Source organism: Alteromonas aestuariivivens, assembly GCF_003367475.1.
Lineage (GTDB): Bacteria > Pseudomonadota > Gammaproteobacteria > Enterobacterales > Alteromonadaceae > Alteromonas > Alteromonas aestuariivivens.
The window spans coordinates 1-56,777 of sequence record NZ_QRHA01000014.1; the positions used below are offsets into that span (position 1 = coordinate 1).

The window sequence follows — 56,777 nt, forward strand, 5'->3', positions numbered from 1 at the left end:
GGACTATACAACGAAGTGGCTGTGGTTTTACAATCACGAACGACCACACAAAGCCAACGGTGGAAAACCACCTTTGATGGCAGCATAACTTCTACTTTTAGCGTCAGTTAAAAATGGGAGGATTACCGCGTGATGAGTTTTTATCTAAACGCTTCGGTTTAGCGGGCCTGCCCGAGCATTTTGATGCATACGGCCAATTAGATCTCGGGTTTAGCTATGCTCTTAGTGAGGAGATTAAACTGACCTTTGATGTGAGTAATTTACTTGATGAAAACTCGATTCGGTTTGCTGATGTAAGAGAACGTGTAATCCACAACGAATACACAGGACGCAGAGCTATTTTAGGCCTAAGAGGAACCTTTTAAGCGAAATAGCCCCTGAACTGAAAAGCCCCGCAAACGTATTTGTTTAACGGGCTTTGTGTAAAATTGCTGGCCAATCACAGCTACCGTTTGGCAGTTATGATGCTTGTCCAGTTACCACTCGACACCTGTATTTTCCCCAGTATATTCACGAGAATGTAGGCTAAAAATGCTGAGCTCAGTAACATTGAGAACAGATTGAGGTTTGCATTCTCGGCGCCAAACTTGTATCCAATAACGGTATACTGATAGGCGGCGATACAGGTTAATGCCACTCCCAGATATTCTGCACTCCTTACCAGTTTCCCTTCGCCGACGCTGAATTCCGAATGGCTAAGCGCGTTTGCAATAGCAATTGCGTAGCGCTGGATGGCATAAAACAGGATCAGTACAGACAGGATGCGTAACTCCCCTACCCATCCGTCGGAAAGGATCCAGAAGTCGTAAAGCCCATGTATAACGCAAGCCGCTGAGAAAGAACCGAGAAAATAAACCCAGTTGGCGCCACTTCCTTTGTATTTTGCGTACATCAGCCCATAAGCCACAAAAGATGTTAGTGTCATATGTAATACTGACGCTGAAAGTGAGCGGCTTAAAATATTCTCCAGTCCTGATTCATGGAAATACAGCAGGTTTTCCATGAACGCGAAACCCAGAGCGGTTATCGAAGCGTAAACAATATAATCCATTGACTCGTTAATGATGTGCTTGAAGCGCAATAAAATCAGAAAAGGAAGTATTTTTACCGTTTCTTCAACAACCCCTATAGCAAAAATGCAGTACAGTAAATCGTTCAGATAGTTGCCGTTTCGCGCCCAGCCTAAGGTTAAATGGTAAAAATCATACAGCGGCGTACACAGCATGGAAAATCCGCATCCGAGTACCACGGCAATAAAAACATGCCGCAGTTTTTCCTTTTCATATACATCAATCCATAACAAAAATACCAACCAGGACAGCAATATCAATATTGCTCCTACAAGCCCGGTGGTAGTGAAATCTCCAATTTGGAAAGCGTATTTGGTATACCTGAAGTCACCGTCTTCATAAAGAAAATGTCGGATTACGGTATCTGAAATGTATGGTTTGGCATCAGGATTGGAGAGTAAGGTTGCGAACTTATCGCTTTGGTCAGTGTGTTGATACACTTTTGCAAGGTTCGAATAGGCGCCTGATACATTACCATTTACATTGATTTCAGTCTGAAAGTACACTTCAGCATCTTCGTAGTTATGTTTTGTCATGTAAACATAACCTATAGAATTATTGAGATATTTTAGTTCCTGGTTTTGTACGCGCAGGTAGCTGTCCAGTGCTTCTTCCACCCTGCTCTGCATAATTTCGATGTAACCCAGCGCGTAGTAACCGATGTCTGACTTTTTCGGATCCGAAGATTGGGCCATAGTTTGATATTGCGCCAGAATAGTTTTGTCATCGCGATAGCTGTGTTTTCCGGTTTTTTCCGGAATATTAAAATGGGTACGAATTTTTAGTCGATGCAATTCGATATTCAGTGGATCAGCTTTGAGCAGGTCATCGTACAGTTTTTCTGCTCTGGTATGATTGCCCGCCAACGCAGTGTTGCGAGCCTGTTCAATAATGGGAAGTGATTTTGAGTGGAAGGCAAAATTAACAATTATTGCTGCTACAACAAAGGGAGCGGCAATCAACAGTATCCAAATACGATTCATTTGAGAATTCCATTTTAATCAAACAGCAACATACCAGCACAATTGTAAATTGTCATTCTACTCAATAAATTAGGTGTGCTTTTCGTTGCCTCTCGCCCACGCGAGACCTTAAATTGAATAGATGGTTAAATGGTAACAGCTATCCTTGTTTTTGTATTTTGAGTTGATCAATATCCCCTTTCCAGCTTTGAATTAAACGGTACGAGCCGCGTAAAAACACCGTCTGTTGATAATACATTCGAGCTTTAATTAACCAAGCTGGTACTTAATGCCTGGCCTGACAAAATTCATCATTGCCCTGGTAAAGCAATTTCAATTCTGCCTGGCCAGTAACCGCTTCACATGCCGCATTGTCCAACAGCCTTTGTGCATCGGGAGATAAAAACCAGCCCAAGGGCGGATCTTTTTGTCCTTTCGCCCCTTTGGGTTGTTTATATTGAAATCGTAAGTAACCTTTTTCGATTATTCGTTCGATTGCTGACGAATCATCAGGATTTTTCGTCTGGGCGTTACAGTCTAAAAAGGTTGTTTTGAGGTAGTCCAATAAATCAGCCATGCGCTTATCGGCAAGGCCCGGGCGCAGTGAAATGAATGCCTGGGCGGGGCCGAGTATTTCATTTAAGGCAATACTGTTGTGGCCGGCAGGAACCAGGTAAGTGCTGGGAGTATCAAAATCATTTACCGTACTTTGTTTTGCTTCTTTGTCGCAGCCCTCTTTTTGTTGCCCTGAAGGTTTTTGTTGCCCTGAAGGTTTTTGTTGCCCTGAAGGTTTTTGTTGCCCTGAAGGTTTTTGTTGCCCTGAAGGTTTTTGTTGCCCTGAAGGTTTTTGTTGCCCTGAAGGTTTTTGTTGGCCTGAAGGTTTTTGTGGGCCTGAAGGTTTTTGTGGGGTATTCGTGAGAATCAATAACACCGGAAAATAGCGTCTGTTTTGGTCCATAGTATGAGGCTTAAATTTGTCTGCCAGAATTTCCAATGTATGCTGGATTGTAATAGCACCGTAGTTATCCAAATAGCCCGCGTCAGCGGTGTGCAGTTTACGGTTCCATTGCGCCTCCTTATACAGGGTCCCTTTCGGTGTTACATAGGGAAAACGGGCGCTGTTAATTGCCGCTGTTACCATGGGAATATCGCGAAGGCAGTTACCCACCGCCCCGTCAAACAGGCATGGCAGTTCCTGCCAGGTTTTGTCATCAGGTTCAGCCTGGAAATCAGCACACTCCAATTCAGAGTCAGGTTTGCACTTTTCATAATGCGAATGGTAGGCCTGTAATTTTTGCAGGTCGAGAACCAAAGGGTATTCTTCCGAGGAGAAATGAAAGGGCGCTACCATTGCCAGCAGCCCGAGTTCCTGGATAGTTGTAGGGGTTAAAACAATGGGATACCACTCGTTGTGGGCCGCTTTTTCGAGGTAAAACTGCTGGTAACCTTTTTCAAATACGGTATCTACCGGCTTTGCATAGGCACTGGCAAATGCCTTTGAAAGACTGCGTTCAAGGTTATAAGCCCGGTCTTCTTCCAGAACGCTAAACTGCAAAAAGCGATAAAGCATGTCGTTGTAAAGCAGAGAGGTTACCGCTGCTGAGAGGTGGTCCTGCTGATGCATATACTTGAATTTGTCATAACGAACATTGTTGTCTTCTGCGTTCTCCGGCTTAAGTGTGGTCAGTGAACCCAAATAGGAAACGTTGCCTAGCGTGCCGCCTGAAGCGCCTGACATCATAAAAATATTGTTTGAAAAGCCCGGGATGATCTCTTCGATGCGGTGAAGAACGGCGTTGGTCCAGTAACTGGCCCGTAACCCCCCGCCCTGGCTCAGTACAAAGTAAACCGGAACCATTTCTTTCACTGGTTTACCGCCGTCGACTGGGTAAGTTTGAAGGTGCGGATTGCGCGTAAACGCTTCAAAAGCCTGTTCTACATTGTCGAATTGTCGGGAATTACTCTGGGAATTCGATGTTGGCTCAAGCGTACGATAGGCGTGGTTGTCCGTATCACCTACCCAGGCCAGAATAGAAGCGACGGCAATCAACGAAAAAGCTACCGGGTACGGCGGTGTGACATGGAAAAACACGATAGACTTTCTCAGCCATCTCTTTGCACTGGTTTTGTTTTTATCTTCCTGTTTGAAATAGTCATGAAGTAAATCAGTTATCTTTACCAACAAACAAACCAGCAGGTTCCAGGCTGGAATGACGAGTATATTGACAAACCATGTGGCACCCAAAACAAGCCCACCCAGCCCAAAAAACACCACAGCCAAGCCCCCAAGGCTCCGGGAAAACGCCAAAGGCGTAAAGATGGCAAACAGTGACGGGATCACCAGAAGTAAGGCGAAAAACACCCGCCAACGCAAAAGGAGGGTCCATTTCTCCATGGGTTCCCAGCGTTTCCAGGCTTCCGGATTTTGCTCTTTCTCCTCTTTCGCCTTGGTAACATTGTCCTGCAGTTTGGTGCGTTTCCACAAAAACAGCATCATAACCACACCGACCACTACGGTAGTCCAGGCCACGCCATTGGCGTGGTTGAACCAGGCCCGAATGGCAATGATCAGGAAAAACAGCGCTGGTACAACGCGGGGTAACCATTCACCGATTACGCCACCGAAATAATTTGCTCTGATTTTTTTCGTATCGGATGTATCTGGCTTTTTTATCCGTAAAAAGGGAATGTGCCGGTCTATAAATGCCACGGCCGCCTCTTTAGGCTTGTTTTTCCAATCTGGAGGGGCCATTTTTACTGATTGAGATGTCTGATAATAAGAACAAAAATCCAGCGTAGTCCGGCAACTCCACCAAATCATCAAATTAAAATACCCTACACTGACTCCATAAAGGATGAGGCGTTTTACATTGGAATTGGAAGCGCTGACCAGATCGGTAAACTGGTCGTTGAAGCCAACCGCTACAGCAAGAATGATGGCGAGATAGACAGGGAATGAGACAGCACCGAGCGCCTCAAATATTTTGGCGCGGCTGGTGTTTGCATCAAAAGGCATTTTCAATCCTGACTGGGTTGCGGTGTAAATGGCAGCGTTGCAGCGACTTTTAAAGTTAGTGCCACATTCATATTAATCCTCCCAGTATAGGTGCCTTACAACGGGATCGCTGTTATCGAGCCAATCCCTTTATACATTGCACCTTAGCACTGCAATGCTTTTTGGTTGCTGTGGGTAATTTGCATGATTTGCCCTTCCCGGTTAAGTATCAGGGCCACCTGGTCTCCTACATCAATGCCACTTTCTATACGGCTATGATCTCTCAGGTTTTCAATCAGCCTGTCTGAAATTAAAATGCGTATGTCACTGCAGTCCGCCAAAGACCACTCTCCACTAACTTCTAGCACCTTTGCAAAGCGGGTATTTACAGCCTGGATTGTTTCCATTTTCCGTTCGTAAGCCTGATTATAGGCCGTTAATTTTTCGCGATTTTGAGAATTGGGCATGGCATCAATTTCATCGTCATAAGCATGAATTTCTATGCCCACGCTGACAGACAAAGCCCTTGGCTCGGTTAACACCTGATGTCGAAACTGGTAAATACCCAGCAATACCACCAAAGTCAGAGCAGCACTTGCCATGAGGGCAGTATCCCGTGACCAGAAACCTGAAAAGAAAGGGCTTTTGCTTGCTTTGGTGCTTCTGAGCAACTGCCGACGCAACCTGCCTGGCGCAGGATGCTGACGTTTCGCTTGCTGATATGCCTGACGTAATGATTTGTCGGTGTCATTCATGGCGGGACTCCAAAGCATTTTTGAGTTTATCGCGCGCATAGCGTAAACGCGTTTTGATAGTTTCCTGAGGTACTGCACAGATTTGGGCAATTTCCGCCAGGCTGAAACCCTCCTGTTGCAGCGAGAAGGCTTCTTTTTGTTCAAACGGAAGCAGGCATATCAACTGATGGAAATCATTGATGCCGTTATTAGCAAGCTGAATATTTTCGTCCACGATGGTCTCAGTATCACCAGTGTACTGGTAACGATTGTGCTTTCTCAGCTCATCCACAAGGGTATTGCGGCCGACAGTAAATAACCAGGATTCAAACTTACCATTTGCACGGTACTGGTGTTTGTTTTCCATAACCTTCAGCCAGGTTTTTTGAGTGACATCTGCAGCAGTGTCGGCGTTTGATAAAATCAGCAGATAATAGTAAAGCCGATTACCATGTCGGTCATAAAGCGCGGCTAACGCTTTTACATCGTTGGAGCGAATGTATTTTTCCATCAGGTTTTCTGCACTCAAGGGTACAGAAAACCAGTCACGCAATGAAACCAGCAATCCTGAACGGGCATAGCTCATAATTACGCCTCCCTACTGATTCAGATTAAACTCCAACAGTACATACATATTGGATTGGCTGACTGGGCTGCCGTTTTCCATCTTGGGTTTATACTTCCATTTTGACAATGCTTTTTTTGCCGCCCGGTCAAAAATTCGTTTAGGTTCAGCGTCCAGAACGACAATGTCAGCAACTCCGCCTGAGGCAGTAATGGAAAACCCTAGCTTGACCCAGCCTTCAATACCATCTCTGGCTGCTTCAGGTGGGTACGACGGATCAACCCGCAGTTGCGGCGTTGCAGCCATGTCCGAAGCTCCCGCCCCAAATTCGGGTTTGATTTCAATAGAATTGCCAATTCCCGGTGGTACCAGAGAAAAATGGGGTTCAATCTGGTTGGGCGTAATTTCTACTTCCGTGCGCGGAGTTTGCGGCCGCGTAACCGGCTTTTCCCTTGGTTTGATGGGGTCCTTGGTGATGGTTTCGGGATCTTCGATTGCCAGAATAATGGGCCCAATGGGCTCTGCTTGTGGTGCAACCGAACCGACGTCGTTGTTTTCAATCAGTTTGGCCATCAACACGAACAGTCCAAACGTAATCGCCACCCCCATGGCAATATGGGTTAATAAACGAACGCCGTGAATAAACGCTGTATCAGAGTAAGTAATGGTATGCATAAGTTTCTCCTTTTTTTGATAAAACGAATCACAATCAAAAAAGGGGTGAAACAATTCCACTTTTTTGCCCGTTATGGGTAGCAGACCAATTGTCGAAATGAAGTACATGTCTGTGCTAAAGTCGGCGTTTTGGTTCGTGTTAACGGAGAAGTATTATGGACCGACGGACTGCTCTCAGATTGCTGGTGGCCACCTCTGCGTGTGCAATGATGCCCGGCGCTTTTGGAAAGACCAAACCCAAAATTGTGGTTATAGGCGCCGGGATTGTCGGTGCTGCCACGGCTTATTTCCTCTCAAAGGCTGGTGCTGCGGTTACGGTGATTGATAAACAAAGTCCAGCAAGCCATGCCAGCCGGGGCACCTTTGCGTGGCTAAATGCCACCTGGGCCAAGCAACCGAAAAGCTACCATCATTTTAATCAGGTTGGATTAAGCGTGTGGCGTGAGGTACAACGGGATCTGGGCATTCCTGTACGCTGGAATGGCTCGCTTGAATGGTTTGCCAAGCCTGAGCGTAATCTTAAACTGATGGCTCAAATCGACGAACAGCGGCAATGGGGAGAGCCTGCAGAAATCATTAGTGCTGATCGCATCCGTAAAATCGAACCCGGCATCACTGTTGATGATACCGTAAGGGCCGCGTACTCGCCGAATGACGGTGCTGTGGACCCGGTCCTTGCAACCCACACATTTCTAAACGCTGCCAAATCTCTGGGAGCGCAGTTAATTTTCCCCTGCCAGGCTATTGCTGCACGCTATGCAGGCGGGCGTATCATCGGGGTTTCGAGTTCACAGGGCGATATAAATGCCGACTATATTGTTGTGGCAACCGGTGCCGATCCGGATATACCGGAAGCATTAAGTGGCCTTTCCATTCCCCAGCGCACCACACCGGGCGTGATCACCCTAACGCATCCTTTCAGCCCTGTAGTGAACACTATTGTGGCAGCTCCAGGCGTTCATCTTCATCAACGCCCGGATGGCCGTATCGTGCTCGGTGAGCAGGCTGGCCCACCAGATGGTGAAGCACACGAAGTCAGGCTTCGTGGCCGCCCTAATGACTTTCCGGCTGAGTACCTCGGGAAAGAACACGGAAATCGGATCCTGAGCGTCGCTCAGCAGTTCTTCCCCGCACTTCGCGGCGCCGAAATTGACACTTCCTATATAGGCTGGAGACCTTTACCGCTTGACGGCCACCCGGTGATGGGCACTAATCCGGCAACACCAGGGGTGTATCTGGCAATCATGCACAGCGGTGTGACCCTTGCCCCGCTGGTAGGAAAACTCATTACACGTGAATTACTAACCGGAGATTCATTACCAGAACTTGCGGCCTACCGCCCTACCCGGCAATTTGAACAAGTCGTTCGCTATTGAGCCTGCGAACTGGCTTGCGCATACCAGAGGTTACTGAGCCTTTTACCAACGGGCACGATAACCTCTGATATCAATGTGTACAAAGCCACCGTGATTAGATGTAGGCCGGTAACGGCCGAGCCCGCCTACATAGCCTGATTGCTTCATGAACTGTTCGAACACACCGTAAAGTATCGCCACATCATCAACTGTAAGCTTTCCATCGCCGTTAAGGTCGTCCATGCGGCCGTCCTTGTCATTATCGACATACAAATCAAACGCGTCGCCGTACTGGTGGCGACTGTGTCGGCCATTACCAATCGAGCGGTTGTAATACGGCGTACGGTAACCACTAATAAACGAAAATCGTTCAGTAGTTATGCCGTTGTCGTTAACAAAGGTGAGCAACTGTTCGAGCATGGTGAGCGCTTCATTGGTGATATAAATGTATTTTGGAAAACCACTGGCCTGTTTACATATTACATCGCTGACCCTGACATGGGGCGTCAGGCTTTCGCTGAGTTGCGACTCACTGATTCTTATCAGCCCGGGGGGGGAACGGTATTGCTCAAGACCTTTGAACGGCTCCGAAGGATAGCTGCCAATCTCATAGTTGTTTAACTGAGTAGAATTTTGAGCATCAAAAGGCTCAAGTACAATCACCTTGAGCACAATATCGTCAACCCCGTTATGCTGCAACTTAACTGGGTACATCCCTGGCTGTTCCAGGGCGCGGGCTTTCCAGTTACCGTCTTCGGTTTTAACCAGTATTTCGCTCATACCGGTTATGGGGCTGGCTCCCTGAGGCAAAATTACCTTCAATTCACCACGAGGCATCAGCACCACACTTCTGAGTGGCCCGCTAACTTCTACCTCAGCGTAGGCGTAGGTACCCGCCAAAAGCGCGAAAAACAACACCATTGGATAAGATCTACGTATTGTTTTCATGGCCAGTCATAGGTTGCTGAAGTTGTTTTAGCAACGCCGCATCGCGCCCGTACACATCAGGGTAAAAGTGGAGCCCATCCCTGGTCGCCATTGCGGTCCAGTACATAAGAAAGATATCCAGTGGTTGATCGAGGAATATTTTTTCTGTTTGCCGAGTCTCAACAATAGAAGCTATATCACCAGTCTGCCACTCTGCGTTTTGGGAAAGAATGTATTCGGCCAGTTCAAATGGCTTTTCCACGCGCACGCAGCCATGGCTGAATGTCCGGGTTTCACTGTCAAACAGCGATTTTGCCGGTGTATCATGCAGGTAAATGGCGTACTTATTGGGAAACATAAATTTAATTTGCCCCAAAGCGTTGTTTTCTGACGGTGTCTGAACGAACCAGTAGGGGAAGTTTTGTCGGTTCATCGAAGCCCAGTTTATGCTGGCGGGGTCAACCGGATTTCTGCGGTTATCCACCACAATAAAATCCTTTTGACTGAGGTAATCCGGGTCTCGCTTCTGCTTCTCTATGATGCCGCCGCCAATACTGCGCGGAACCGTCCAGGTTGGGTTCACAACGATATAGCGGAGCTTCTCCTTGAAAACGGGCGTTTTGGTGTAATCTCTGCCAACGATAACCCGGGTCTTCCACTGCAGGGTGCCTTCCTGATACAAAAACAATTCAAAACCGGCGATATTGACCACCAGGAACCGCTCAGAAAGGCTGTTGTCCACCCAGCGTATCCGCTCAAGGTTCACTCGTATCTGATCAACCACTTGGTGGTAAGGGCGATTGAGCACTTCCAGGGTCTGGCGGCCAATGATGCCATCGGCACTGAGGCCATGGTGGCTTTGTAGTTGTCTTACTGAAGATACCAGTTCGTCATCGTACAGGGCCCCCACCAAATCCGACTGGCCTTCGAAATACCCCAAATTCGCAAGTTGCCGGCGCAAAGCCGGTACCGCCGGCCCGCTCTCGCCAGGGCGCAGGACCGTTTCAGACAGCTGTACCTGCTCCTGGACACCGGACTCAGCGAGTCTGGAATAAAACTTTAGGGCGTCTTTCAGGCCCTGATATTGCGGTAATTTGGGTGATAAGTCAGACAACCCCTGATGCAAAGTCTGCTCTTTTACGTGCCTGAGCAACGCCGCTGCTGCCCCGGAAGGGGATACATTAAACAGTTCATAGTTCCAGGTCGGGGTCAGGGACTGGGGGTTCACCTTACCTCGGATAAGATGAGTTGCGTACGTCATCACCGCATCAGTGAGCAAAATATCGAACTGGGCTTGCAAAGCTTCGTCAGGACTTTGCCTGATGTCGTTCAAAAATCTGCTGATTGTGTCGTAATGATAATCCTGCGGGCTCAGCCCTTCTGCCCCGGATTCACCAATCAGTTCTAATGCCTTGGCGGCGTAGACAAGGTCAGCCCAAATCGGCTCAAAACGATTGGCAGAATAAGCTGCAATAACCAATTCAGAAGCATGAACGGGCTGATTGTTAATAAAACGCCCTTCACCAATAACCAGCGGTTCAAGCTGTTGTTGTAAATATTGTCCTATGGTCTGTGCAGTTACTGTAAAATTCACGCTGATAACCAGACAACAAAGAATGGCAATTCGCATGGGAAATTGTCCTTTTGATAAATGGTTTGATCCAGACTGCGGCGGATAAGGCAAAAGTTGGGTGAAATTGACCCGGGATTAATACGGCTAAACTGCGTTTTGGTTGTATAGATTTTTAATAAATCAGCGCAGTCCCTCATTATCGCCCTACACTGAATACTTTAGTCATCATTGGCGATTCGGTCGAACTTTACCAGCGGGATAGTGCTGAATCGAACCCAACTGATTGTTGTGGAAGAAATTACGAACTTCTTGTCCCTGTGACAGCCTCCTTGTTAAAGTGCAATTACAACAAACTCAACGATAAAAAAGAATCAACACAATGACCTGCAAACGAAAGTTCACCACCATCGCATTCGCACTGGCGCTGCCGTTATTTTCCGTGAGCGCATCTGAACCCGATGTGCAACAGGCGTTGGCCTCACTGCTAAATTATCAGGTCAACACTGCCTCCATGGTGAGTTCCGGTCAGCCTGACAAAATTCAGTTTGAGGCGCTTGCCGCAAGCGGGGTTAGCGCTGTGATAGATTTGGTTCCCGGAGATCGTACACAAGAGCAGCAATGGATGCAGGAGCTGGGCCTGGATTACCGAAACATACAGGTTGACTGGGATAATCCAACACTGGCGGACTTCGCCACCTACGTCGCATACCTTAATCAGTTCGAAAACCAGCCCGGCGGAACACTGACCCATTGCCGGAAAAACTGGCGTGGCGCTGTGTTTACCTACTTATACCGGGTCACTCAGTTAAACCACGAAGAATCAGTGGCTTATCAGGACATGGTGGCGATCTGGCAACCGAATGAAACCTGGCTCAAATTTATCGAACAGGTCAAAGCCGCCTATTAATACCCTATTTCTGCAAAGGAGCACGTTACAACGTTTGCTCCTTTGTTTTTTCCTTTCTTAGCATGATTTAGTAGCGCCTCATTGACATCTGAAATTTCATATATAACATAAACCATATATGTCAAGGGAGCATTCATGTCACCACTGATCCTGTTCAAATGTCTGTCAGAAGACACCCGGTTAAAAATTGTCATGCTGCTCAGTCAGCATACCGAACTGTGCGTTTGCGATTTGCAGGTTGCGCTTGAAATCAGTCAACCCAAAGTGTCTCGCCATTTGGCCGAATTGCGCAATTGTGGGCTGTTGGAAGATGAGCGTCGGGGCAAATGGATCTATTACCACCTGCACCCAGGGTTGCCTGAATGGATCATGGAACTGGTGAAACTCACTGCAGACAATAACCAAGATTATCTGTCAGAGTGCTGTACACGGATGACACCGGAAAATCCCCCCAAATGTGAGCGTTAAGATGAAAATTTTGTATATCTGTACACATAACCGATGCCGCAGCATCCTGTCGGAAGCGATAACTAACCACTTAGGGCAAGGCCTGATTGTTGCGAAAAGCGCGGGTAGCCAGCCAGTGGGTGAAGTTCACCCTTTGTCCATCCGGTATTTGCAAGAAGCGGGAATCGAAACCCAGGGGTTGACCAGCCAGTCCTGGGACGATTTTGAAGGTTTTGAACCCGATCTGGTGGTAACGGTTTGTGACTCGGCAGCAAAGGAAACCTGCCCGGTGTGGTTTGGCAAGTCTGTTCAGTTGCATTGGGGGCTGGAAGACCCTTCCAAACTGTCAGGCGACGAACAGGAAATAGCCAAAGCATTCCATCGTACGATAGACCTTACCCGTGCACGCGTAGAAGCGTTGCTGAAAATCGCGCGACTGGATCGCTCCCAGTGGGTGGCAAGTCTGGAAAAATTGGGGGCCAGACAACGATGAAACCTTTAGATCCGAGTTTGCCGAATTTGGATGTATCACAGTTTGAAATACCGGCCACAGCCAACTTTAAAACGGATTTATCAACGCACAAACCGCGATTTTTGTTGCTTTATGGTTCATTAAGGAAGCGGTCTTTTAGCCGTCTGGTGATTGAAGAGTGCGCCAGACTGCTTACCCGCATGGGTGGTGAAGTGCGCATATTCGACCCTCAGGGCTTGCCGTTGCCCGACAGCGAGGAAGACAGCCACCCTAAAGTTCAGGAGCTGAGAGAATTGGTAATTTGGTCTGAGGGGCAAGTATGGTGTTCACCGGAACGTCATGGTGCCATGACCGGAATTATGAAATCCCAGATTGACTGGATCCCGCTGTCACTCGGAGCGGTACGCCCAACCCAGGGTAAAACGCTGGCCGTGATGCAGGTTGAGGGCGGTTCGCAATCTTTTAATGTTGTTAATCAGTTAAGGGTATTGGGGCGCTGGATGCGGATGCTCACCATACCGAACCAGTCATCGGTGGCCAAAGCATTTTTGGAGTTTGATGATAATAATCGCATGAAGCCTTCAGGCTATTACAATCGCATTGTGGATGTAATGGAAGAACTGGTGAAATTTACCTTGCTGACCCGCGATCAGACAAATTACCTGGTTGACCGCTATTCTGAACGGGTGGAGTCAGCAGAACAACTCATGCAGCGCGTTAATCAGCGCTCGGCCGACTAGGAGAATTTTGTGGGCATTTTTGAACGGTATCTTTCTGTGTGGGTTGCTCTGAGTATTGGCGCCGGTGTTGTACTGGGCAACCTTATGCCTGACGTGTTTCACGGTATTGCCGCTATCGAGTATGCGCACGTGAACCTGGTAGTAGCCGTACTCATCTGGCTGATGATTTACCCCATGATGATTCAAATCGACTTTGCTTCGCTCAAGGATGTGGGTAAAAAGCCAAAAGGTCTGGTTCTCACCCTGGTGATAAACTGGCTGGTAAAACCTTTCACAATGGCGCTACTGGGCTGGTTATTCTTCAAAGGTTTGTTTGCTGACTGGGTTGACCCCCAATCGGCGGGTGAATACATTGCGGGTATGATCCTGCTTGGAGTCGCCCCCTGCACTGCGATGGTATTTGTATGGAGCCAGCTTACCAAGGGCGACGCCAACTACACACTGGTGCAGGTGTCGATTAACGACATCATAATGATCTTTGCTTTTGCCCCTATTACCGCTTTCCTTCTCGGGATCAGCAACATACAGGTTCCCTGGGAAACCCTGATGCTTTCAGTGGTTCTGTATGTGGTAATGCCGCTTATAGCAGGAGCGGTTACCCGCAAAAAGCTCGACCGGGTGAATGATCACAGCCGCTTGAACAGTTTTCTGTCCACGCTCAAACCCTGGTCTATTGTTGGCCTGCTGGCTACTGTTGTCCTGCTGTTTGGCTTTCAGGCCCAGACCATTATTGAGCAGCCGCTGGTGATTGGTCTGATTGCCGTCCCCCTACTGATCCAAACCTACGGGATTTTCGCAATTGCCTACTTTGCAGCCAAACAACTTAAGTTACCTCACAATGTCGCAGCTCCAGCCTGTATGATCGGCACATCCAATTTTTTTGAGCTTGCCGTGGCAGTGGCCATTTCATTGTTCGGCCTGCATTCCGGTGCTGCGTTGGCCACTGTGGTTGGCGTGCTGGTTGAAGTGCCGGTGATGTTGTCGCTGGTGTGGTTCGCCAACCGGACTCGCCATTGGTTCAACTGATACACAAGGATTGTGAATGAACATACGCCCTGCCCGCTCCACTGATATTTCGGCGATTTGTGACATCTATAACCGTGGGATTGAATCCGGTACCGGCACCTTTGAAACGCAGCTTCGCACTCCATCCCAGATAGAAAGCTGGCTGCAGGAACAAGGTGCGTTTCCGCTACTCATTGCAGAACTGGATGACGCTGTCGCAGGCTTTGCCCGCCTTAGTGAATACCGAACCCGGCCCTGTTACCGTGGTATTGCCGAATTTTCTGTCTACCTGGATCTTCACGCACAGGGCAAGGGAGTTGGTACACAGCTGGTTTCACAGTTGTTGGAAAGCGCAAAAATCTGCGGATTTCACAAAGTCATAGCACGAATATTCACCTTTAATGCCGCCAGCCGGGCTTTGTGCAAAAAGCTGGGGTTTCGGGAAGTGGGCATTTATGAACGGCACGGCCAGTTGGCTGGTAAATGGCTGGACGTTGTTGTAGTCGAGCGCCTGTTGCACCACCATTAGTTTTGCAACCTCCGTTAGGGCTGATTTCTGTCTGGCTGGGAAAAAAGACTGTAACCGGCCCAGTAAAATGGATGTTTGTAGCGGCCGCTGCTGGCAAAGAACCACTGGGTTTGTTGAAGCGCCTGGGCAACATCATTGTGGCGTTTAAGGTGGCGATAGAATTCAGCGCTGAATTTTGCCGACGCACTGTCTGCCAGGGGCCATAGAGTTCCAACAACCCGGTTGGCGCCGGAATTCAGAAAACCTCTTGCCACGCTGTGAAGACCGTCTCCTGCGTGCAACTGGCCCATTGCTGTTGAGCATCCATTCAGAAACACCAGTTGATTGTTAAATCGATAAGAGAATATCTCCTGAAAACTCACAAAATCGGCCACAGTCTGGCTCGATGAAGTGGGTTTGGCCAGCGACAAACCACCCAGAAGTGGGCGTTTCGGGTCAAAATGGTTGTGTGTGGAAATATGTAACACTGGTGAAGCTCTGACCATATCACTGAGTAAATTGGTCTTGTTTGCCTTGCGACCAACAAAGGCATTTACCTGCTGTGTACCAAAAACTTCGGTGATCGCACTGGCTTCCACACCTGACCAGGGCAGACTCGGTAACTGCGTTGTAAGTGAATTGTCAAATATCGGGCTTGCGAACAGGGAAACCCTCAAAGGCGGGTTTTCGGGCAAGTACTCTATCGTTTTCAGTGTTACGGTAATGGGTTGGATCAGCTTCACAGAGCGAATGAGTGGTTGCCCGTTCTCAAGCAGCAAGGCTGAAAACGGAACCAGATAGATACTCCCTTCAGGATACACCAGTAAAGTCTGGATATCAGACAATCCCGACATCGGACTTATCAACTGTTTACTGGCTGTCTGTATACCAGACCAGGCATTGGACATGGGCGAAGTAAGGCTTTCATACAGGCCATTGTTGGATGTATCTATTTCGGATACCGCTCCCAGAGTGATCACCTGATGGAAGCCTCGTCGGACCCAGAACACGCCGTAGTCTTGTTGGGTTTGATAATACAACAACACCCCCTGCCCGTCTGGAAGCAGTTTTTTCAGGTCGTCAAGGCTGACCGTTTTAACACTGGGGGCAGAGTTTCCGCCTGATTGAGACTGGTTTTGCAGTTTTGCCAGCGCTGCGGTCAACCGGGCGGTGCCCAGCGCAAGACTGTAATCCTTTCCGTTAAAGAAATGCGCTTTTTCCAGTGCAATCAGATCCTCCGACCACGCATGAATTTGTGGCATCTGTGCCTTGAACCGAAAGCTTATCACCCGGGAACGCTGAACAAGGTCAAACGCCTTTGCGTGATCACCCCGTTTTAGCAAATACACCAGATGGACCTGAAAAAAGCTCATAACCTGCTGCTGCCACGCGGGCCCAAGCTCTGCCAGGTTAAGCTCCGATGCAACCTGCTCAATAAGTTCAATAACAGGGCCAACAAATTCAGACTGGTTGTATTTTGAACTGTGACGTGCGGCTTCTGTCAGGGCGTTTAAACGCAGTGTGGGAGAAGCTCCGTGATCGGAATCCGCTACTGCCGCATCTATCAAATGTTGCGTTTTTTGTGCATCACCCTGTTTGGCACTATGCGAAGCCAGTGCAAGATAAGCGCGTATCTTCACATCCGGTTGCTCGAGTTTATCGAGTAAACCAACCAGTTTATCAACCTGTGCTGAGGAGGCGCGGTTTAGTGTTATAAGCATGGACAGGGACTGTGCGCGCAGTTCCCGCCGTTTACCCGGTTCCAACCCGGCTACAAATTCAGCTTGTTGATAACAGAGATCTGCCTCCCTTACTGCATCTTCGAATTTACCCGAACTGGTTAGGGAACGAGCCATCAGGCAATGCAGCTTAGCCTGCCAGTAGAGGCTGTTTTCTTCCGCCTGAGCCAGTGAGGCCTGAATAAAGGTTCTCGCCTGTATGTTCGCCCCAAGTTCAACGAACAATTCACCCAGGTTTCTGTAGAGGTATAAACGGTATATGGGGTCTGGTTGTTGTTCCAGGATTTGCAGTGCCTGCAAAAAATGGATGATTGCGCTGTTGTATTTTCGCGAAGCCCGCAGCAACCAAGCGTTGTTGCTGTGAATCGAAATAATTTGCCGTGGGTGCCCGGCCTCAAGTGCCAGTGCGAGGGCTCGCTGCTCATACTTTATGCCTTGCGCGAGCTCCGCTTCTGAACCTGAGCGGTAAAAAGAAACCAGCTGGGCGTGCCCGAGGTTATCATAGTACTCAGCCAACAATTGCGGTGGGGTGTCTGAAACATCAAGCTCAGACTTAAGCAATGCTTCAGCCTGGCCAAGCCGTTGCAGGCCTTGTTTCAGATTTCCTGCGGATAACTGTGAGCTGGCAGCAACTACCAGACGCTCAAAAACACCTATTTCCAATACACCTGAAGATTCTAGAGCTTCAGACCGGGATAAGTAGTATTCCGCTTTACTGAATGCTCTGTCATACAGTGCAGCTCGGGCAGCGAGCAGGTTACCGAAATGCTTTACTGCGGCATTGTGCTTTTGCGCATCAACCGACTCAACAAGAGTAAAAAGCTGGCTGTAGGATGCCGCCTGAAAACTGCTCTGCAAGGCTAGTTGCCAAAGCATTTCATCCGCATGCAGGCGTTGTTCTGACAAATTAAGGTAACTTTGGGCAAGATATACTTTATCCTCTCCCTGCTGCCAGCGCCGGGCGAGCTCCATGAGCGTTGTCGCGGTTTCTTCATCACGGAACTCTTTAACCTGTGGTACTCCGATTTCTTTGCGGTAGCCGTACAAACACAACACAGGGCTTTTCGGGGTCAGGAAAACCAGGTAACTACCGACAAAACCAAACGGCAGGGATGAGGGCACCGGATTACCATCCACTCCAGTGACCCGGATCTGACGGTGGTTGTCGCTAATCCGAAGGTAGCGCACTGTGTCGTCCGGCGTCAGTTGATAGAGTAAAGTCCGTTCTTCTGACGTCTCCAAACATTGGGCGTAGCTTGTTGTTTGAATAAGTAGGAAGAACAATACCGCCAGTATCGGTTCCGTTCTCACAAAAAGCCCCTTCAGGCTCTTCGACAGTCCCAAACCCGCATTCGGGTAGTAGCTGATGCTTCTGCCGTCGACAATGGCTCTGGCGAAACATTGGTAGCGGTAACTACAGTACCCATTGGCATGGCATCCAGGTAGGTGCGCAGCACGTCTGGCTTCTCCTGAATAAACTCCATATCGCGCAGGAAAACCTTGGAACCGTTATTAACCTGGACGAAGTTGTAGGGATTCCCCTGCCCCGTATCGATAAAAAAGGCAATTTCGATGGTCTCTACCTGCCCGGGAATTTTCTCCCGGTAATGATGGACCCTGTAAATGGATTTACTCTCATCGGAAGATACCTGTTCGACGCGAAACTTGTCGCCAGCCTGGGGCGGTAACCAGTAATCATCGGGGAGATCAGTGTTGGTTGCTTGCTCTATCCACAAGCCGGTGATATTAGGTTTCATTATGAAGCCTTCCTTGGGTTAGACTGGGTGAGTTTTATCATTTCAGACAGAGTCGAAATGTCGGATAAGGGGTCATCGTGAATTGGCCCGTTTGTAATTTCTTCATCGGTGCTGGTGTTGAGCAAATGGTAAAAACATTCAGCTACGATATAGCTGGCTACCGGCCCCAGCAATTTGCTGTAATTTCGGCTTGCTGAGTGTGCTTCACACAAAAGGTAATACCAAAGCGGCGAGTTGGTGGCGATATCGGAAGAAGCCAATAGGCCATTCAATAACAACTCAGGCGTATTGTCAGAACTGCTTTTGATCTGAACCCAGGGGTTGGTTTCGACTGGCCCGTATTCGCCGATGATACTTTGCAAACGTGAACTTTTGTGGCACAGGGCCCGGGTAACACTTTGGCCACTTGGCAGAGACATGGATTGACCCCGCACCAGATTTCGGATTGCCAGCCTATTCGCTGGCCAGTCGCCCATAGGTAATTCGATGCTCATGGCGGGTGATGCTGCAAGCGCCATCTGCACCCGCCCGAGTTGGGTCAAATCCAGCATGGAGTGCCAGTCCACTACCAAATTTGCTGGCAAATGCTGTGATTTCAGATTGTGGCCACCCGTCCACTGGAACAATTCCATCAGGCTTAACCTTGCCTCATCGTTAATCTGATACGCCTGCTTTACAACGGAATGCCCGAATCGGAATGCCGCTGCGGTCAGTTCGTTTGGCAGGGTTTCCCCGGCGTAAAAGACTGGGCCATCCATGCCCAAAAAGGCATAGGGTTGTGGCTGTTCAAAAAAGGCTTGGTAAATAGGTTTGTGCAGAACTCGCCACAAAAAATCGGTTCTGACCATCCTTCGATAACAGGCCGTAACCTGCGTTTTCGCCAGTTCAAATAAGCGATTGGGGTTGTTATGCATGGCCGGATGCTGACTCAGGTGATGGTCGACAACCATGTTATGCAAGCGCAGAAACTGCACATGCAACTGGGCGATTAACAGACTGCTGTCGTTACGAAAATCGGGAATCAGGGCTTTGCCGGCTTCCATTCCTTCGGCAACCCGAGGAAGATCAAAACTGTTGTCCTGCCAGGACGATTCCCCTTCTACCTGGGTTAGCAAGAATTTGCCTGTCTGCAAATCTATGCCCAACTGGTCGTTTAGCCCGCCTGCGTTGTATACACTTGACAGATCAAGAGCAGGTGTAACCATATTGGTTCCCGTGTGGCTGCCAGGAACCGGGTTCGCCAACTTGTCAGAGGCACTGTTGCGGGTAAAATCGTGGTCGATAAACTGGCCAAAAAAGGTCATCCCGGCTGGAAGCTGACTGGCCTGTTCGCTTTTAACAGAATGCATTCGATCGCCCAGGTCCACCAGCGTCCCCGCAGAATGTTCGCAAACCTGTGGTTGAGGGCTATTCGAAGACTGCTCATTGACATTCGTTCCTTGAAGCATCGGCTTACTCCACTGTTAATGAATAAACGTTCGTAGTACCGGTATCGTGCTCGGTTAACTTCAGACTGTATTCACCGGATTCAAGCAAATGGCTATCCAGTAACAAAACAATTTCACCGGTGTTGGTTTTGTTCAGGTCATTGCCCAACATCTGGCCTGACGTGTTATCACTTTTTATCAGTTCGGCGCTGTATGGGCCCACTGAATCTGGTTGAGGCTGAATAAACAGCACCAGATGTTCGCCGGGTGCTGTTTTGTTTAGAGTCTGGTTCGGCTGCATAGCAGAGCGAAAAGTATCCAGATACACAACCTGGGGGACCGAATAAGAACGCGATGAAGGTGTTGAAGTCCATTTATCCGGCATAACAAACAGGCAAAGCACCGCTGAAAGGGCAAATGCTCCAGCCGGCACATACCAGAACCTGCGCCAGTCAAACCGCTGCGTGCTGTGCTCCCTGACCGTTGTCAGAGGAAGATTGTGAGCCAGAATCGTATCCAGCTCCAAAGCTTCAACCACTTCCGGGTGTTCCATCAGATATACTTCAATTTCTTCAGTTTCACTTTCGCTTAGCAGGCCCAACCGATAACGCTGCAGCTTAGATTCATAATCTGAGCGGTCATTGTCATTGGGGGTCATCAATTTTCTTCCTCTGTAAAGCATTCTGACATACCTCGTTTACTGTCGATTTCGACGCTTTCAAACCCATAGTGGTGCAAACAGGAAGTTTCTCGCACTTCTGACTTGACTATTTGGCTCTCTATAACGGGGGCTGATAACAGAAAATGTGTGGACACCCAGAGTGCAACGACCAAATTACAGTTGAGTGTATCTGTGAGAGACTTTCCGCGCTCATCCAGCAATTTTTTTAGCCTTACCCTGGCGCGGTACAGGATCCGGTCGAAATGTTCCGGTGCCAGTTCCTGCTCCAGACAAATTTGCGATTTGGGCTTTTCGTAGACAAAAAAATCCCACAGTAAAACCTTGTCCCTTTCCACCCCGAGTTCATTCATTAAGCGGGTTACCGCCGTCAGAGCTTCCTGGCGATGAAGCAGGTTTAACTGACCCGATTCAGGATTGTTGCTGAATAAATCCGTGCTATCAGAACAGTGAGTGGCCTGGCGGATTTGTTTACGCTGATACTCAATGACGATATTCACACCTACCTGGCGAATAAATGAAGCCAAGGCTTCCGGTTTGCGAATCTCACCCTGTCTGGCTTTCTGGATGGTTAACAGCAAAGCATCCTGAGTGAGATCGTCTGCCAGATCAGCACTATTGCAGCGTTTATAAATAACAAAGCGGAGAGTGCGACAATATCGCTCCACCAATTCCTGTTCTGCCGATTTTTGGCCCTGTTTGATCCGTTCAACAAGACTGACTGTATCAATACTGTTATCGGTGCAAGATCGCGCCGTCATTGTGCGTTCCAATCGTTGGTTTTTTTGTGGTTGTGCCGCTTGCACGGTTGTTATAATTATCAACGCCTCCCTTGGGCCAGCGTAGTAGTCATCGCCGACAACAGGCAGGTATCGTAAATTGGGGAATGGCTTTTTTATTTTTTATGTAACGGACGTTTTCGCTGCACTCATCCGCTGAAGAACCCCCATTCACTAACCCACACTGAACGACCATTTAAGCTGACACGCTCAAGCCGACGAATGCAACAGCAGGTTCGCCGCCCGGATTTCACCATGTAAATAGTTCGTCGTCCCTTCCTGATGGGAGATTCGTTGATTTGACCATTTAAGAATGGTCGTTATTTGAGCATAATCGAATCTGATCGGTTTTCAAGCCAAGTGGTTAGAAATCAACCAGTATTGGTGAGTTTGACAGAATGAGTTGCGGGAGGCTTACACTGGGAAGATCGGGGATCTGGAGTTACCTATCCAGCTCAGACCAGGTTTTCATTCCTACAATACCGTCCGCCTTGAGGTTGTGCTGTTTTTGGAAAAGTCTTACCGCCAGTTCCGTCGCTGCACCGAAGTCACTGTCAATGGCGAGGTTAAACCCCTTGGCTACCAGCAAGGTTTGTAGCCGGGTCACTGCATCACCAAAGGAGCCTCTTCTCAGCACCGGCAAAGTTGCCCGCTGGGCAGCAGCTACCTGAATCCCTTCAATCCTGGCAAGCTCCGTTTTGGCACGCTGGAGATATTTACGTCTGTCTGCAAGGCCATTGGTCCCGCCATTCACCAGTTTGGTGACTGCAATCAAATCATCTCTGTCGGCCTGTGCATTAATTTTGCGATGTTGCCAGAATTCACAGGCGATTTTGAGAGAAATGAGCGGCTCGGCAGCAATTTCGGGTTTGTCTTCTAATGGAAGTCCAAGAAGATCACCAAATTTTCGATAGTTAAATCGACCGGTCAACTGGATCAATCCGCGACCTTTGTATTTTTTACCGTCTCCCTTTTGGGTATTTCCCAAATCAGCCCGGTTCTCATACGCTGCCCCTGAGGCAAATTCTTCGGTTGTGCGAAATCCGGCACACTCGTGGGTAACCTGCCCCATGAAATGGGCGATGCGCAATGCTGAATCAATATTGTACTGATGGAGAATTTGCTGGAATTCCCCCGCAACAGCGCTGACAATCCGAAATTGATCATCGGCCTTCTGGCCTGAAAACCTCGGGGCTACGGCTAAAATGAAGTCACCATCCAATGGGATCAATGGACTCTCCGTATATGAACGAGCGGGTACCCTGAGTATGGTAAAATTCCACAGGTTCGCAACGTTCAGAAAATTGTATATTGCTCAAGCCCTGAATCTGGTCAGTTGTCCGACGCCTGAATTGCTGTAATGGCAATCGTAAAGACGATATCATCCACCAAAGCACCCCGGCTTAAATCATTTACCGGTTTATTCATGCCCTGTAGCATCGGCCCAATGCACACCAGATCAAAACTCCGCTGAACCGCTTTGTAGGTTGTGTTACCGGTATTCAAATCCGGAAAGATAAATACAGTGGCCTGGCCTGCAACCGGACTGTTGGGCGCTTTTTTCTTACCCACGCTTTCAATCACAGCGGCGTCATACTGCAGGGGTCCATCGATAAGTAAGTCCGGGCGACGCTGCTGGGCGAGCTGGGTGGCCTTTTTTACCTTCTCTACGTCGGAGCCTGAGCCTGAATCTCCAGTGCTGTAACTAATCATTGCCACTTTAGGCGTGATGCCAAATGTGGCAGCTGAATCGGCAGACTGGATTGCAATGTCCGCCAGTTCTTCTGCAGTCGGATCAGGATTGATTGCACAATCGCCATAAACCAGTACCTGTTCAGGCAACAGCATAAAGAACACGGAGGACACCAGCGACGCGTTCGGAGCGGTTTTAATCAGTTGCAGCGCAGGCCGAATGGTATTCGCTGTGGTATTCACTGCACCACTGACCAGGCCATCCACATGGCCTTGCTGCAACATCATGGTTGCGAGTGTGGTGTCGTCATGCAACAGTTCCTCGGCGATAACTTCGGTTACCCCCTTGTGCTCCCTTAATTTCGCCAGTGGTAACACGTAGTCTTTGCGGATGTCCTCAGGCTGCAGTATCTGGATGGTATCCGGCAGCTCCACACCCTGTTGTTCTGCAACCCGCAGGATTTCTTCCCTGTTACCCAGTAATACCGGTTGCGCAATGTTGCGTTGGGCACATATGGCGGCTGCCTTTACTGTGCGGGGCTCGTTCCCTTCAGGTAAAACAATACGCTTGTTGGCTGCACGGGCCTTCTCTGTTAAATGGTAACGGAACGCTGCGGGGGAAAGTTTGATTTCCCGGCTTGCGCCTTTGGTCAGACTCGCTATCCAGTCCTTATCGATGCAACTGGCAGTATGAGACATAACCCGATCAACACGCTGGGCGTCATCGATGGGCACTTCATGATTGTATGCAGTGAGCTTTTGCGCCGTTTCCCAGGTGCTACCACTGATCAGCATTACCGGCAGGCCTGTATCGAGTGCCTGCTGACACAGAGACCAAATCCGGGAATCCGGTTCAAACCCTCCGGTAAGAAGAATTGCCCCTATCTTGGTTCCGTTTAACGCCGCCAGACACGCGGTAACAATCACGTCGCTGCGATCACCGGAAACCACCAGTAAGGCGCCTGGCTTGAGGGTACCGGTCATATTGTGAATTTCCCGCGCACAAAACTGCACACTGCGCAGCCGCCGGTGTTCATAATCTCCTTCATGAATAAAGGTGGCATTCAGATGCTGGGCCAAATCGATGACCCTTGGCGCAATAAGGTCCAAATCCCAACTGACACAGCCCAGGAATGCCAGAGATTTCTTGAATACCGGCATATCCTTCAACCGCTGCTGCGTTTTGGCGACGGCTTCCTCTTCAATTACGCGCTCCAGATCAGTGGCCATGCGCCCAAATTCGTCAAGCGGCGCATTCACTTTATTGAAAATACAGCCCAGCACTTTGCCACTTTTGTGCCCGCCATAGGTATCGACGGCAATTTCCAGTTTATGGTTTAACTCGGTTTCAGACTGATTTCCCGGTGCACACACCAGCACTATTTTTGCGTTAAGAGCACTGGCAATGGCTTTGTTGAGACGCACGGCGTAACCAGTGCTGGGCGTTGGCACCAATCCTTCAATTACGGCAACGGTGTCGTTATCACGCTGTTTCTCGAAGCGGTGAATGATCTCTTCGAGCAATTCGTCGGTCTGATCATTGCTCAGCATCCGCTCGGCGCTACTTGCGTCAATGGGCGCAGCAGGTTCAATACCGGAATACTGGTGAATGATTGCACTGGATTTTTCAGGCCCTGAGTCACCGGCCCACAACTGCGCTACTGGCTTGAAGAAATCGACCTTTACGGCTTGTTGTTCCATAGCCCTGACCATACCGAGACTAACACTGGTCAGCCCTACGCCTGCACCGACCGGAATAAGCATTATGCGACTGGACATAAACTCCCCTTAATTTGACTGCTTGCTGATGTTGAGTGCGTCCCTGGCAATAACCCACTCTTCGTTGGTCGGGATCACCCAAATCGGCAATGCCGTGGCGGCAATGTTACCCGCCTTGCCAAACCGCGCCGCCAGATTCTTTTCCGGATCAACCTTATGACCCAGATGTTCGAGCATGCCTATCACTGTTTCACGGATCCAGGATGAATTCTCTCCTATCCCGCCGGTGAATACGATGGCATCCAGCGGACCGGTAACAACCATGTAACTGCCAATGTATTTTGCCAGCCGGTAACAGAATATGTGTAATGCCAGAGCTGCATCCTCATTGCCGCTTTCTGCCGCCTCCTCAAGGGTACGACAATCGTTACTGAGTCCGGAAATCCCCAAAAGACCGGATTCCCGATTGAGCATTTCGCTGATCCTTTTAGTGTTGTACCCAAGCAGTTCTGACAGCACGCCAGGAAGGCTTGGGCAAATATCGCCACAACGGGTGCCCATTACCAAGCCTTCCAGCGGAGTAAACCCCAGGCTGGTATCAACCGCCTGCCCCTGTCGAATTGCAGCGATGCTGCATCCATTACCAAGGTGAGCAGTGATCAAATTGCACTGTTCTATTGGTTTGCCCAGATAACGGGCTGCTTCATGGCTGACAAAGTAATGGCTTGAACCGTGAAACCCATATCGTCGGATGCCGTGCTCTTCATAGAGGGCTTTGGGTAAAGCATACAAATAAGCGTGTTTGGGCATGGTCTGAAAGAATGCCGTGTCGAACACCGCAACATGGGGTAAATCCGGAAACGCTTCCTGGGCAGATTCTATGCCCTGCAGAGCTGCTGGATTGTGTAGCGGAGCCATATGAAATGTGGCTTTTAGCGCATGTTTCACTTCATCATCAATCAATACCGACTGAGTAAAAGTTTCCCCGCCGTGCACAACCCGATGACCTACTGCCAGTGGAGCACTATTCTGCTCGCTAATCAGGGCCTGAATGCTGGCCAGTGCCAGCTTATGCTCAGCGTATTCCGGCAGAGGCATAACCTCAGACTGCTGGCCGGTTTTGTATTTAATTCTGGCGTCTGAATTGCCCAGATTTTCTGCAACCCCAGTGAGCGATGCCTCACCGCTGTCAGCATCCATAATGGCAAATTTAATTGAAGAACTGCCGCAATTTAGAACAATGATCTGGTGCATGTCGATTTAACCCTGCTCAAAAAACGAATCGTGTACGGCGAGGCCTTCACCGGAGGCCCCGCTGTAGCGGAAACTGAATTCGGCCAGTATAACAAAGTGACTGTTTTTTATGTGAAAAATATCAAAATAGTCGCGTGCGTAACCATTGAAAAATGCATTTTCACCCTCTTAACAGGCCGGTACAATTGAACAAAAACTCAGAACGCGCCGCGAAAACGCAAGCCGGGTAACACTATGCTGTCTCTGCCGTTGTCCAGAGCCGGATTCAGTAAAATCTGCATGCTGAGTGTCAGTTCCGTGTTTGGACTAAAGGCAAACCGGTAAAACAGTTCCGAAGTCCATTGGTTACGTACGTCATCGCCGTATTCCTCCTCGCTTGGGCTTGCCCAGTTCAGCCCGACGCCAAGCAAATAATTTTTACTGGCAGGAACGTACCCGAACCCAATACTTACCGAAGCGTCATAACTGGCGCCGCCGCCATCTGACCAACCACCGCGAAAAAATGGTTGCCAAACCTCTTTCACCTGTGACGAGGCCGAAAAAGACACCCCCCATCCACTCGGTCGGCCTGCCTGTTCCCGCTTATCAATTTGCCAGAACGAGACATGCCAGTTATTCAGAAACAGCTCATCCCGCCCGCTGGTATAGCCAATATCAAAGGATTTAAAGGTTTCAAACTGTTCGAAAAACGTTTGAAACCCCTGGCTGATGTCTGTCGCATCGGCATTGGCATCAACCATGCCGCCAACCACGTAAATGTTGGGCGTAAGCATTTTACCCAGCATAAAACCAAAGGCTCCGTCGGGTAGCCCACCTATGGTTCCCGAGCCGCTTTCAAAAGCCATATTGCCAAAAGACTGCCAGGGGCTGCCAAAGGCAAAGATGTCAGTGTAGTCGGTTACGTCGAGGAAACCGAAGAATGCCAGCCCCCGGTTCCGATCAAATTCCTGCCGCCAGTAGAGGGTTGACGTGCGAAAGCCCTGATCACTGTAGACTGTATTTAATAGCCCGGCATAACCAGTTTCACTACCAAAATTAAATGGCGGCACATCGGTATAAGCGTGACGATGCTCAAATTTGAATACCATTGAACCTCGCTCTCCAACCTGCTCGCCACTCAAGTCCCAGCGACCAAACGCCCGAAATGCGCCACTCGATGCATCAGTTTCACCCAGGCTCCCGGACGCCCAAAGTCCCAGGGCATTGTAATCGAATCCAAATTTCAGCCCTGTGTCGGCATAAATCTGACTCTTGTGAAGATCCCAATTATCACGATAACGACGAAGCCTGCGCTTATCTTTTTCCAGCAGGCTATCAACTGAGTCTGGGCCGGTGATATTTTGAGAGCCTTGTGCAGCCATAGTCTCCTTGCTTACGAAGCCGGAAACGATTAATACAACCGCACTGAAACAGGCAGTTGCAACAGGCTTGCTGAATGAAAATATAGACATGGCTAATATCCCAGGCGCACCAATAACAGTGTAGTGAAAGATTGGTAAATTAAAATGGTAGTTGTCGGGCGCACTCATCATGGTTTCCCACCCAAGGTCTATACTTGGGGCACACCATCTGAATACTGGGCTCAGGGCTTAGCCCGCCCTGCATAAAGGCTAAGCATGAGTAATTTGTCCCCAAGAGTCGTCGAGGAATGTCCCTGCTCCATTCATCAAAACGTAATTCGCCTTATATTGTCTCCCACAGACAAGGATTTAGGTGGTTTCATCGTGCGAAGAGCGTTGCCGGTGCAACAATGCCGGAGTATTGGTCCTTGGGTGTTTTTTGATCACATGGGACCCGCCCATTTTGCCAAAGGTAAGGGGATTGATGTGCGCCCGCATCCGCATATTGGTCTTGCCACGGTAACCTACCTGTTCAGCGGAGAAATGTTGCACCGGGATTCTCTCGGTTCGTACCAGAAAATAACACCGGGTGACGTTAACCTGATGGTTGCCGGCAAGGGCATTGTGCACTCCGAGCGGCAGCGAGACGAAATCAAAGCGGGACCACATACCCTAAACGGGCTGCAGTTATGGCTGGCATTGCCACAGGAAGATGAAGAATGTGAGCCCGAGTTTCATCATTACGGAAAAGAGTCCATTCCACAGGTGCACCCAGACGGTGTGGCGGTTACGGTTCTGATGGGAACTGCATACGGTGTGCGTTCACCGGTAAAAATACATTCCGATACCCTTTACATCGAGGCAAAACTCAACCCGGGCCAGTCTCTGACTTTGCCACAGAGCCCTGAGCGTGCGTTGTATGTGGTAGAGGGAGAAATTAGCATTGATGAGACACTGGTGCGTGCGCATACCATGGCTATACTGGCACCAGACACCAGAGTTACCATTAATGCGGCTGAACCGGCGCTGGTAGCAATGATTGGCGGCGAATCAGTGGGCCCACGGTTTATGCAGTGGAACTTTGTGGCCAGCAATATGGCACTGATTGAGAAAGCCAAAACAGACTGGCAGGCTCGCCGCTTTGCGGTTGTTCCCGGGGATGAGGCCGAATTTATCCCTCTGCCCAATGCCTGAAATTAATACCACTCAGGTTGATTGCCAATATAATAATAAAGGCTCCAGCGCCCGCCGCGCAGATTTCGGGTTACCGGAACTGCCTGCATGGCAATTACTGCCGTAGTGTCCGGATGGCTCCACAGGATTTTTTGGCCATCACTGTCACCGCCTTCCGGTTCACTTCCAGACCAGCCGCTAAGGCATTGTGCCAGTGCATCGAGGGAATTTTGATACCACTCCATCGCCACTTCCCGGTTAGGCGCACTGCGGCCACACATGTAAGTTGTATTGTCACTCAATTGCCATACCTGGCAGTCTTGCCCCACAGCATGAATACGGGCCGCAAACACCCCAACAAAGCGTTCGGATAAGCTGCGGCCTTTAAGCGCCTCAAACCCCGTTGCATAGGAATCAAGCAATGCTGAAACTTTTTCACAGGGCTTCAGGCGATCGGCTGCCTGTTGTAAAGCCTTGTCCTGCTGGCTTGAACAGGAGCTCAGAAACACAACGAGGGTAATAGCGAGGGCTATGACTGTCGGTGGTGATGATGACATTTTCATTCCTTTGCAGTGACACTAGCGATGCTCAGCCCGCTAGACTTTGTTTTTTGCGTTGTCTTTGCGGGTTACCAAATCTTCCAGCGCAGAACCCGGATCTTCCTCGCCACACACCGACTCGTCTTCCGGCCCGCTGGCTTGTGCGTCTTCATCGCTCATTGTGAGATCCCGTTCGTGGGGATCAGGCTGATGTTCATGGTTCATAATTTACCTCACGGTTAGTGGCACAGACACCCACTACAAACGGGGTTCAACCGCTGTGGCGTAACCCGTTACCTAAATAATAGTTCAATCTGCGAATTACAGAGGCCGAGTGAGTAATTCGTCGTTCAGCCCATCGCTTACCCATTCACCGCAGATGCCTGTCAAAAAATGCCAGGGTTCTTTGCCAGGCCAGTTCTGCATCCCCAGGGGAATAGCGTGCAGTTGAGTCATTGTGAAAGCCATGGTTTGCGCCCTCATATTCATGCATTTCAAAATCCGCCTTTAACTGACGAAGTTTGCTCTCATAGGACGGCCAGCTGGAATTAACGCGTTCATCCAGGCCGGCAAGATGAATCAGTAAAGGGGTATTGATGTTGTTCTGTAATTCTTCAGCAGCCGGTGTCCCGTAAAAAACAACTCCGGCATCCAGTAGGTTTTTTCCCGCCGCAACCAGATAGTTCACCATATAACCACCAAAACAGAAGCCCACCGCACCAGTCTTACTGGTTGTGGCTGAATGGCCTTTCAGAAACGATGCAGCTGCCAAAAAATCCGCTTCGATTTTATGTCGCGACAGGTTGCGCTGCAGGTCACGTCCGGCATCATCATTGCCAGGGTATCCGCCTACGGGATACAGGGCGTCGGGAGCAAAAGCCACAAACCCCGCTTTTGCCAGACGCCGGGCAACATCCTTGATATACGGGTTAAGTCCACGGTTTTCGTGCACCACCAATACACCGGGGCGAGTCTCGGTGGTGCCGGTTGGAGCAACCCAGTAGCCCCTCCCCTCGCCATGCCCTGAAGGTGAAGGGAATATTTGGAAGCTGGCTTTGATCGCCGGATCATTAAAAGAAACCTGCTCTGCCTGCGCGTAGTCGGGCGTGAGCCCGCCCAGTAACGAAGGAACAGAAAACCCCATTACAGACAATGTCGCCAGGCGACTTAAAAAGGTTCTGCGGTCCATGCGTCCGTGCGCATAATCGTCATACCAGTCAAACGCCTGTTGTGGAATGGAATGCTTAGAATATGGTTTGCGAACTTGCTTCATAAATTTGCGATTTCCCTGCCGTTGCTTATGCTTAGGATCAGATTAGCAGCACGCCTTACGCTTTTCGAACCTTCAGATCCAGTTTGACAGCCCTACAGTGGAATTCCGGGCTTTGTGTTCCCGGCTGGTTCTCTGGCTAACGTTTGAGTCATCATACACTCTTCACGCAAAGGAGCCTCTGTGGACAAACCCCGAATCATTCTCGCTAGTCTGTTGTTCGTTTTTGCATGCTCAGTGCAGGCAAACGACCTGAGCCGAATTGAGCACAGGGCCGGAAGCTGGGAAGCGGGTTTCAGCCTGAGCTATGTCGACAGCTTTTCTATTGACGGTCGCAATAGCAGTCACATCGAAATTGAAGATGACGTAGGTTTTGGGGGGACGTTCGGCTATCACGTCAACGATCATTTGCTGGTATCTGTGGACTTTACCCACAACGAACAGTCTTACCAGGCCCAGGTAATTCCTGATGACAATACGCAGGAGCCCTATTTCATTCAGCATGCGCTTTCCAATGACAGCTTTGCTGTCAGTACCACTTACCATTTTTACCCCACGGTTTTTACCCCCTTTGTAACGGCCGGTATAGGCTGGAATACGCTAGACAGCAATATTCGCAGGGATGACTACGGCGGCACGGTCTGTTGGTGGGACCCATGGTGGGGCTATGTCTGTGACGACTACTACTCCACTTACTCGGACACCGCATTCAGTTACGGATTTGGAGCAGGTTTACGCTGGAACATAGCACATAATTTTGTATTGAAAGCCAGCCTGAACCAACGCTGGCTGGATGTTGACAGTGTGGGAGACACACCTGGTGTCATGTCAGGAAAACTGGAATTCGTCTGGACTGCCTGGTGATGGTTAACCCGAAGCCGGACGTACCAGCTGGCTAACATTCCCGCACAAAATTGAAGTTTGGGAAATTAAGGACAAACACAAGATGTTAAACAGACGGCGGCAAAAATCTCTTGGCAACGCCAAAGCGGCATTCCTGTTGTTGCTCTTCTCACTCGGTGGCTGTTCAAGCCTGCCGCCCAGAAATACCCAATATAGTATGCCGCCACCGGACGTTCTGAAATCACCATTGTATCAGGATGTTGAAGCACTGGGTAAGAAACACCAGGGTGATTCTGGCTTTGAATTACTCTCGGATGGGATGGACGCGCTGGCAGTAAGAATGAAGCTGATCCAGCGTTCTGAGGTCAGTCTCGATGTCCAGTACTACATTTGGCATGATGATTTGATAGGCCAGGTTATGGCAAATCAAATACTCGCAGCGGCCGATCGGGGCGTCTTCGTACGCATGTTACTGGACGACCTTGACACCTCCGGCAAAGATCGCCCTCTGCGTATACTGGACCACCACCCTAATATTGAAGTCAGGCTGTTCAATCCCTTTCCTTCCCGGAGCCTGCGCTGGACCGGATTTATACGTGATGGTTCAAGGTTAAACCGGCGTATGCACAATAAATCAATCACCGCAGACGGTGCCTTGACCGTCGTGGGTGGCAGGAATATCGGTGATGAATATTTTAATGCCAGTCACGAGGTACGTTTCTCCGATATTGACGTGCTTGGTGTTGGGCCCATTGCGCTGAATGTTCGCGCAAACTTTAACCAGTACTGGGACAGTATGTACAGCTATCCCATCGCCCAACTGGTGGATCTGGAGGAAGATATGGACGCGGCACTCAACACTCTGCGTGATCGTTCTGACACAAATTACCAACTGGCATTAACCAGTGAGTATGCAGACGCGGTGCGGGCACGCTGGGATATTGTCGGGCGTATAGACGCTTCGAGGAAGGTGAATTGGGGAGACTGGCGCCTGTTTATCGATTCACCTGAAAAAATTGGTACTGATGAAATCGCAGAAGAAACCCACATTGCGCCGCGATTACTGGAAGTGCTCGACCAGGCTGAAAATGAAATTCTGCTGATTTCACCCTACTTTGTTCCCGGCAAACAGTTTACGAAATTTCTGGTAGACAAGGTTCGCCAGGGTAAACGGGTGAAAATCATGACCAATTCACTGGCCGCCAATGACGTCGCCATGGTGCATGGTGGCTATAAAAAATATCGCAGGGACCTGGTGGAAGGCGGTGTCGCCCTGTACGAGTTTAAAGCTAACCCTTACCTTCCCGAAGCAGAACGGGTGAAGCTTTCCTGGATTGCCGATACCCGCGCCAGTTTGCACGGCAAGTACTTCGTGCTTGATGGAAAACAGCTATTTGTCGGCTCATTTAATCTCGACCCCCGTTCTGTCGCGCTGAATACCGAAATGGGTATTCTGTATGAGGACCCGCAAACTGCCAGCAACATTGCACAGACCTTTGACCAGTATGCCAGTGTCGTCGGCTACCGCATTCAACTGGATGAAGACGATGACTTAACCTGGATGACACTTGAGGACGGTGTGCAGCAGATATACCACAGTGAGCCACAAACATCCTGGTGGCAAAGGCTGTTTCTCAGCGTGGCGTCCTGGTTTGTTCCTGAATCACAACTTTAGAAGGCTGATTGCTCAAAACAGTATTATCGCCCAGGTTAACCCCGCCATTACGAGGCTGACAAAAACAGCGGCGGAGCCGACGTCTTTGGCTTTGCCAATCAAAGCATGGACGTCGGTGGATATATGGTCAGCCAAGGCTTCAAGCGCGGTATTCATCAGTTCAGCGATCAGCACGATCACCAAACTCATAACCAGCAACACCTGCTCAGCACTGCTAACGTTTAACCAGAAGGTAACAGGAACCAGCAACGATATCACTGCCAGTTCCTGGCGAATCGCTGCCTCACTGGCAAAGGCCGCTTTCAGGCCTTTGAGTGAATAGTAAGTCGCAAAATACAGTCGACGAAAACCGGTTTGTTTCGAGTTCATAGGACTTCCATAAATATCAGGTTACTGCCAATCCGCACGATGGTATCGAATTTTACGCAATGAGTATGACAAAGCTGCGTAAATTTAACCGCTTAGCGAGGCAACAGCGGTATGCTTAAGTTCGGCTTCTGTATACCATTAAAGCTGCTGTGGGCATAGCGTGGATCAACAATTGCACCTCTTTACGGGATATCCGAATCAAAACGGGGCTGAAAGATGGATTTGAAGCAATTAGTTCAATCACAGCAATCAGTTACGGCAATTTCATTAGCTGTGTTGGTGTTGGTTATGTTCGTTGCCAAACGCATTTTTCTGGTGCGGATGCGTGACAAAGCGAGGCAGGAGGGCGTGAAGGGCGGCTTCGCTCTCAGTGTGGTGTTAGCCCTGGACGCACCTCTGACTGTACTGATCATGGTTTTTTCACTGTGGATAGTACGTTACATCCTGATTTGGTTTGAACTTATTGCCGACCCGGGCAGCCAGATACTGGGCCATCTTTGTAAGGCTGGGGTTATTGTCGCTCTTTTTGTGTTCCTGGAACGCCTGTGTACTTACAGCCTGCGCCGTTATCAAGGTCAGTCGGAGATGCTGCGCAACTCCAAAAGCATCGCCAATGGGGCTATCCGGGCCATTTTGGCCAGCCTTACTGTTTTAATAGTGTTAAGTACGCTGGGCATTTCGGTAACGCCCATCATTGCATCTTTGGGGATCACTTCCCTGGCCGTAGCACTGGCGTTGCAGTCAACACTGGAAAATTTCTTTTCCGGTATTCAGCTGGTTATGGACAAACCCATTCGTGTGGGGGACTTTATTGAGCTGGATTCGGGTGAGCAGGGGTTTGTAGAAAAGATTGGCTGGCGCTCAACCTGGATAAAAATGCTACCCAACAACATTGTGATCATGCCAAACAGCAAACTGTCCAATTCCAAACTGATCAATTATTACTATCCCGAAAAGGAATTGTCTGTGCCGGTGGAAGTCGGAGTGCATTACAGTTCGGATTTGGACAAAGTAGAATCAATCTGCCTGGAGGTAGCCAGGGACATTCTGCGTACCCATCACTACGGTGTTGCTACATATGAACCTTTCGTCGTATTCCACACTTTCGACAATTCCAGCATCAACCTGACTGTAATGATCCGCGCACAGGAATATTTCAATCGCTTCTTTATAAAAAGTGCGTTTATCAAAGCACTGAAGAAACGCTTTGATCAGGAGGGAATTGTGATCCCATTCCCGATTACTGCGCTGAATATGGACCAGGAGAACGCAGCGCAACTCGTTGCGAGCCACCCTCAGGTTACTCATAAATTCGGTTGAGGCGTGCTAAATCCTAACCGCGAGCACGTCCACTTTAACACCGTGGAGTACCGCATTTGCGGTAGAACCCAGCAACAGGCGCACCCCACTTTGGCCATGGGTACCAATAACAATCAGATCTGCCCCCAGTTTGTCAGCAGCCGCGTGTATTTCATCCGCCGATGACCCAATTGCCACATGGACATGAGAATTGGGGATGTTATGGCGTAAGGCTATCTGTTCGAGTTTCTGGCGGGCCTGCTGGCGAATCTCTTCAGAAAAATCTTTCTCCAGAAACAGTCCATAAGGCTCAAAATTGGTTTGCGGGTAGGCCACATACAGCAGGTTGAGTTTCATTGGGTTGCCGGCAAGACGAACGGCCCGTTCGATCACAGGCTCATAATCAGAGTAAACATCAAGTGCCACGAGGATGGATTGATAGTCGTTCATTGCTTGATTCCTTTGTACGGTTCCGTTGATATTTTCAACCCGAACAGGAAAGCGATGACCAGCAGTTCCCTCAAGCCAACTAACAGCGCTTTTATCAAGGAAATTTTCGTCATTAGCCAGCACTTTCCCCTGCGGATTAGTACAACTATAGTTAACAAAACACAAGAAACCATTGATTGATATCAACCCACGCCCCTGTATGCGAATTTGGTATCGAAACGAAATGCAACTCTGCTCAATTAAAGGTGAACGTATGCGGATGATAATCTGGATAATCAGTGCGGCTCTTGTACTGAGCGCTTGTGACTATGGAGCATCTTCTCCCCGTGGATTCAGCCTTCCCGCCGGAGATCCCCTACGGGGTGAAACCCTGTTTGCTGATTATGGCTGTCTGGACTGCCACCAGATTGCCGGCGAACCCGCTGAGGAGGAAAAGTCCTACACTCTGGGTAAAGCGGTTGTCATTGGCGGAAGAGTGAGCCAGATTACTACTTACGCAGAGCTGGTAACCAGTATTATTAATCCGTCACATAAACTGACCCGGCGTTACCCGCAGAGCTTTACGGCGCCGGACGGAAACTCAAAAATGCCAACGCTGAACGATCAAATGACAGTAACAGATTTGATTGATTTAGTCGCCTACCTGCAACCCAAATACCATCTGGTCCCCTACCGTACTACCGAGTACGGCCTGTACCCGGCTATTGATGACAACTAACACACAGATTTGGTCTCAGTTTCAATGCGGGATAACTGGCTGGACGGCATAAAGCTGTCGGCACTGGCTTCCTTGATATGCAAGGCATAGCTCTCTGGAGGCGTGTCGCTTGTGAATGCCCCTGTTTTTACCAGCGGATAGATTTCGTCATAGCGTCGCACGGTATGCTGGTCTACCCGACGAAAAATATCTGTTCGGTTTAAGTCCCCGGGGGAACGGTGCCCGGTTGAAGACAGAATATCCATCACGGCCTGAACGGTTTTCTTATGGAAGCGATAAACCCTGAGGTATTTATCTTCCACTGACAGCCCGTTTGCCAGCTTTGGATCCTGTGTAGCAACCCCGGTTGGACAACGGTTTGTGTTGCAGGAAAGTGACTGCACACAACCAAGCGCCAGCATCATCCCCCTGGCACTGTTGCAGAGGTCTGCTCCCAGAGCAATGTTCTTCACCACCTGAAAGGCACTGATGATTTTCCCCGATGCTATAACTTTCACACAGTCACGCAAACCAAAGCCTACCAGGCAGTCATCGACAAACGCCAGTGCGTCCCTGAGCGGGAAACCGATGGAGTTTGTGTATTCCAGCGGTGCCGCACCTGTGCCTCCTTCGCCGCCGTCAACGGTGATAAAGTCCGGGAAGATCCCGCTTTGCTTCATGGCTTTGCAAATTGCAATAAATTCGCTTTTGCGTCCAATTGCGAGTTTGATGCCAACGGGCTTTCCTCCACTGAGTTCACGCAGCCGGGCAATAAAATCCAGCATTTCAAGGGGAGTTGAAAAAGCACTGTGCCTGGGTGGTGAATCCACTTGGGTGCCAGCTTCAACACCCCGAATGGCAGCAATCTCCGGGGTATTTTTATTCGCGGGTAATATTCCGCCGTGCCCGGGCTTGGCGCCTTGTGAAAGCTTGACTTCGATCATTTTAACTGGGTCCTGACGCGCTTTATTGGCAAACTCATCAGGATCGAATGCGCCATCGGCTGTGCGACAACCAAAGTACCCCGTACCAATTTGCCAAACCAGGTCGCCACCGTATTTCAAATGATAGGGAGACAGGCCTCCTTCTCCGGTATTGTGATAAAAGCCGCCTTTGGCTGCACCCCGGTTAAGTGCCAGAATGGCATTCTTGCTCAGGCTGCCGAAGCTCATGGCCGAAATATTCAACAGACTGGCCTGATACGGTTGTTTGCAATCGGGCCCGCCAATAACGATTCGCGGGTCCTGGTTCATTTCTTTCAGGTCCATCGCTGACAGTGAATGGCCTATCCATTCATAGCCGGTACGATTGGTATCCAACTGGGTGCCAAAGGGGACGGTTTCACGGCTGTTCTTGGCGCGCTGGTAAACAATTGAACGAAACATCCGGTTAATAGGCGCACCACCGGTATCCGATTCAATCAGATACTGCTGAACATAGGGGCGCAATGACTCAACCGTCCACCGAATTCGCCCAATCAATGGAAAATTACGCAAGATAGCATGCTTGGACTGAAAGCTGTCATGCAACGCAAAAAGCAACAATGCGCCACTGAAGAGCAGAAACCACCAGGCTGGGGCCCAGAAAAAACCCGCTATGGCATTCCCAATCAGCACTACCATGAGCGTAGCCAATATCGTATTTCTCACGCTGCATTCACTCCTCTAATGCGCCTCTTTGATGATGTACAACCAATTACAAAGCTAAATTTTAATGGCGCGCTGACGTTCTGCAAAGTTTAAACTATCCTTATGATTTATCAGGATTAGCACATGGTTACGCGTAACTGTGCTTTTGAACATTGCGTCACGAATAACCCGACAAACCGGTACAGGGAGTCAACTCAGAAGCCTCTATGTGGATCCTAATAACCTTTATCACACTGCTGGTGGCTATTTATCTCTATACCTACCCCGCAGCCGGGCACTTGCTTGTGAAAACCATTCAGCAATGCCGCATGATCCGATATGATTTTCGTGAGCGCGGTTACCGTGTTAACGGCATTCCTATTATTGTTCTGGAAAATGCCAGCCATCAGGTTCATGACAACCGCCCGCTTATGATCATGTTGCATGATATAGCTTCGGACAAAAACGTCTGGTTGCCCCTTGCCATTCGGCTCAGGGAACGATTTCATGTTGTGATCCCGGATTTGCCTGGCCATGGGGAAACCGGGTTTACCCAGCAATGGGATTACACCATTAAAACCCAGTCCCAACGTCTTGTCGCACTGATATGGCAATTGGGTTACCAACAGGCGCATATAGTTGGCAATGGAATGGGAGCCGATATGGCTATATACATGGCTGTCTATCACGCTTCGGCGGTGTCATCCATCGTGCTGATGAGTCCTCTGGGGCTGGAAACTGACGCGCTCGGGACCGATTTAAACAGGTTCATGAAAGTATCCAGCCCCAAACACTACTACCGCCTGTATAACACCCTTATGGCCAGGCCGCCTTGGACACCAACCATTATAAAAGATGCCCAGGCAGCTGAATTTATCGATAACCGGCTGAAAATGGAAAGAATCTGCCAGGATCTACAGTCATCCCGTTCACTCATTAGTGAAAGCCAGTTAGCGCAACTCGCGCCTGCGGTATTCATATTGTGGGGCGGGCAGAATAAACTGGTAAATTACGCCTTGGCGGAACGCTGGAAAGACCTGACTGGTGCGGAAATACAGGTTTTTCATGATTTGGGGCACAGGCTCATGGTAGAGTCACCTGCACGCACAGCGTATGCGTTGTGTCATTTCTACTCCCGCATCAACGGGTTTGAAAGTATAAAGATGCCGGCACGGTTGGAGGATTTTTACAAAAACCTTCCTTTATAGTGTTTTAGGTCAAAAAAGCAGGATAAGCACCGAAAGTTGGGTTTTACATTACTGCGGTTCTGTCGCATTCTATTCCAAGGCACCATTACCTTTCACACAAGATCACCTAAATCATTCATGGAATTTGTTTTTTTATTATTCGCATTTGTTTGTGGGCTTACGGTTAAAATGATCGGAATCCCCCCTCTGGTTGGCTATCTGCTCGCGGGCTTCCTGCTCAATGCTGCAGGATTTGCAATGACAGATTCACTCATGCAAATCGCAGAACTGGGCATTACCATAATGCTATTCACCATCGGTTTGAAACTGAATATCAGAGACCTCAGCAAACGTGAAGTGTGGGCAAGCAGCGTATCCCATTCCATGCTTTGGGTAGCAACCGTTACCGCCATCATCTTCGCAGCCACAATAACCAGTGCCAGCCTGTTCACTGGAATAGACTGGCAAAGTGCTGCCCTGATTGCCTTTGCACTGAGCTTCAGCAGTACCGTTTGCGTGGTGAAAGTGCTGGAAGAAAACGGTGAAACCAAAACCCGCCATGGCAAGCTTGCTATCGGCATTCTGGTCATGCAGGACATTTTTGCGGTGGTATTTCTGGTTGCCGCTACCGGTAAATTACCCTCACCCTGGGCAATAGCGCTGTTAGCGATGTTTCCGCTTGTGCCTGTTCTCAACCGCATCATCAACCAGTCCGGTCACGGCGAATTGCTCCCGTTAACCGGTTTTATTCTGGCTCTCGGTGGATACCACCTGTTTGAACTCGTCAACATCAAAGGGGATTTAGGAGCACTGATATTCGGTTTGTTTTTCGCCCAGCATCCCAAATCAAGTGAGCTTGCGAAATCCCTCATGAGCTTCAAAGATCTGTTTTTAATTGGTTTTTTCCTGACAATTGGCCTCACCGCCCTGCCGGATTGGGCTATGATGAGCATGGCTTTGGCACTGGTACTGCTTTTACCCGTAAAAGCCTTTCTGTTTTTCTGTTTGTTTACCATTCTCAAGCTACGTGCACGAACCAGTTACCTCTCCAGTCTATTGCTGTCCAATTACAGCGAATTTGGTCTGATCGTAGGCGCATTGGCCGTGTCGTTAAACCTGCTGGACCAAACCTGGCTGGTAGTCATCGCACTTGCTGTTTCCATTTCTTTCGTCATTACCAGTATTGTTTACCGCAGTGCACACAGTCAGTACCACAAATTTAAAGGGCCTCTGAAGCAATTTGAAAGCCCGGTGAGGCTTCAACGGGACATCTACCCCGTAATCGATAAGGCGGAATTTCTGGTTATCGGAATGGGTCGTGTAGGCTCAGGTGCGTTTCAGTCGTTATCGAAACTCGCGGACTCCAAAGTCTGGGGAATGGATGCAGACCGGGTAAAAGTCGCTTCGTTGAAGGACGAAGGTATGAATGTTATCTGTGGCGACGGTGAAGATGTGGATTTATGGGACAACCTGGACATCCGCAGTGTGCGCCTGGTGCTGTTGGCTCTTCCTTCCATCGAAGATTCTATCAATATTACCAAACAGCTTAAAAACGCAGGCTACCGTGGCAGAATAGCCGCCATTGCCCGCTATGAAGATGAGGTTGAAAGCCTGCTCAACCATGGTGTTGACAAGGTATTTAACTTCTTCACCGAAGCCGGATTGGGTTTTGCAGAGGAAAGCCTTGCCTTCGTTAACGAGCCTGCCTGCGCCAAATAAGAACAAAGGTTTGATTGATAACTATTCTTTTTTGTATGCCACTGATTTATAAATGATTTTTGCTTTATAAGTAAAACAGACCTATACTTTCGCAATCAAAAAAAATGCAACCGGAAGTGGGAATGAAAGGCGACAAACAAGTAGTAGCCAAATTGAACGAGGTGCTCACCTGCGAGCTGACCTCTATCAACCAGTATTTTTTGCATGCACGAATGTTCAAAAACTGGGGTCTAAAAGAACTCAACGAAAAAAATTACAAAAAGTCCATCAAGGACATGAAGCAGGCCGACGATCTGATTGAACGGATCCTGTTTCTGGAAGGGCTTCCCAACCTTCAGGCCCTTGGAAAACTTTACATCGGTGAAAATACCGCTGAGATGCTCGGCTGCGACAAGCGGTTCCAGCTGGAACAATTGCCACTATTGCGGGACGCGATCGCATTGTGTGAACAAAAATTCGACTACGTAAGCCGCGAGTTGCTTGAAGACATTCTGGGTTATGAGGAAGAACATCTCGACTGGCTCGAGACCCAGGAATTCCAGATGCAGGCCATGGGAATGGAAAACTATCTGCAGGCCCAGGTAACAGGAGACGACTGATGAAAGGCAACAGCAAAATATTAACTGCGCTCAATGAGCTGCTCTCTTATGAACTGGCGGCCATGGACCAGTATTTTATTCACTCGCAAATGTACCTCGACTGGGGTTTGAACAAACTCTATGAGCGAATCAACCACGAGTTTGACGATGAACGGGGCCACGCCACCAAACTCATAGAACGTATGCTGTTTCTTGAAGGCACTCCGGACATGCAGACCCGCACAGGTTTTCAAGTAGGCAGCGACGTGCCTGCTATGCTGGAAAGCGATTTGCGGGTTGAATATGAAGTGGATAAAAAACTCAAGGAAGTGGTAGCACTGTGTGAACAGGAACAGGACTACGCCACCCGGGATATGCTGGTTGAATTGATTGACGACACCGAAATGGACCACGCTTACTGGCTGGAGCAACAGCTTCGTTTAATAAAAATGCTCGGCCTGCCCAACTATCTGCAATCACAACTTTAATGTTATCGCCCGGCGGTTCAATGCTGCCGGGTCGTAAACTGCATTAATACCGGCTCAGCCTGCCCTTTAAAGTGCAACACAAGGTGCCATTGCATGGCAGGTTCAGAACAGCTACCCAGCATAAACCATCCGGAAGCCACGCCCGGTCGGGCCCCTTCCAGCATCAGCGGAACTCTGCCCATGAACATATTAACCCCCTCCACCCAGGCTCGCTCCAGTTCCAAATTCGGCTCCCAACTCAGGTCAAGCCACAACTGTTCTTCTGGCCGCGGTACCTGGTGAAATTCCGCACGAACAGAAAACGCGCTGCCACCAAAGGTACAAACTAAATTGACAAACTCACACTGATTGCCTAGACCGTTAATGACTGGGGGTTGCTTGCCAGCTGGCGTTAACAGATAGTGCCTGGAAAGCATTACCCCTGCTGAAATGATGACCAAAATGACGATACTGAGTGACATTCGGGCTTGAAAGGACGGTTTCACGTTAATTGAACTTCTCTGGTATGTTAACGGGTTGTTTCATTTATTGACGGAGATCAAACCCTTAGACTTTATGGTATCTTTTTGTAATTAAAAACTTTATCATCCGCGTACCAATTGGCCTGGATACAATTATTATTACCCTTTCCAGGCGAGGTGTGAAGCCCGCAACCTTACACAATTCCGTGATTATCGGCAGTTGGAAACCCATTTATCATTGAAGTGGAAGATTCATTAAAATGAGTGAAATAAGCCAAGCACAGCCCGACTACAACTATAAAGTGGTCAGGCAATTTACCATTATGACCATTGTTTGGGGCATCATTGGTATGGGTCTTGGGGTATATATTGCTGCGCAACTATTTGCTCCGGTTCTCAACTTTGACACCCCCTGGTTAACTTTCTCACGTCTGCGTCCACTGCATACCAACGCGGTTATTTTTGCGTTTGGTGGCTGTGCGTTGTTTGCAACGTCATACTACATAGTCCAGCGTACCTGTCAGGTCAGGCTGTTCAGTGACAAACTGGCTGCCTTTACATTCTGGGGCTGGCAGGCCGTGATCGTACTGGCAGTGGTAACCCTGCCGTTCGGTATCACCACCAGTAAGGAATACGCGGAACTGGAATGGCCAATCGACATTCTCATTGCCTTGGTGTGGATTGCCTACATAATCAACTTTTTCGGTACCCTGGTAATCCGAAAAGTTTCGCATATTTACGTGGCAAACTGGTTCCTGGGCGCCTTTATGCTGACAGTTGCGGTACTGCATATTGGTAACAGCATGTCCATTCCTGTGTCGTTCCTGAAGTCCTACTCACTGTATGCCGGTGCGGTGGACGCAATGATGCAGTGGTGGTACGGGCACAACGCGGTAGGCTTCTTCCTGACAGCCGGTTTCCTGGGCATGATGTATTATTTCGTTCCCAAGCAGGCGGGTCGTCCAGTCTATTCTTACCGTTTGTCCATTGTTCACTTCTGGGCTTTGATTTCACTCTATATTTGGGCCGGTCCTCACCACTTGCATTACACTGCCCTGCCAGACTGGACACAGTCTTTGGGTATGGTGATGTCAGTGATCCTGTTTGTACCGTCCTGGGGTGGCATGATCAACGGTATCATGACCCTGTCCGGTGCCTGGCACAAACTGCGTACTGACCCCGTTCTGCGTTTCCTGATCGTGTCACTGTCGTTCTACGGCATGTCTACGTTTGAAGGCCCGATGATGGCCATCAAGACCGTTAATGCCCTGTCTCACTATACCGACTGGACCATTGGTCACGTACACTCTGGTGCATTGGGCTGGGTTGCCATGGTTTCCATCGGCTCTATTTACCACCTGATCCCGGTACTGTTCGGTCAACCTGCAATGTACAGCACCCGTCTGGTGAACGTGCATTTCTGGCTGGCAACCATCGGTGTGGTTCTGTATATCGTTGCCATGTGGATGTCAGGCGTACTGCAAGGTCTGATGTGGCGCGCTGTGAACGCTGACGGTACTCTCACCTACAGCTTCGTGGAATCCCTGGAAGCGTCCAAACCTTTCTATGTGGTTCGCTTTATTGGTGGTGTTTTTGTGGTCGCAGGTATGCTGGTAATGGCATACAACACCTACAAAACCGTTCGTGCACCCAAAGGCAGCATTGCGGACGAGCCTGCCGCTCAAGCCGCATAAGGAGTTGACGTGAAAAATCCACATGAGTTTATTGAAAAGAACGTTGGCCTGCTGACTGTAATGATCCTGATTGCGATCAGCTTTGGTGCCATGGTTCAAATTACACCACTGATGTTCCAGCAGCAGACCATGGAGCCAGTTAAAGGCTTGCGCCCCTATACCGCTCTGGAGCTGGAAGGCCGTGACATTTACATCCGTGAAGGCTGTGTCGGTTGTCACAGCCAGATGATCCGTCCGTTCCGTGCGGAGACCGAGCGTTATGGTCACTACAGTGTGGCTGGTGAATCCGTATGGGAGCACCCGTTCCTGTGGGGTTCCAAGCGTACTGGTCCAGACCTGGCGAGGGTTGGTGGTCGTTACAGCGACGAGTGGCACCGAGTGCATTTACTTAACCCGCGTAACGTAGTACCAGAGTCGAACATGCCTGGATTCCCCTGGCTGGAAGAAAACGTTCTGACCGGCAAGGACACCGCCAAGAAGATGGAAGTTTTCCGTGGTTTTGGTGTGCCTTATACGGATGAGGACATCGCCGGTGCAAAAGCGGCAGTTCAGGGTAAGAGCGAAATGCAGGCCCTGATTGCATACCTTCAATCACTTGGGACCCATCTGAAATAATATGGACCAGGGAATGATAGGCAGCATATTCACTGTCGTTGTCTTTATCTGCTTCATCGGTGTGGTGTGGTGGGCATTCAGCAGTCGCAACAAATCCAAGTTCGACGATGCCGCCAACCTGCCCTTTGCAGACGAAGAAAAAGAACAATCAAAAAAAGATAAGCAGGAGTCTTGAACTCATGAGCATGTTTTGGACAATTTGGATCTCAGTTATCACATTGGGCTCCATTATCGGGTGCTTTTTCCTGTTACGCTGGTGTTTGTCTAATTTCACCGGTGTAACGGAAGGCGAATCCATGGGCCACGAATTTGACGGAATTGAGGAAATCAACAACCCTCTGCCCAAATGGTGGACCATTTTGTTTTACATTTGTATTGTGTGGGGGTTCCTGTACCTTGCCTTATATCCGGGCTTAGGTGCATTCCAGGGCTTCCTGGGCTGGAAAAGCTCCAATCAGGGCATTACCACGCTTGAGGAATCCCGTGACGCCCGTGTGCAGGCCAAGGAAGCCGGTATGCTGGTTCAATACGACCGTGAACTGGATATGGCTGCAGAAAAATTCGATCCGATTTTCGCAGCCTACGCCGCAGTTCCGGTAGAAGAATTGGCAAGGGATCCTGAAGCAGTAAAAGTAGGTCAACGTTTGTTCCTGCAGAACTGTTCCCAGTGTCACGGTTCCGACGCCCGTGGTCAAAACGGTGGTTTCCCCAACCTCACTGATAACGACTGGTTATACGGTGGCAGCGGTGCCAAGATTGTTGAAACCCTGACGCTGGGGCGCAAAGCGGCAATGCCAGCATGGTTTGACGCAATGGGTGAACAGGGCATCAAGGAAACCGTAGCTTATGTGCTGAGCCTGAGCGGGCGAGAAGTAGACGCAGACCTAGCCTCTTCCGGCAAAACCCGGTTTGCGGCCTGTGCAGCGTGTCATGGAATGGACGGAAAAGGTAACCAGGCACTGGGCGCTCCAAACCTGACCGACGAAATCTGGTTATACGGTGGCAGCGAGCGCGCGGTTACCGAAACCCTGACTTACGGTCGCAATGGAGTTATGCCATCATTCAAGAATACGTTGGGTGATGACAAGATCCACGTGGTTGCAGCTTACGTTTACAGTCTTTCAAACTAAAAGCACGCCGTCACGAAAAAAGCCTCGTTTATACGGGGCTTTTTTATGCGAGAATAGGCGCTGTGCCCTGCTCTTCCATAAACACCTGAGCTAAGCACAGTAATTACAGCAGTTGCCCTTCCGGCAGGATACGAAGTCTATGAATACCCCTTGGTACAAACAATTCTGGCCCTGGTTTTTGATCACCATCCCGGTGGTTTCATTTACTATGGGATTTGTGATGCTACATTTGGCAACCAGTACCGAAAACAGTCTGGTTGTTGATGACTACTACAAGGAAGGCAAAGCCATCAATGCCCGGCTCGATAAAGTCGAGCAGGCGAAAAGACTGGGCATTACCACCGACCTCACCATTGAAGACGGTTCAATTGCGCTCAAATTCCATTCAGGGATCCCGGCAGACGGCGAGGCGTTAAAACTCAGATTTTATCATGTCACACTGGCTGACCAGGACACCAGCGTGATGCTTACACGCGATGCCCAGGGTATTTACCGCGGCTTCAGTGAAAGGAATTTGTCCGGTAAATGGCAGCTTTCCCTAACGCCAATGGATGAGAACTGGAAAATCCAGAAAACTCTCAACCTTCCCTATTCCGGTGTGATTAAATTTAACCCCTGATTTATGTCTGAGCATCCCCGTTGTTACCACTGCGGTCTGCCAAACGCTGAGCCAGACCTTTACCAAACGCAGATTCTGGGTCAAATGCGTGCCATGTGCTGCCCCGGTTGTCTGGCAGTGGCCCAGGCTATTGTCGATAACGGCCTGCAGGACTATTACCAATTTCGCACTGAACCGGCACTTAAAGGTGATCAGGAGCTAAACGAAACCCTGAGTAAACTGGCGGTATACGATGATCCCGCCCTGCAGGAGGAATTCGTATTTGACGAGGGCAAACACCGTCAGATACAGCTGACTTTGGAAGGCATTACCTGCGCGGCCTGTGGCTGGCTGATTGAAAAGCAGATGGCAAAAATTGATGGCATACACCAGATTGCCGTCAACGTAGCGGAAAGGCGGGCTTCGGTGTCATGGTCACCAGACACAATTCAGCTCAGTCAAATCCTTGCCAGCCTCAAGCGTATCGGCTACCAGGGGCTGCCTTTTCACCCGGATCAGCACGAAGCTTCGTACAAAGCGGAGCAAAAACGTTACCTCAAGCGGCTGGGGCTCGCCGGCCTGATGACCATGCAGGTAATGATGCTGATGGCCGGCCTGTATTTTGACTGGTTCGGTAATATAGAGCATGAGACCAGGCAGTATTTTCATTGGGTGGCACTGGTTCTCACCACCCCAGTGGTGCTGTATTCGGGGAGCGTTTTCTATCTGGGTGCACTCAAGGCACTCAGTGCCAGGACCGTCAATATGGATGTACCCGTAACTCTGGCCGTATTCGGCACCTACGCTGCCGGGATCAAAGCAACGATTCTCGAACAGGGCACGGTGTATTTTGAATCCATTTGCATGTTTATTTTTCTGTTGCTACTGAGCCGGTTCCTTGAACACAGAAGCCGTCATCGTGCCGCGCAGATTTCTGCCAACATGATGCAGTACATTCCGGTAACCGCCAATGTACTGGGAGACGACCAATCCTTGCAGAGCTGTCTGGCCAAAACCTTACAGCCCGGGCAACGGGTCATTGTAAAAGCAGGCGAAACTGTTCCGGTAGATGGCAAAGTAATGGAAGGCGAATCTAAAGTCGATGAATCGATGTTAACCGGTGAATTCGACCCGGTCACCAAGCGTGGCGGTGATACCGTATTCGGCGGTACCGTCAATCAGGCCGGCAGTCTGGTTGTAGAAGTAACCCAGACACTCAAACATTCTCTGGTCAATCAAATCATTCGGTTACAAACCACCGCCATGGCCAGCAAACCCAAGGTTGCACAGATGGCCGACCGGGTTTCCCGCTACTTCGTAGTGGCGGTATTGCTGATTGCCATTGCAACGTTTGCATACTGGTACTGGCAGGGTAATGAACAGGCTTTTTGGATCACTATAGCCGTGCTGGTCGCAACCTGCCCTTGCGCTCTTGGGCTTGCCACACCCTCAGCATTAACCTGTGCCATGGCCAGGCTGAACCGCCAGGGCGTATTGCTTAAACGTGCCGATGCACTGGAACAGCTGGTGACCATTGACACGGTGGCGCTGGACAAAACCGGCACCCTGACAGAAGGCTCGTTTACGCTGGCAAACAGCTGGTATGCCGACCACCAGAACCCTGAATCCATGTTTGTTGTCGTTGCCAGCCTTGAAGCCCGTTCAGAGCACCCAATTTCCCGCGCATTCCATACAGACCGTTTAGCCCCGGTCAGTAACCTTTCCGTGGTGCCAGGATACGGCATTGAAGGTACTGTAAACGGTACCCATTATCGTCTCGGTTCTGCCGCATTCATGTCTGCCCCCCTGCCTGAACCTGAATTCAGTGCCAACGTATTCCTGTCCAGCGAGCATGGCTGTGTCGCGGCATTTGAGGTGTCCGATGTGGTCAAACCGGATACTTTGCAGACACTGCGCCAGCTAAACGACAAACATCTGATAATTCTTTCCGGTGACCACCAGAAACATGTTTCTGCACTGGCAGCCCAACTCGGCATCCAACAGGCAGTAGGGGGGTGTACACCAGAAGGCAAACTCGCTGAAGTCAAAGCCATGCAACAACAGGGAAAAAGTGTGATGATGCTTGGTGATGGTATTAATGACGCTCCTGTGCTGGCCCAGGCAGACATTTCTGTAGCTGTGTGTAACGCTACCGACGTTGCCAAAAGTGCTGCGGATGTCATTCTGCTCGGTGATCGGCTTGGTAATTTACCCCACCTGTTTACACTTGCACGGGGTACCCGGGCAGTTATCCGGCAAAACATGCTTTGGGCACTGGGTTATAATGCCCTGGTACTGCCGTTTGCCGTAAGCGGTATTCTCACACCGTGGATGGCAGTGGTAGGCATGTCACTTAGCAGCATTATTGTTGTTACCAATTCCACAAGACTTCTTAAATAGGTGGTTGTATGAGCATAATTTATGTACTGATCCCTTTGGCGGTGCTCATTGTTGCCATCGCCATCGGCGTATTTTTCTGGGCAGTGAAATCCAATCAGTTCGAAGATTTGGATCGCCAGGGTTACAGCATTTTGTTCGATGACGATTTGCCACCAAAAGAAAAGAAACTGGCAGAGCAGCGCAAGGCCAAGGATGACTGATTTTAATGCGCTGTCGGCGCTGCTCGTTGGCCTCGCGGGCGGTGTGCATTGTGTAGGTATGTGTGGTGGTATCGTCGGCGCATTTAAACTCGCCTCTCCCCCAGGCCAGCCACAATGGCCTTATGCCGCAGGCTACAATATTGGGCGCATCGCAAGTTACACACTGGCCGGCGGCATTACTGGCGCGCTCGGACAGATCACAACCTCCGGGCTGCCCAACGCCAGCGCATTATTACAATTGCTCAGTGCCCTCATGCTGATTGCCCTGAGCGCTTACCTTGGACAATGGTGGCAAGGGTTACAGAAACTTGAGCAGTTTGGCCACAGGTTATGGCGATACATTCAACCGGTATCCAAGCGCTTTCTGCCGTTTCGTTCTCCGCTTCAGGCGATACCCTACGGTATGATCTGGGGCTGGCTGCCCTGCGGCCTTGTCTATTCCACATTAACCTGGTCTCTGGCGTCTGGCAGCGCTGCGCAGGGGGCCACCCTGATGCTGTTTTTTGGACTCGGCACCCTGCCAACCCTTTTAGCCGCAAACTGGGGTTTCAAATGGCTGGTTGCCGGTTTACAAAGCCCGCGAACCCGCAGGGGTATCTCCGGCGTTTTACTGGCATATGCGGTGTTTCTCATGTATCGTGCGGCTTTAACGTTCTAACTTTCTTTGGCTTGATTTTACCACTATGTCTAACCCTTCTCCCTACGCCATACATTGCCAGAATTGCAGCTTCAGTCATCTGTGCCTGCCGGTTGCCCTGAGTAAAAACGAAGTGGAGTCCCTTGATGACATAGTTGAGCGAAAGAAGCCACTGCAAAAAAACGATACGCTTGTGAGTTCCGGTGAACCCTTTCATTCCCTGTATGCAGTGCGGTCCGGATCGTTCAAGTCGTTCGTCTGTGACAAAAGTGGTGAAGAGCAAATTGTCGGGTTTCACTTTCCCGGCGACATCATCGGATTTGACGCACTGCGCGAAAACCAGCACCAAAGTTACACACAGGCACTTGAAACCGCTATGGTATGTGAGTTGCCCTACGACACCCTGGACAAAATGTCGATCCAGTTCCCAAAATTACGTCACCAAATCATGAGTTTTATGAGTGCTGAAATAAAGCAGGATCACGATTTGATGATGTTGCTGAACAAGCGCACAGCCGAAGAACGGCTGGCGTATTTTCTTGCGCACCTTTCCAAGCGCTTCGAAGAGAGAGGGTTTTCCCATCGTCAGTTTAACCTTACGATGACCCGTAACGAAATTGGTAACTATCTGGGCCTTACCGTTGAAACCATCAGCCGCCTTTTGACCCGCTTTCAAAAAGAAGGGTTGATTCAGGTGGAAGGTAAGCTGATTACCATCCTCGATTTTCAAGCCATGGACAACAAGCTGCAAAGCATGGACATTCGTGTCATGTGCGTATGATTGCCCTGCTCCATTCTTTAAGATAATTGATCCAAAACAATCTCTTCGCTACCAAACAGGTATTACACTTAGTGATGCACTGAGTTTCACCGGGCGTTATTGTTTCGAGGAGATAAAACATGATCAACTATAACCACCTGTTGGCCGTCATTGACCCCGAGAGAGAATCGCAGCCTGCGTACGCACGAGCAATTGAACTGGCGGCCAAAACCAACGCTCAGGTCACCGCTATCATGGTGATTTACGACCTCTCCTACGACATGACAACCATGCTTTCCGGCGACGAGCGGGAGGCCATGCGAGAAATAATAATCCGGGATCGGACAGACTGGCTGAAAAGTGAGTTGCGTAAACACGGCCAGGCACCTTATGAAGTGGTGGTACGCTGGAACAACCGTGCCTATGAGGCCATAATTCAGTGCGCCATCGAGCGTGACATCGATTTGGTGGTTAAAGCCACCCGCCCCCACAACGACTGGACATCCATGTTGTTTACGCCCACCGACTGGCACCTGCTGCGCAAATGCCCCTCTCCGGTATTACTGGTTAAAGACCAAGGCTGGCCGGAAAACGGTAACATTATTGCCGCCGTAAATGTAGGAACTGAGGACCGTGAACACGCGCAGTTGAACAACAAACTCACTGTGATTGCCCAGGATTACGCCAGCCTGTTAAGCGGCACCGTGCACCTTGTCAATGCCTACCCAAGCACCCCGCTTAACATAGCCATTGAAGTCCCTGAATTTGATCCGGAAAGTTATAACAATTCAGTACGTAACCACCATCAACAGGAAATGGACGCCCATGCCAAACGGTTTCACGTTTCTGCCGAATGTTGTTACGTAATTGAAGGAATGCCGGAAAAAGTCGTGCCTCAGGTAGCGCGAAAACTGGATGCAGAATTAGTAGTCATAGGCACGGTGGGGCGGGTTGGGATCTCGGCCGCGCTGATTGGCAACACCGCCGAACATGTGATTGACAATCTGGATTGCGACGTCTTAGCAATCAAACCAGATGGGTTTGAGTCACCTGTGCGCTAACCTAGAAGCAATATATCAACAAAGTTGCCATTGCCGCGGCAAGAAAGGTGACGGCATACCTGCAGCTTTTGTATAATATCGGCTTTAAGTCAGCCACACTGTAGTTTGCCAATGAATCATCAAGCCTTATCCACACCAACACCCACCGACGCTGCATCAAAAAGCAAGCAGAAATACAGCTTTAACAAACTGCAAAAGCGTTTGCGCAGGAATGTAGGTAAGGCAATAGACGATTTTTCGATGATTGAAGCAAACGATAAGGTAATGGTGTGTCTGTCGGGTGGCAAGGACAGTTACACCCTGCTTGATATTCTCCTGTTTTTGAAAAAAATCGCTCCAATCCACTTTGATATTGTCGCGGTGAACCTCGACCAGAAACAACCGGGTTTCCCTGAGCACGTACTACCAGAATATCTCGACAGCATCGGCGTTGAATACAAAATCGTCGAGGAAGACACCTACTCCATCGTTAAAGACAAAATTCCCGAAGGCAAAACCACATGCTCGTTGTGTTCCCGTTTACGCCGAGGGATCCTTTACCGTACCGCTAAAGAAATGGGGGCGACCAAGATTGCCCTCGGTCACCATCGCGACGACATGCTGGAAACCCTGTTCCTCAACATGTTTCATGGCGGGAAGCTCAAGTCCATGCCGCCAAAGCTGGTCAGCGACAATGGCGAGCACATTGTTATTCGGCCGCTGGCATATTGCAGTGAAAAAGACATTGAAAAGTACGCCCAGGCGGCTGAATTTCCAATCATTCCCTGTAATCTGTGCGGCTCCCAGGAGAATTTGCAGCGTCAGAATATCAAACATATGTTGCAGGACTGGGGCAAGCGTTACCCTGGTCGGATTGAATCCATGTTCCGGGCAATGCAAAATGTAACGCCTTCACACTTGGTTGACGGTAATCTGTATGACTTTAAAGGTATTACTACCAGTGACGGTCCGGTTACAGACGGTGACATTGGGTTTGACGCACCGGATCTGCCTTCCAGAGTGTTTGAAGAAGAAAGTGACCAAAGGGTGCAAATCATTAATTTAACGGAATAATCAGCATGAAAATAGGCATCGCACTGGGAGCTGGTGCTGCCCGGGGTTGGGCCCATATGGGGGTCATTCAGGCGCTTGAAAAACTTGGCCTGCAAATCGATATCGTTGCCGGCTGCTCTATCGGCGCTTACGTTGGTGCCGCTTACTCAAGTGGCCGCCTCCAGGAACTCAAACAGTGGGCGTGTTCGCTTACGGAGTGGCAGGTGTTGTCACTGATGGGCGTAGGTTTACGTCGTGGTGGAATTGCCAGCGGTGAAAAAGTCTATCAGAAGCTCCAGCAGGAATTCTGCGCACCAACGTTTGAGGAAATGCAAAAAACCTTCGCCGTAGTGGCTACCGACCTAAATTCCGGTCGCGAGGTGACGTTCAGTTCCGGCGAAATTGGCAATTCCATCCAGGCTTCCTGTGCCATTCCCGGTCTTTTCAGCCCGGTTCGGTATGATGACCGCTGGCTCGTCGACGGGGCCGTTGTCAACCCGGTGCCGGTCAACCTTTGCCGTCAGATGGGGGCAGACTTCGTCATTGCGGTCAACCTGATTGCCGATTTCCGTCCGCAGCGGTCAGAGAAGCAAACGGAAGAGCATGAACAAATGCAAATCCAAACCGACGACTTTTTTACCAAGAGCCAGAATGTAGTGCGCCAGTGGTTTGCTGACAGCAAGCCGTCAAAGGTCAATCCTCCGAGTATTCTGAGCGTGATGAGCAACTCGCTGGAGATTCTGCAGGCACGGGTAACACGGTCACGATTGGGTGGTGATCCGCCCGACATCCTGATTGAACCGCACCTGAATGATGTGGGCCCAATGGAATTCCACCGTGCCACCGAACTGGTGGAAAGAGGCGAAGCCACTATTGAGCGTTTGGCGCAGCAAATTCGCTATCAACTGCAACTCAACTAACGCAAAATAACGTTAAACCTGAAAAACTGGCTGCTGTTGTCCATAAACTGCAGCCAACTGCCACAATACTAAAATAGGCCCTAGTCCTTTGAGGCAATCGCAGTAATACGCAGTGGTGCCTGGGGTAATTCCAGCGGTTTACCCAGCTCCAGCCAATTTTTATCCAGCAACAGAGTGCCCTTGTTCACCGCTGGTGCATTGTTCAACTTAACATCCAGATTTGGATCGGCGAAATGCACCATCAGGCCGTTAACCCTGGGCATCATAAAAGTTAAAAAACTGCCCATTTCATTGAAAAAAGCCTGATACTGTTGATAGAGAAATGCCAGTTCACTGGCGCTGTACTCGGTTTTCAGATATTCGGGCCTGGTTTCAAGCTGTACCGACATGTCACAAACATTGGCCGCTTCCGCCAAATCGATACGTACTGCCGCGTCCGCCATTTTCAGTACTTTGTCGGAGGGTACGGTAAATCGTTGTTCTTCAGTGATATCGATTGGCAAGGTCTGCTTGTCTGTAACAATCTGAGCCTGGTTGATTCCACACAAACGCCCCTCTCCTACCCGCAGAAATCCGAACGCGAATTGCAAGGCGTTTACGTCCTCACCCTCAAGCTTTTTGACATGGCTGTAAAACCGGCTGTACTCAATATCAATGGTTTCTGCCTGTACCGGGCAGCCAGCGAGCAGCCCTACAATGGCTATGAAGCGTTTCTTCATTCGGAAAGGTACTCCTGATTAAATTGCATCATCGACTGCAATTCTTCTACATATGCAGCCCCACGCTCGGAATAGTTCATCAGTCCCTCTGCAAGGGCCTGACCGGTGATAGGCATCTGGTTTGCCCTGAGTGTGGCGCGGATCTGACGGAGGTCATGATAGGCCGGGTGCCGGTTAATGTTGCGCAAATAGGTGTAGGTTGCCCGGGACAAATTATCGAAGCGGGCAACTTCGTGAGAAGCACCATCACTGCGTTGCGCCGGAACAAAACCGCACCCCCGTTTAAAGCACCACATGCCAAAAAAATTGTAACCCTTCTGGGCAAAGCGGCTGGTTCCCCATGCAGATTCGTTCGCGGCCTGTGCCAATACCAGATTCACCGGAAGTATGTCTATTTTAGTCAGCAGTTCCTGGAGTTTATCGTCAAGATCCTGTTCATCATCAATTTTGTATTCTTCACTCAACCAGGCAACCCGACGGAGGTCTTCACTGTTCAGCCTGCCCTCGCTGCTTAGCTGCCGACGCAGGGTCTGAACGTAATGACGCAATGACAACAGATACTCATTTTGCTTTTCCACTTCCGGCCTCAAATAGCGGAAAAAAGCACGTTTTTTTTCAGACACGTTCTTGATGGCCGCAAAATCAGGAACCGGCTTTTCAGCCTGCTCGGTCTCCGGGACCTCGAGAATATCCGGCTTCTGGGTAACAATGATCCAGGCGTTGATGACGATCACCGCCAATACGCCTAGCGTAATGAGTATAATCTTGCTGGTTTCCCGTTTATGCATCGAAGCGAGACTCATCTTCCGCTGCAGCCGGTTGACTGGACGGAGGTTCGCCATTGCCAAACAGATCCTCGTACAGGGTACCCAGTGTGGTGTAGTAAAGCGGTACTATCCAGATTAACGCAAGGCCGAGGGTAACCACGCTAAGAAGAAACAGAGCGGCGAACGACAGGAAAACCACAACAAAATAGCCGAGGTATTTATTCACCACCCGGCAGGACAACAGCAAAGCCTGGGAAACAGGTAAACGTTTGTCTGCAATAAGGGGGAGCGTAAAAACCGAGGCCATAAAAACGTACAAGCCCGGCAACACCAAAAGGGCTAAACCAAATTGTGTGAGGATGGAAATAAGCAACTGAGCCAGTGCCAAAGGCAAAATGAGCGGCAGATAACGAAACAAATCGAGTGCGCGTAACCTTTCCCGCCTAGCACAATGAACCCCCATCATCATAAGCCCGGTTACCAACGGTGCCATCAGTAAAATAAGCACCACATCCATCATGCCCTGGGTTGCAGGTGAGATTTGCGTCACATCGGTAATATTCATGGACTGCACCATCATCACTGCTACCAGCATGACAGCCGCGATCACCAAAAAGCAGGCTGGCAACAACACCCACAGGTATTGCCTGACCAAATCATTACTGCGTAAAAACACACTCTTCAGATTAAACTGATATTTGCCCGACAACGCCCTGGCGAGATTACTCTGCGCAGCTGACGTTTTTTCCTGTGGCTGACCAAACTGGTTATTCACCCAAGCCTCTTTCGATTCGTTACGACCAATTCGCAAGTATACCTTACTGGGACGGAATCCCCTAGATTGTGCGCCCATACACAACAGCTAAGTGATTAAAGCAGCACCAATTTTGCTGCCAGGCCCAGTAGAATTACACCCATGGCGCGATCCAGCCAATAGCCATTTTTGCCAATCAGGTTCGCAACCTTGCTGGTACTGAGCAAATAGGACAGCAGACAAAACCAAGCTGCCGTAGCAATACTGAGATAGATGCCGTATGCCAGTTTTATCGGGAATGGTGTTTCGGTGCTGATGATGGCAGTGAACAGCGACAGGAAAAACAATGTTGCCTTGGGGTTTAAACCGTTTGTAAGAAACCCTGACCAAAAGGCCTTTTGGTGGCTTAACGTGCCAAGCCGATGCTCCTCTGGTGCAGACGTAACTGAACCCGGCTGGCTTTTAAGCGCCCCGATCGCCAGGTACACCAGATAGCCCGCAGCCAAAAAACTGAAGGTGGTAAACAACCAGGGGGTAGACTGAATCAATACACTGAGCCCAACCAGCGAATAGGCTACGTGCAGAAGAATACCAACGCCGATCCCTAAGCTGGTGTAAATGGCCGTTTGGCGGCCGTAAGCAATACTGTTACGCAGGACAACCGCAAAATCCGGCCCTGGACTCGCAACCGCAACCAGGTGGACGAGCGCGATGGTAACAAATTCACTGAGATACATTCACGACTGTACCGGTTCAGATATCGACCATTGCTGCAATAAGCCTTCAACAAATGCGGGTACAGTAGCAGACGCAGGACCCTGCTGCGACTCGTCAAACATACCGCACTGATCGCTGGGTTGAAGGTTAAGTTCAACCGAACGCGCGCCACTGTCTGCCGCCATTTGCACAAACCCGGCCGCCGGATAAACCTGACCGGAAGTCCCTATTGCTATAAACAGGTCTGCTCTGGACAGTGCCAGAATGATCCTGTCCATCTGCAATGGCATTTCACCAAACCAGACAATATCCGGGCGAAGTTGCCCGCTGGGAGAACAGCACGGGCAAGGCGTTAGTGCATCGAAGCCGGAATTCCAGGTGTGGCTCAGGCCGCTGGTACAGCAACGTGCCGACAGTAACCTACCGTGCATGTGCACTACGCGGTTACTTCCGGCCCTTTCATGCAGATCGTCGACGTTTTGCGTAACCAGTAAAAAACTGTCTCCGAGAGCCCGCTCCAGCCTGGCAAGCGCCCGATGTGCCGCATTGGGCACTACCTCGGGCATTTGCAGCTGTTCTCTTCGTTGGTTATAGAAGCGATACACCAGATCGGGGTTCGCCGCAAACGCTTCAGGCGTTGCAACATCTTCTACCCTGTGTTGCTCCCACAAACCGTCATTATCACGAAACGTCTTTAAGCCTGATTCGGCTGAGATACCCGCTCCGGTTAACACCACAACCCGAGGTTTATGATTCATAACTCTGTCTCCAGCGGGAATTGATTATTGGCTCCCCATTCGGCCCAGGACCCGTCGTACACGCTGACCTGGCTGGTGCCACAAACTTTGGCTGCCATAGCGACAACACAGGCAGTAACACCTGAACCGCAAGAACAAATTACAGGTTTATTGATGTCTACTCCGGCCTGTTCAAACACATCAACAAGCTGCGACTCCGAGCGCATACGTTGATTGTCGAGTAAACTGGTAAAAGGAACGTTTCTGGCACCAGGAATATGCCCACTTCTGACGCCCGGCCGCGGGTCTGGTTCGCGCCCGCTGAATCTCCCGGCACTA

At 49.7% G+C, this 56,777-nt stretch carries 59 protein-coding genes (1 of these 59 running past the window's edge); 30 read left to right on the forward strand and 29 right to left on the reverse strand.

Translation table 11 applies throughout. From position 1 onward, the window contains the following. Together DXV75_RS15475 and DXV75_RS15480 are read left to right on the forward strand one after the other, a co-directional pair. A partial coding sequence (locus DXV75_RS15475) for an integrase core domain-containing protein (RefSeq protein ID WP_147291844.1) occupies nt 1-88 on the forward strand: 88 nt, incomplete at its 5' end. 25 nt (nt 89-113) lie between these two features. Continuing rightward, on the forward strand, nt 114-365 hold the full coding sequence (locus DXV75_RS15480; RefSeq protein WP_245953258.1) for a TonB-dependent receptor: 252 nt from the start codon (nt 114-116) through the stop codon (nt 363-365). An 80-nt stretch (nt 366-445) separates the two neighbouring features. Here DXV75_RS15480 and DXV75_RS15485 read toward each other — a convergent pair whose 3' ends face one another. From DXV75_RS15485 to DXV75_RS15505, 5 genes are all read right to left on the reverse strand, one after another. Beyond that, nucleotides 446-2,053, reverse strand: coding sequence for a PrsW family intramembrane metalloprotease (locus DXV75_RS15485; protein ID WP_115594337.1), 1,608 nt, complete (start codon nt 2,051-2,053; stop codon nt 446-448). Between the two features lie 265 nt (nt 2,054-2,318). Continuing rightward, entirely contained in the window at nt 2,319-5,048 is a 2,730-nt protein-coding gene (locus tag DXV75_RS17140) for a hypothetical protein (protein ID WP_181898448.1), read from the reverse strand. A 143-nt stretch (nt 5,049-5,191) separates the two neighbouring features. Then, complete coding sequence (locus tag DXV75_RS15495; protein ID WP_115594338.1) at nt 5,192-5,782, reverse strand: hypothetical protein; 591 nt, start codon at nt 5,780-5,782, stop codon at nt 5,192-5,194. Continuing rightward, on the reverse strand, nt 5,775-6,347 hold the full coding sequence (locus DXV75_RS15500) for an RNA polymerase sigma factor (protein WP_115594339.1): 573 nt from the start codon (nt 6,345-6,347) through the stop codon (nt 5,775-5,777). The genes DXV75_RS15495 and DXV75_RS15500 overlap by 8 nt, the downstream gene beginning before the upstream one ends. A 12-nt stretch (nt 6,348-6,359) precedes the next feature. Continuing rightward, nucleotides 6,360-7,001, reverse strand: a complete 642-nt coding sequence (locus tag DXV75_RS15505; protein WP_181898449.1) for an energy transducer TonB — start codon at nt 6,999-7,001, stop codon at nt 6,360-6,362. 155 nt (nt 7,002-7,156) lie between these two features. Between DXV75_RS15505 and DXV75_RS15510 the strand changes: the two genes are divergently transcribed. Next, entirely contained in the window at nt 7,157-8,377 is a 1,221-nt protein-coding gene (locus DXV75_RS15510; RefSeq protein WP_115594341.1) for an NAD(P)/FAD-dependent oxidoreductase, read from the forward strand. Nucleotides 8,378-8,419: 42 nt separating this feature from the next. Here the strand turns inward: DXV75_RS15510 and DXV75_RS15515 are convergent, their stop codons facing one another. Next, entirely contained in the window at nt 8,420-9,304 is an 885-nt protein-coding gene (locus DXV75_RS15515) for a D-Ala-D-Ala carboxypeptidase family metallohydrolase (protein WP_115594342.1), read from the reverse strand. Next, nucleotides 9,288-10,913: a L,D-transpeptidase family protein gene (locus DXV75_RS15520; RefSeq protein ID WP_115594343.1), complete on the reverse strand. Its 1,626-nt coding sequence runs from the start codon at nt 10,911-10,913 to the stop codon at nt 9,288-9,290. The genes DXV75_RS15515 and DXV75_RS15520 overlap by 17 nt, the downstream gene beginning before the upstream one ends. Before the next feature lie 322 nt (nt 10,914-11,235). Between DXV75_RS15520 and DXV75_RS15525 the strand changes: the two genes are divergently transcribed. The 6 genes from DXV75_RS15525 to DXV75_RS15550 all read left to right on the forward strand — a co-directional run bounded on the left by DXV75_RS15525 (nt 11,236) and on the right by DXV75_RS15550 (nt 14,956). After that, a complete protein-coding gene (locus DXV75_RS15525; RefSeq protein WP_115594344.1) occupies nt 11,236-11,763 on the forward strand; it encodes a protein tyrosine phosphatase family protein in 528 nt (175 codons plus the stop codon). 135 nt (nt 11,764-11,898) lie between these two features. Then, complete coding sequence (locus DXV75_RS15530; RefSeq protein ID WP_115594345.1) at nt 11,899-12,231, forward strand: metalloregulator ArsR/SmtB family transcription factor; 333 nt, start codon at nt 11,899-11,901, stop codon at nt 12,229-12,231. Between the two features lies 1 nt (nt 12,232). After that, nucleotides 12,233-12,703, forward strand: a complete 471-nt coding sequence (locus DXV75_RS15535; RefSeq protein WP_115594346.1) for an arsenate reductase ArsC — start codon at nt 12,233-12,235, stop codon at nt 12,701-12,703. Further along, complete coding sequence (gene arsH / locus DXV75_RS15540) at nt 12,700-13,422, forward strand: arsenical resistance protein ArsH (RefSeq protein WP_115594347.1); 723 nt, start codon at nt 12,700-12,702, stop codon at nt 13,420-13,422. The genes DXV75_RS15535 and arsH overlap by 4 nt, the downstream gene beginning before the upstream one ends. 9 nt (nt 13,423-13,431) lie before the next feature. Then, a complete protein-coding gene (gene arsB, locus DXV75_RS15545; protein WP_115594348.1) occupies nt 13,432-14,448 on the forward strand; it encodes an ACR3 family arsenite efflux transporter in 1,017 nt (338 codons plus the stop codon). 16 nt (nt 14,449-14,464) lie between these two features. Beyond that, a complete protein-coding gene (locus DXV75_RS15550; protein ID WP_115594349.1) occupies nt 14,465-14,956 on the forward strand; it encodes an arsinothricin resistance N-acetyltransferase ArsN1 family A in 492 nt (163 codons plus the stop codon). A gap of 14 nt (nt 14,957-14,970) precedes the next feature. On the opposite strand, the gene DXV75_RS15555 is transcribed toward DXV75_RS15550, so the two are convergent. From DXV75_RS15555 to DXV75_RS15600, 9 genes are all read right to left on the reverse strand, one after another. Next, nucleotides 14,971-17,985, reverse strand: a complete 3,015-nt coding sequence (locus DXV75_RS15555; RefSeq protein WP_147291841.1) for a CHAT domain-containing protein — start codon at nt 17,983-17,985, stop codon at nt 14,971-14,973. Between the two features lie 11 nt (nt 17,986-17,996). Beyond that, complete coding sequence (locus DXV75_RS15560) at nt 17,997-18,431, reverse strand: hypothetical protein (protein ID WP_115594351.1); 435 nt, start codon at nt 18,429-18,431, stop codon at nt 17,997-17,999. Continuing rightward, the gene (locus tag DXV75_RS15565; RefSeq protein ID WP_115594352.1) at nt 18,431-19,879 is read right to left on the reverse strand and encodes a peroxidase family protein; all 1,449 of its coding nucleotides are present in this window, start codon (nt 19,877-19,879) and stop codon (nt 18,431-18,433) included. Before DXV75_RS15565 ends, DXV75_RS15560 begins: the two co-directional genes overlap by 1 nt. A 4-nt stretch (nt 19,880-19,883) precedes the next feature. Beyond that, a complete protein-coding gene (locus tag DXV75_RS15570; RefSeq protein WP_115594353.1) occupies nt 19,884-20,516 on the reverse strand; it encodes a hypothetical protein in 633 nt (210 codons plus the stop codon). Further along, nucleotides 20,516-21,298 (reverse strand): RNA polymerase sigma factor, encoded by a 783-nt coding sequence (locus DXV75_RS15575; protein WP_115594354.1) that lies wholly within the window; start codon nt 21,296-21,298, stop codon nt 20,516-20,518. The genes DXV75_RS15570 and DXV75_RS15575 overlap by 1 nt, the downstream gene beginning before the upstream one ends. Before the next feature lie 460 nt (nt 21,299-21,758). Continuing rightward, the gene (locus DXV75_RS15580) at nt 21,759-22,547 is read right to left on the reverse strand and encodes a peptidoglycan-binding protein (protein ID WP_115594355.1); all 789 of its coding nucleotides are present in this window, start codon (nt 22,545-22,547) and stop codon (nt 21,759-21,761) included. A 101-nt stretch (nt 22,548-22,648) separates the two neighbouring features. Then, complete coding sequence (pta, locus tag DXV75_RS15585) at nt 22,649-24,787, reverse strand: phosphate acetyltransferase (RefSeq protein ID WP_115594356.1); 2,139 nt, start codon at nt 24,785-24,787, stop codon at nt 22,649-22,651. A gap of 9 nt (nt 24,788-24,796) precedes the next feature. Next, nucleotides 24,797-25,981: an acetate kinase gene (locus DXV75_RS15590; protein WP_115594357.1), complete on the reverse strand. Its 1,185-nt coding sequence runs from the start codon at nt 25,979-25,981 to the stop codon at nt 24,797-24,799. A gap of 197 nt (nt 25,982-26,178) precedes the next feature. Next, the gene (locus DXV75_RS15600; protein WP_181898450.1) at nt 26,179-27,432 is read right to left on the reverse strand and encodes a hypothetical protein; all 1,254 of its coding nucleotides are present in this window, start codon (nt 27,430-27,432) and stop codon (nt 26,179-26,181) included. Between the two features lie 165 nt (nt 27,433-27,597). Between DXV75_RS15600 and DXV75_RS15605 the strand changes: the two genes are divergently transcribed. Continuing rightward, entirely contained in the window at nt 27,598-28,515 is a 918-nt protein-coding gene (locus tag DXV75_RS15605) for a pirin family protein (RefSeq protein WP_115594360.1), read from the forward strand. A gap of 2 nt (nt 28,516-28,517) precedes the next feature. Here DXV75_RS15605 and DXV75_RS15610 read toward each other — a convergent pair whose 3' ends face one another. The 3 genes from DXV75_RS15610 to DXV75_RS15615 all read right to left on the reverse strand — a co-directional run bounded on the left by DXV75_RS15610 (nt 28,518) and on the right by DXV75_RS15615 (nt 30,306). Beyond that, nucleotides 28,518-29,051 (reverse strand): hypothetical protein, encoded by a 534-nt coding sequence (locus DXV75_RS15610; RefSeq protein WP_115594361.1) that lies wholly within the window; start codon nt 29,049-29,051, stop codon nt 28,518-28,520. A gap of 39 nt (nt 29,052-29,090) precedes the next feature. Continuing rightward, the gene (locus tag DXV75_RS17145; RefSeq protein ID WP_181898451.1) at nt 29,091-29,258 is read right to left on the reverse strand and encodes a hypothetical protein; all 168 of its coding nucleotides are present in this window, start codon (nt 29,256-29,258) and stop codon (nt 29,091-29,093) included. Between the two features lie 145 nt (nt 29,259-29,403). Further along, nucleotides 29,404-30,306, reverse strand: coding sequence for a dienelactone hydrolase family protein (locus DXV75_RS15615; protein WP_115594362.1), 903 nt, complete (start codon nt 30,304-30,306; stop codon nt 29,404-29,406). A 180-nt stretch (nt 30,307-30,486) separates the two neighbouring features. Between DXV75_RS15615 and DXV75_RS15620 the strand changes: the two genes are divergently transcribed. Together DXV75_RS15620 and DXV75_RS15625 are read left to right on the forward strand one after the other, a co-directional pair. Beyond that, nucleotides 30,487-31,167, forward strand: coding sequence for an outer membrane beta-barrel protein (locus DXV75_RS15620; protein WP_181898452.1), 681 nt, complete (start codon nt 30,487-30,489; stop codon nt 31,165-31,167). 82 nt (nt 31,168-31,249) lie between these two features. Then, the gene (locus DXV75_RS15625; RefSeq protein ID WP_115594364.1) at nt 31,250-32,821 is read left to right on the forward strand and encodes a phospholipase D family protein; all 1,572 of its coding nucleotides are present in this window, start codon (nt 31,250-31,252) and stop codon (nt 32,819-32,821) included. A 12-nt stretch (nt 32,822-32,833) separates the two neighbouring features. Here DXV75_RS15625 and DXV75_RS15630 read toward each other — a convergent pair whose 3' ends face one another. After that, nucleotides 32,834-33,190, reverse strand: coding sequence for a diacylglycerol kinase (locus DXV75_RS15630; protein ID WP_115594365.1), 357 nt, complete (start codon nt 33,188-33,190; stop codon nt 32,834-32,836). A gap of 216 nt (nt 33,191-33,406) precedes the next feature. Here DXV75_RS15630 and DXV75_RS15635 point away from each other — a divergent pair, with 216 nt between their 5' ends. Next, a complete protein-coding gene (locus DXV75_RS15635) occupies nt 33,407-34,510 on the forward strand; it encodes a mechanosensitive ion channel family protein (protein ID WP_115594366.1) in 1,104 nt (367 codons plus the stop codon). A 6-nt stretch (nt 34,511-34,516) separates the two neighbouring features. On the opposite strand, the gene DXV75_RS15640 is transcribed toward DXV75_RS15635, so the two are convergent. Continuing rightward, nucleotides 34,517-34,939: a universal stress protein gene (locus tag DXV75_RS15640; RefSeq protein WP_115594367.1), complete on the reverse strand. Its 423-nt coding sequence runs from the start codon at nt 34,937-34,939 to the stop codon at nt 34,517-34,519. Nucleotides 34,940-35,192: 253 nt separating this feature from the next. On the opposite strand from DXV75_RS15640, the gene DXV75_RS15645 reads away from it, so the two are divergent. Further along, nucleotides 35,193-35,657, forward strand: coding sequence for a c-type cytochrome (locus DXV75_RS15645; protein WP_115594368.1), 465 nt, complete (start codon nt 35,193-35,195; stop codon nt 35,655-35,657). Here the strand turns inward: DXV75_RS15645 and DXV75_RS15650 are convergent. After that, on the reverse strand, nt 35,654-37,285 hold the full coding sequence (locus DXV75_RS15650) for an FMN-binding glutamate synthase family protein (RefSeq protein ID WP_115594369.1): 1,632 nt from the start codon (nt 37,283-37,285) through the stop codon (nt 35,654-35,656). The genes DXV75_RS15645 and DXV75_RS15650 overlap by 4 nt on opposite strands. A 206-nt stretch (nt 37,286-37,491) precedes the next feature. Between DXV75_RS15650 and DXV75_RS15655 the strand changes: the two genes are divergently transcribed. The 4 genes from DXV75_RS15655 (at nt 37,492) to bfr (DXV75_RS15670) (ending at nt 41,236) form a co-directional block, all read left to right on the forward strand. After that, nucleotides 37,492-38,472 carry an alpha/beta fold hydrolase gene (locus tag DXV75_RS15655; RefSeq protein ID WP_115594370.1) on the forward strand — a complete coding sequence of 327 codons (981 nt, stop codon included), beginning with the start codon at nt 37,492-37,494 and terminating at the stop codon, nt 38,470-38,472. Nucleotides 38,473-38,589: 117 nt separating this feature from the next. Beyond that, nucleotides 38,590-40,170 carry a cation:proton antiporter family protein gene (locus DXV75_RS15660; RefSeq protein WP_115594371.1) on the forward strand — a complete coding sequence of 527 codons (1,581 nt, stop codon included), beginning with the start codon at nt 38,590-38,592 and terminating at the stop codon, nt 40,168-40,170. A gap of 122 nt (nt 40,171-40,292) precedes the next feature. Beyond that, nucleotides 40,293-40,769, forward strand: coding sequence for a bacterioferritin (bfr, locus tag DXV75_RS15665; RefSeq protein ID WP_115594372.1), 477 nt, complete (start codon nt 40,293-40,295; stop codon nt 40,767-40,769). Continuing rightward, nucleotides 40,769-41,236 (forward strand): bacterioferritin, encoded by a 468-nt coding sequence (gene bfr, locus DXV75_RS15670; protein WP_115594373.1) that lies wholly within the window; start codon nt 40,769-40,771, stop codon nt 41,234-41,236. Before bfr (DXV75_RS15665) ends, bfr (DXV75_RS15670) begins: the two co-directional genes overlap by 1 nt. Nucleotides 41,237-41,253: 17 nt before the next feature. On the opposite strand, the gene DXV75_RS15675 is transcribed toward bfr (DXV75_RS15670), so the two are convergent. Continuing rightward, nucleotides 41,254-41,721, reverse strand: a complete 468-nt coding sequence (locus tag DXV75_RS15675; protein ID WP_147291842.1) for a hypothetical protein — start codon at nt 41,719-41,721, stop codon at nt 41,254-41,256. A 236-nt stretch (nt 41,722-41,957) separates the two neighbouring features. On the opposite strand from DXV75_RS15675, the gene ccoN reads away from it, so the two are divergent. The 12 genes from ccoN to rssA all read left to right on the forward strand — a co-directional run bounded on the left by ccoN (nt 41,958) and on the right by rssA (nt 52,744). Beyond that, complete coding sequence (ccoN, locus tag DXV75_RS15680) at nt 41,958-43,391, forward strand: cytochrome-c oxidase, cbb3-type subunit I (RefSeq protein WP_115594375.1); 1,434 nt, start codon at nt 41,958-41,960, stop codon at nt 43,389-43,391. Nucleotides 43,392-43,400: 9 nt separating this feature from the next. Then, nucleotides 43,401-44,006, forward strand: coding sequence for a cytochrome-c oxidase, cbb3-type subunit II (gene ccoO / locus DXV75_RS15685; protein WP_115594376.1), 606 nt, complete (start codon nt 43,401-43,403; stop codon nt 44,004-44,006). Nucleotide 44,007: 1 nt separating this feature from the next. Continuing rightward, on the forward strand, nt 44,008-44,181 hold the full coding sequence (locus DXV75_RS15690; RefSeq protein WP_115594377.1) for a cbb3-type cytochrome oxidase subunit 3: 174 nt from the start codon (nt 44,008-44,010) through the stop codon (nt 44,179-44,181). A gap of 4 nt (nt 44,182-44,185) precedes the next feature. Next, nucleotides 44,186-45,136: a cytochrome-c oxidase, cbb3-type subunit III gene (gene ccoP, locus DXV75_RS15695; RefSeq protein WP_115594378.1), complete on the forward strand. Its 951-nt coding sequence runs from the start codon at nt 44,186-44,188 to the stop codon at nt 45,134-45,136. A gap of 139 nt (nt 45,137-45,275) precedes the next feature. Beyond that, nucleotides 45,276-45,755, forward strand: a complete 480-nt coding sequence (locus tag DXV75_RS15700; protein ID WP_115594379.1) for a FixH family protein — start codon at nt 45,276-45,278, stop codon at nt 45,753-45,755. Between the two features lie 3 nt (nt 45,756-45,758). Then, nucleotides 45,759-48,134: a heavy metal translocating P-type ATPase gene (locus tag DXV75_RS15705; protein WP_115594380.1), complete on the forward strand. Its 2,376-nt coding sequence runs from the start codon at nt 45,759-45,761 to the stop codon at nt 48,132-48,134. Nucleotides 48,135-48,142: 8 nt separating this feature from the next. Further along, nucleotides 48,143-48,334: a cbb3-type cytochrome oxidase assembly protein CcoS gene (gene ccoS, locus DXV75_RS15710; RefSeq protein ID WP_115594381.1), complete on the forward strand. Its 192-nt coding sequence runs from the start codon at nt 48,143-48,145 to the stop codon at nt 48,332-48,334. Continuing rightward, entirely contained in the window at nt 48,327-48,992 is a 666-nt protein-coding gene (locus DXV75_RS15715; RefSeq protein ID WP_115594382.1) for a sulfite exporter TauE/SafE family protein, read from the forward strand. Before ccoS ends, DXV75_RS15715 begins: the two co-directional genes overlap by 8 nt. 25 nt (nt 48,993-49,017) lie before the next feature. Beyond that, the gene (gene fnr / locus DXV75_RS15720; RefSeq protein ID WP_115594383.1) at nt 49,018-49,752 is read left to right on the forward strand and encodes a fumarate/nitrate reduction transcriptional regulator Fnr; all 735 of its coding nucleotides are present in this window, start codon (nt 49,018-49,020) and stop codon (nt 49,750-49,752) included. A gap of 119 nt (nt 49,753-49,871) precedes the next feature. Then, nucleotides 49,872-50,792 carry a universal stress protein UspE gene (gene uspE, locus DXV75_RS15725; protein WP_115594384.1) on the forward strand — a complete coding sequence of 307 codons (921 nt, stop codon included), beginning with the start codon at nt 49,872-49,874 and terminating at the stop codon, nt 50,790-50,792. Between the two features lie 111 nt (nt 50,793-50,903). Further along, nucleotides 50,904-51,845 carry a tRNA 2-thiocytidine(32) synthetase TtcA gene (ttcA, locus tag DXV75_RS15730; protein WP_115594385.1) on the forward strand — a complete coding sequence of 314 codons (942 nt, stop codon included), beginning with the start codon at nt 50,904-50,906 and terminating at the stop codon, nt 51,843-51,845. 5 nt (nt 51,846-51,850) lie between these two features. Next, nucleotides 51,851-52,744 (forward strand): patatin-like phospholipase RssA, encoded by an 894-nt coding sequence (gene rssA / locus DXV75_RS15735; RefSeq protein WP_115594386.1) that lies wholly within the window; start codon nt 51,851-51,853, stop codon nt 52,742-52,744. Between the two features lie 80 nt (nt 52,745-52,824). Here rssA and DXV75_RS15745 read toward each other — a convergent pair whose 3' ends face one another. The 6 genes from DXV75_RS15745 to DXV75_RS15770 form a co-directional block, all read right to left on the reverse strand. Continuing rightward, nucleotides 52,825-53,463 carry a DUF2987 domain-containing protein gene (locus DXV75_RS15745; RefSeq protein WP_115594387.1) on the reverse strand — a complete coding sequence of 213 codons (639 nt, stop codon included), beginning with the start codon at nt 53,461-53,463 and terminating at the stop codon, nt 52,825-52,827. Continuing rightward, complete coding sequence (locus DXV75_RS15750; RefSeq protein WP_245953259.1) at nt 53,460-54,266, reverse strand: glucosaminidase domain-containing protein; 807 nt, start codon at nt 54,264-54,266, stop codon at nt 53,460-53,462. Before DXV75_RS15750 ends, DXV75_RS15745 begins: the two co-directional genes overlap by 4 nt. Beyond that, nucleotides 54,244-55,005 (reverse strand): DUF2189 domain-containing protein, encoded by a 762-nt coding sequence (locus tag DXV75_RS15755; protein ID WP_147291843.1) that lies wholly within the window; start codon nt 55,003-55,005, stop codon nt 54,244-54,246. The genes DXV75_RS15750 and DXV75_RS15755 overlap by 23 nt, the downstream gene beginning before the upstream one ends. Before the next feature lie 95 nt (nt 55,006-55,100). Then, entirely contained in the window at nt 55,101-55,721 is a 621-nt protein-coding gene (locus DXV75_RS15760) for a LysE family translocator (protein WP_115594390.1), read from the reverse strand. Next, a complete protein-coding gene (gene cobB, locus DXV75_RS15765; protein WP_115594391.1) occupies nt 55,722-56,459 on the reverse strand; it encodes a Sir2 family NAD+-dependent deacetylase in 738 nt (245 codons plus the stop codon). After that, a protein-coding gene (locus DXV75_RS15770) for a sulfurtransferase (protein WP_245953260.1) crosses the window boundary here: on the reverse strand, nt 56,456-56,777 show its 3' end. The gene runs 524 nt beyond the window's last position; only the last 322 of its 846 coding nucleotides appear in the window; the start codon falls outside the window, past its right edge; its stop codon occupies nt 56,456-56,458. The genes cobB and DXV75_RS15770 overlap by 4 nt, the downstream gene beginning before the upstream one ends.

Excerpts from the sequence above, each read along its gene's own strand:
- DXV75_RS15495 (WP_115594338.1), bottom strand. The coding sequence starts at position 5,782 with ATGAATGACACCGACAAATCATTACGTCAGGCATATCAGCAAGCGAAA.
- DXV75_RS15565 (WP_115594352.1), bottom strand. The coding sequence starts at position 19,879 with ATGCTTCAAGGAACGAATGTCAATGAGCAGTCTTCGAATAGCCCTCAA.
- fnr (WP_115594383.1), top strand. The coding sequence starts at position 49,018 with ATGTCTAACCCTTCTCCCTACGCCATACATTGCCAGAATTGCAGCTTC.
- DXV75_RS15510 (WP_115594341.1), top strand. The coding sequence starts at position 7,157 with ATGGACCGACGGACTGCTCTCAGATTGCTGGTGGCCACCTCTGCGTGT.
- ccoN (WP_115594375.1), top strand. The coding sequence starts at position 41,958 with ATGAGTGAAATAAGCCAAGCACAGCCCGACTACAACTATAAAGTGGTC.
- DXV75_RS15625 (WP_115594364.1), top strand. The coding sequence starts at position 31,250 with ATGTTAAACAGACGGCGGCAAAAATCTCTTGGCAACGCCAAAGCGGCA.
- DXV75_RS15635 (WP_115594366.1), top strand. The coding sequence starts at position 33,407 with ATGGATTTGAAGCAATTAGTTCAATCACAGCAATCAGTTACGGCAATT.
- DXV75_RS15745 (WP_115594387.1), bottom strand. The coding sequence starts at position 53,463 with ATGAAGAAACGCTTCATAGCCATTGTAGGGCTGCTCGCTGGCTGCCCG.
- DXV75_RS15715 (WP_115594382.1), top strand. The coding sequence starts at position 48,327 with ATGACTGATTTTAATGCGCTGTCGGCGCTGCTCGTTGGCCTCGCGGGC.
- DXV75_RS15550 (WP_115594349.1), top strand. The coding sequence starts at position 14,465 with ATGAACATACGCCCTGCCCGCTCCACTGATATTTCGGCGATTTGTGAC.
- DXV75_RS15645 (WP_115594368.1), top strand. The coding sequence starts at position 35,193 with ATGCGGATGATAATCTGGATAATCAGTGCGGCTCTTGTACTGAGCGCT.
- uspE (WP_115594384.1), top strand. The coding sequence starts at position 49,872 with ATGATCAACTATAACCACCTGTTGGCCGTCATTGACCCCGAGAGAGAA.
- DXV75_RS15485 (WP_115594337.1), bottom strand. The coding sequence starts at position 2,053 with ATGAATCGTATTTGGATACTGTTGATTGCCGCTCCCTTTGTTGTAGCA.
- DXV75_RS15605 (WP_115594360.1), top strand. The coding sequence starts at position 27,598 with ATGAGTAATTTGTCCCCAAGAGTCGTCGAGGAATGTCCCTGCTCCATT.
- pta (WP_115594356.1), bottom strand. The coding sequence starts at position 24,787 with ATGTCCAGTCGCATAATGCTTATTCCGGTCGGTGCAGGCGTAGGGCTG.
- rssA (WP_115594386.1), top strand. The coding sequence starts at position 51,851 with ATGAAAATAGGCATCGCACTGGGAGCTGGTGCTGCCCGGGGTTGGGCC.
- ccoS (WP_115594381.1), top strand. The coding sequence starts at position 48,143 with ATGAGCATAATTTATGTACTGATCCCTTTGGCGGTGCTCATTGTTGCC.
- DXV75_RS15515 (WP_115594342.1), bottom strand. The coding sequence starts at position 9,304 with ATGAAAACAATACGTAGATCTTATCCAATGGTGTTGTTTTTCGCGCTT.
- DXV75_RS15615 (WP_115594362.1), bottom strand. The coding sequence starts at position 30,306 with ATGAAGCAAGTTCGCAAACCATATTCTAAGCATTCCATTCCACAACAG.
- DXV75_RS15760 (WP_115594390.1), bottom strand. The coding sequence starts at position 55,721 with ATGTATCTCAGTGAATTTGTTACCATCGCGCTCGTCCACCTGGTTGCG.
- DXV75_RS15705 (WP_115594380.1), top strand. The coding sequence starts at position 45,759 with ATGTCTGAGCATCCCCGTTGTTACCACTGCGGTCTGCCAAACGCTGAG.
- ttcA (WP_115594385.1), top strand. The coding sequence starts at position 50,904 with ATGAATCATCAAGCCTTATCCACACCAACACCCACCGACGCTGCATCA.
- DXV75_RS15535 (WP_115594346.1), top strand. The coding sequence starts at position 12,233 with ATGAAAATTTTGTATATCTGTACACATAACCGATGCCGCAGCATCCTG.
- DXV75_RS15570 (WP_115594353.1), bottom strand. The coding sequence starts at position 20,516 with ATGACCCCCAATGACAATGACCGCTCAGATTATGAATCTAAGCTGCAG.
- DXV75_RS15610 (WP_115594361.1), bottom strand. The coding sequence starts at position 29,051 with ATGTCATCATCACCACCGACAGTCATAGCCCTCGCTATTACCCTCGTT.
- DXV75_RS15690 (WP_115594377.1), top strand. The coding sequence starts at position 44,008 with ATGGACCAGGGAATGATAGGCAGCATATTCACTGTCGTTGTCTTTATC.
- DXV75_RS17140 (WP_181898448.1), bottom strand. The coding sequence starts at position 5,048 with ATGCCTTTTGATGCAAACACCAGCCGCGCCAAAATATTTGAGGCGCTC.
- DXV75_RS15660 (WP_115594371.1), top strand. The coding sequence starts at position 38,590 with ATGGAATTTGTTTTTTTATTATTCGCATTTGTTTGTGGGCTTACGGTT.
- DXV75_RS15630 (WP_115594365.1), bottom strand. The coding sequence starts at position 33,190 with ATGAACTCGAAACAAACCGGTTTTCGTCGACTGTATTTTGCGACTTAC.
- ccoP (WP_115594378.1), top strand. The coding sequence starts at position 44,186 with ATGAGCATGTTTTGGACAATTTGGATCTCAGTTATCACATTGGGCTCC.
- DXV75_RS15590 (WP_115594357.1), bottom strand. The coding sequence starts at position 25,981 with ATGCACCAGATCATTGTTCTAAATTGCGGCAGTTCTTCAATTAAATTT.
- DXV75_RS15750 (WP_245953259.1), bottom strand. The coding sequence starts at position 54,266 with ATGAGTCTCGCTTCGATGCATAAACGGGAAACCAGCAAGATTATACTC.
- DXV75_RS15525 (WP_115594344.1), top strand. The coding sequence starts at position 11,236 with ATGACCTGCAAACGAAAGTTCACCACCATCGCATTCGCACTGGCGCTG.
- bfr (WP_115594373.1), top strand. The coding sequence starts at position 40,769 with ATGAAAGGCAACAGCAAAATATTAACTGCGCTCAATGAGCTGCTCTCT.
- DXV75_RS15500 (WP_115594339.1), bottom strand. The coding sequence starts at position 6,347 with ATGAGCTATGCCCGTTCAGGATTGCTGGTTTCATTGCGTGACTGGTTT.
- DXV75_RS15480 (WP_245953258.1), top strand. The coding sequence starts at position 114 with ATGGGAGGATTACCGCGTGATGAGTTTTTATCTAAACGCTTCGGTTTA.
- DXV75_RS15655 (WP_115594370.1), top strand. The coding sequence starts at position 37,492 with ATGTGGATCCTAATAACCTTTATCACACTGCTGGTGGCTATTTATCTC.
- DXV75_RS15575 (WP_115594354.1), bottom strand. The coding sequence starts at position 21,298 with ATGACGGCGCGATCTTGCACCGATAACAGTATTGATACAGTCAGTCTT.
- DXV75_RS15520 (WP_115594343.1), bottom strand. The coding sequence starts at position 10,913 with ATGCGAATTGCCATTCTTTGTTGTCTGGTTATCAGCGTGAATTTTACA.
- arsH (WP_115594347.1), top strand. The coding sequence starts at position 12,700 with ATGAAACCTTTAGATCCGAGTTTGCCGAATTTGGATGTATCACAGTTT.
- DXV75_RS15700 (WP_115594379.1), top strand. The coding sequence starts at position 45,276 with ATGAATACCCCTTGGTACAAACAATTCTGGCCCTGGTTTTTGATCACC.
- DXV75_RS15530 (WP_115594345.1), top strand. The coding sequence starts at position 11,899 with ATGTCACCACTGATCCTGTTCAAATGTCTGTCAGAAGACACCCGGTTA.
- DXV75_RS15640 (WP_115594367.1), bottom strand. The coding sequence starts at position 34,939 with ATGAACGACTATCAATCCATCCTCGTGGCACTTGATGTTTACTCTGAT.
- cobB (WP_115594391.1), bottom strand. The coding sequence starts at position 56,459 with ATGAATCATAAACCTCGGGTTGTGGTGTTAACCGGAGCGGGTATCTCA.
- bfr (WP_115594372.1), top strand. The coding sequence starts at position 40,293 with ATGAAAGGCGACAAACAAGTAGTAGCCAAATTGAACGAGGTGCTCACC.
- DXV75_RS15600 (WP_181898450.1), bottom strand. The coding sequence starts at position 27,432 with ATGTCTATATTTTCATTCAGCAAGCCTGTTGCAACTGCCTGTTTCAGT.
- DXV75_RS15560 (WP_115594351.1), bottom strand. The coding sequence starts at position 18,431 with ATGAAACCTAATATCACCGGCTTGTGGATAGAGCAAGCAACCAACACT.
- DXV75_RS17145 (WP_181898451.1), bottom strand. The coding sequence starts at position 29,258 with ATGAACCATGAACATCAGCCTGATCCCCACGAACGGGATCTCACAATG.
- DXV75_RS15505 (WP_181898449.1), bottom strand. The coding sequence starts at position 7,001 with ATGCATACCATTACTTACTCTGATACAGCGTTTATTCACGGCGTTCGT.